Source organism: Pseudomonas sp. Pse1, assembly GCF_024519635.1.
GTDB lineage: Bacteria > Pseudomonadota > Gammaproteobacteria > Pseudomonadales > Pseudomonadaceae > Aquipseudomonas.
This window is the reverse complement of the sequence record NZ_JALJRO010000027.1, coordinates 1-57,490: the sequence shown is the minus strand read 5'-3', so window position 1 is coordinate 57,490 and position 57,490 is coordinate 1. Positions and strand designations below refer to the sequence as shown.

Here is a 57,490-nt window from a genome sequence, read left to right as displayed (position 1 = left end):
GAACGTCAGCAGGGTGATGCCGAAGAACGTGGGGATCAGCAGTCCCAGTCGGCGGAAAATAAAACTCAGCATTGGGGCGAGTCACTCCTTGTCGTGTGGGTCATGCAGGGGGATGGATAAAGGGGCCGGCGTACCGGCCCCGATGACTTAGTTCTGATTGGCGACGCCATAGAAGCTGCTGAGGCCGAAGGGGCTGATCTGGAAGTCCTTCACCGTGGTGCGCATTGGCTGGTAGACCGTGGAGTGGGCGACCGGGGTGATCGGCACCTGCGCCTTGAGCACATGCTGCGCTTCTTTATAGAGTGCAGTGCGCTGCTCCACGTCGGCGGTCGCCGCGGCGGCCTTGACCAGTTTTTCGTAGCCTGGATTGCACCACTTGGCGAAGTTGTTGCCGTTGACCGAGCTGCAGCTGTAGAGGGTGCCCAGCCAGTTGTCCGGGTCACCGTTGTCGCCGGTGAAGCCGATCAGCATGACGTCATGCTCGCTGTTGTGGGCGCGCTTGATGTACTCGCCCCATTCGTAGCTGACGATTTTGGCCTTGATGCCGATTTTCGCCCAGTCGGCCTGGAGCATTTCCGCCATCAGCCTGGCGTTGGGGTTGTAGGGGCGCTGGACTGGCATGGCCCAGAGGGTAATTTCCGTGCCTTCTTTCACCCCGGCAGCGCTCAGCAGTTCCCGGGCTTTCTGCGGGTTGTAGGCCGGATCCTTGATGGTCTCGTCATAGGACCACTGGGTCGGCGGCAGGCCGTTGACGGCCAGTTGGCCGGCGCCCTGGTACACGGCGTCGATGATCGCTTTCTTGTTGACCGCCATGTCCAGCGCCTGGCGCACTTCAAGCTGGTCGAACGGCTTGCGGGTGAAGTTGTAGGCGATGTAGCCGAGGTTGAAGCCCGGCTGACTGGGCATGCGGATGTTCTTGTCGGCCTGCAGCGGCTTGATGTCGGCCGGGCGCGGGAAGGCGGTGATCTGGCACTCGTTCTTCTTCAGCTTCTGCGTGCGCACCGAGGCGTCGGTGGTGATGGCGAAGATCAGGTTGTCGATCTTCACGTCTTCCGGCTTCCAGTAATCCTTGTTGCCCTTGTAGCGAATCTGCGCGTCTTTCTGGTATTTGCTGAACACGAACGGACCGGTGCCGATCGGCTTCTGGTTGATCTCCTGGGCCTTGCCTTCCTTGAGCAGTTGCTCGGCGTATTCGGCCGACTGGATCGAGGCAAAGCTCATGGCCATGTTCTGGATAAAGGCGGCGTCGACGTCCTTGAGCGTGAAGGCGACGGTGTGTTCGTCGAGTTTTTCCACCTTGGTGATTTTTTCGTTCATCCCCATGTCGGTGAAGTAGGGGAACTCGGTGGGGTAGGCCTTGCGGAACGGCATGTCCTTGTCGAGCATGCGGTTGAAGGTGAACAGCACGTCGTCGGCGTTGAATTCGCGGGTCGGCTTGAAGTAGTCGGTGGTGTGGAACTTGACCCCTTCACGCAGGTGGAAGGTGTAGGTCCGGCCATCGGTCGAAAGATCCCAGCGGGTGGCCAGCCCCGGGATGACTTTGGTGCCGCCACGCTCGAACTGCGAGAGACGGTTGAACACGGTTTCGGCCGAGGCGTCGAAGTCGGTGCCCGTGGTGTATTGACCCGGGTCGAACCCGGCCGGGCTGCCTTCGGAGCAGAACACCAGGTTGCTGGCGGCGTAGGTGCAGCCGGAGCCGAGGATCAGGCCAGTAGCGATCAGGGTTTTGAGCGTGGTTGTCTTGCGCATGCGAACCTCATTGTTGTTATTTTTGAGGGCGGCAGATCAGGTCGTTCGTGGCTGGGGGGATGCACCTGACCCTGCGGTTTTTCGGACCTTGGCTCGGGTGGTAGCGCAGAGGGGAGAAGGGAGCCTCGCGCAGACACCGGCCGAGGCAGAATTTAAGTGAATCTAAAATTAAGTTCAACTTAAATTCAGTGGTGCTTACTTTTTGATTCGGAGGTCCCTTGGCGGAGACAACTCACCCCTGTGGGAGCGAGCCTGCTCGCGAAAAACGTTAACGATTACGCGAGCTGTCTGGGGGTGTGCGCGGCGGTCTAGGGGCCTTCGCTGCGATGCGGCGGCCCGACAAGCCAGCTCCTACAGCCTGTGCCCTCAGCCCGCGGGATGATCGTCCAGCAAACCACCCATGGTGGTCACCACCAGCACTTCGGCCACCTCATCCCCAGCGTTGGCAATGGAGTGCGGCTTGGTCGAATCGAAATGCACCGAACCGCCCGGGCCGAGCGGGTAGGGATGGCCTTCGATGGTGTAGACGATGTGTCCGCAGAGCACGTAGGTGAATTCGGCGCCGTCGTGGGAAATCAGCTCGGACTGGTAACCCACCGCCATGGTCATCTTCATCGCGTTGAGCAGATTGCCCGGGAAGCTGCTGGACAGGCGCTCGTACACCAGCGGCTGGTTGCCAATGGAGTAACGCACCCGCTGGCCCGGGTGGGAGTCCGGCTGGGGCTGGGTCGGCTGGTCGAACAGGGTATTGAGGGGAATGCCCAGGGAGCCGGCGATGCGCGCCAACGAGGAAATCGAGACGCCAGTGAGGTTACGCTCCGCCTGCGACAGGAAGCTGGCGGTGAGGCCTGCTTCGGAGGCGACTTGGTTCAGGGTCTTGTTGGCGGCGCGACGGTAGCGACGCAGCCGTTCCCCGATCTGCTCTTCAGTCATTGGCGTGGCTCGTGATCACAAAGGCGCCAGTATCACGGGCGACGCCTCGCAGAAAAGGCTTTTCGCCTCGCGGAAATTAAGTGTGACTGAAAAGACGCCTTGACGATTATTTAAGCCAGGCTTAAATTTCTGCCGGCGCAACATCACTTGGGAGAACGCGATGACAGTGGGTGTAGGTGGCAAAACTGCGGAACAGGCGCTGGCTGGCCTGACGAACATGACTGCGGGCATGCAGCCCATTGACCTCGATGAATACCAGGCACGCATCGCCAAGGCCCAGGGCCTGATGCGCGAGCAGGGCATTGCCGCCCTCTACCTCAATGCCGGCAGCAACCTGCGCTACTTCACCGGGGTCAAGTGGAGCCCGAGCGAACGCATGGTCGGCGCGATACTGCCCGCCCATGGCCCGCTGGCCTACATCGCCCCGGCGTTCGAAGAAGGCACCATCCGCGATTTCCGCGAGGTCGACGGGGTCATCCATGGTTGGCAGGAACACGAGAACCCCTACCGCCTGCTGCTCGACATTTTCGCCGGCTTGGGCATCGCCGCCGACGCGGTGGTGGGTCTGTGTCCGTCCCTGGCGTTCTTTATGTTCGACGGCATCCGTCGCCTCGGATCAGGCTTCGAGTTCGTCGACGGGTCTTGCGTGATCAACCCGTGCCGCTATCACAAATCCGCGACGGAACTGGCGCTGATGCAGCGCGCCAAGGACATGACCCTGGAAGTGCAAAAGGCCGCCGCCAGCATCCTGCGCGCCGGCATCAGCACCACCGAGGTCGCCGAGTTCATCCGCGAGGCGCACCGCAAGGTCGGCGCCCCGGGCTCGACCTTCTGCATCGTGCTGTTCGGCGAGGCCAGCGCTTTCCCCCACGGGGTGAAACACGCGCAGGTGCTCAAGGACGGCGACATGGTGCTGATCGACACCGGCTGCCTGCTCCACGGCTACCAGTCGGATATCACCCGCAGCTACGTGTTCGGCAACCCGAGCGAGCGTCAGCGCGCCCTGTGGAACCTGGAAAAAACCGCCCAGCAGGCCGCCTTCGACGCTGCGCGCCTGGGCCACGCCTGCGAAGCAGTGGATGCCGCTGCACGCCTCAGCCTGGAGGCTGCCGGCCTCGGACCGGACTACCAACTGCCCGGCCTGCCGCACCGCACCGGCCACGGCATCGGCCTGGACATTCACGAAGGGCCGTACCTGGTGCGCGGTGACCAGACGCCGCTGGCCGAAGGCATGTGCTTCTCCAACGAGCCGATGATTTGTGTGCCGGGGGAGTTCGGCATTCGCCTGGAGGATCACTTCTACATGACCGCCACTGGCCCGCGCTGGTTTACCCAGCCGAGCCATAGCGTGGACGATCCATTCGGGTTGCAGGCCTGAGGAGAGGCGGGTTCCCGGCGGACGCAGCGCACTCCTGGCGCTGCGTCTCGTGAAGCGCCGATGAACGAACCGTCGCGCCGTTGTAAGTGCCGAAGAAGAATAAGAAGTACAGCAGCCTGCACGGTTGCCATTACGCCCCTGGTCCTGGAGTTGATTCTGCATCTTGCCGAAGAGCAAACGGCTTCCTTTCTCGAGAGCAAAAACGCGCGACTGGTTGCAGTGCATTCATCACGATGTTCAAGAGAGCATTGGGTAAATCGCCTACACAGCATTTTTCCTCGCTGGGTACACATTTGACTGAGTGATTTCAGCCAAATCCGCCAGCTCAGGATTATTTCGTTCCCTGGTATTCGTGCAAGGAAATGCCGTGAATAAGTGGCTGCTTCTGAAAGGGGGAGGTGGCTGAAAAAGCTGGAAAAAGGGCAGAAGCTGTCTTCCTCGGTCGGCAGTTAACGGTCAAAAAATGAGACGGTGGACATTACCCACGCCAAAGCGCTAGCGTCTGCTCCTTCAATTCGAGGGCTACACCATCGCCGGTGCGTCGTGGAGCTTTGGGAAACCGTATTTGGCCTGCTGACAGCGTTCGCAACGGAAGAAGTCGAAAATGCTTGATCCCACCTGCGCAACAAACGGACAGCCGCCACCTCAGGCGACTCAGCACTCGGTTGGCCTCTATCAAGCCTTCCTGTTCTGGCTCAAGTTGGGCTTCATCAGCTTTGGCGGGCCGGCCGGGCAGATTTCGATCATGCACCAGGAGCTGGTGGAGCGTCGGCGCTGGATCAGTGAGAAGCGCTTTCTCCACGCGCTGAACTACTGCATGTTACTGCCTGGCCCTGAGGCCCAGCAGCTTGCCACCTACATCGGCTGGCTCATGCACCGTACCTGGGGCGGGGTGATTGCTGGCGCCTTGTTCGTGTTGCCGTCGCTGTTCATCCTGATCGGGTTGTCCTGGATCTACGTCGCCTTTGGCGAAGTGCCGGTGGTTGCCGGGGTGTTCTATGGCATCAAGCCAGCGGTCACGGCGATTGTCGTTCACGCGGCCTACCGGATTGGCTCGCGAGCCCTGAAGAATGGCTGGCTGTGGGGCATGGCAGGGGCTTCGTTCGTGGCCATCTTCGCCCTCAACGTGCCGTTCCCGCTGATCGTGCTGATGGCAGCCATCATTGGTTATGTTGGCGGGCGCATCGCCCCGGACACATTTGTCATCGGTGGCGGTCATGGCACCGCGAAGAGCAGCTATGGCCCGGCCCTGATCGATGACGACACTCCGGCGCCCGAACACGCCCGTTTCAGTTGGGGGCATCTGCTGCGTCTGCTGCTGGTCGGTGCCGCACTGTGGCTGTTGCCGATGGGGCTGCTGACGTTGTCGTTTGGCTGGGATGGCACGTTGACGCAGATGGGCTGGTTCTTCACCAAGGCCGCATTGATGACCTTTGGCGGCGCGTACGCAGTGTTGCCCTACGTCTACCAGGGTGCGGTCGGGCACTATGGCTGGCTGACGCCGACCCAGATGATCGATGGTCTGGCCCTGGGGGAAACCACCCCCGGGCCGCTGATCATGGTGGTCGCCTTCGTTGGCTTTCTCGGTGGCTATGTGTACCCGATGTTTGGAGCGCAGCACCCATTCCTCGCCGGCGCAGTCGCGGCGAGTCTGGTGACCTGGTTCACCTTCCTGCCGTCGTTCCTGTTCATCCTCATCGGTGGTCCGTTGGTGGAGTCGACCCACAATGAGCTGAAATTCACTGCACCGCTGACGGGGATTACGGCCGCAGTGGTGGGCGTGATCCTCAACCTCGCGATGTTCTTCGGCTACCACGTGCTGTGGCCCAAGGGCTTGAGCGGGACGTTTGACTGGCCTTCGGCGCTGATCGCGGTGGCAGCAGCGGTGGCGTTGTTGCGCTTCAAGCGAGGTGTGATTGAGGTGCTGTTCGCCTGCGCATTGGCCGGCCTGACAGTCCACCTGGTGCGTGGATGAAACCGGCGGATCAGCCCAGCGGGGCTTCTCCGCGTCAAGGGCCGTGGCGGCGCGATGTCCCTCGTTGATCGGGTAAAGCCAAGGCGCGCGACCTCTGTAATAATGATGGGCATTGCGGCGCGAGGGCCTATCGAGTGCTCGTGCCACCATCGGCAATTTGGCTTTGGAGGACTCCATGCGTGACATTATTGACGGCTTTCTGCGCTTTCAGCGCGAGGTTTACCCGCAGCGGGTCGAACTGTTCAAGCAACTCGCCACGACACAAAATCCAAAGGCGTTGTTCGTCACCTGCTCGGACAGCCGGGTGGTGCCCGAGCTGCTGACGCAGCGCGAACCGGGCGAACTGTTCGTGATTCGCAACGCGGGTAACATTGTGCCGTCCTATGGTCCGGAGCCAGGCGGCGTCTCGGCCACCGTCGAATATGCCGTCGCCGTGCTCGGCGTGGAAGACATCGTGATTTGCGGTCACTCGGACTGCGGTGCCATGGGCGCGATTTCGCGCTGCACCTGTCTGGATCATATGCCGGCGGTCGCCAACTGGCTGCGCCACTCGGACGCTGCGAAAGCGATCAACGCGGCCCATGAATTCGACTCGCCTCGGGCCAAGCTCGACGGCTTGGTGCGCGAAAACGTCATCGCGCAGTTGGCGAACCTGCGCACCCATCCCTCGGTGGCACTGGCGCTGGAGCAGGGCCGCATGAATCTGCACGGCTGGGTTTACGACATCGAGGCAGGCTGCATCGATGCGCTGGATGGTGCGACACGCAAGTTCGTGTCACTGGCGGATTCGCCGACCACCGTGGCGATCGCTGCGCGTAACGGCAAACAGATGTAATGGCAACAGGCAGGAGAGGGTGGTTGCTCAAGGTCGCGCGCATGCGGGCGGACCTTGAGCACGTCGATGGGATCGGGCGTGAATAGTTGGCCGAGGGGCTGCAGACGGTATCACCCCTTGGTCAGATCAACCAACGGCGTCTGCCGCACCTCGGTCTCGCGCCCGGCCTGAATCTCGCTCACCTGCTTCAAGGCCTTGTCCACCGCAGCCTTATCCGACAACAAGCTATAGCTGATGCGGAACTGCTTGTGCTCCTTCGGCCCAATGGTCGGAACCAGGTTCAGTGGCCGCTGATAACGGCGGTTGTAGGAAAAACTGGTTCCCGGCTCCAGCCCCGTGACATATCCCTGGCCTTGGGTGTCGGTGTTTTTCCAGAGAGAGAACACCGGCAGTGTCTGCGTATTGAAACCGACCGAAACGCCCAGGCTGCCGGCCTGGTTGTGCAGCACGGTCAAGGTATCGCCCTTGGCATCGGCATAGGGCACTACGTTGTAGACCGTTTCGTCGTAGTCCTTGGTCGGTGCGCGGTAGGTTTGCCAGTCCGGCAGATCGCCCTTGGCCTTGTCGTTGAACGGCGACACCTGTTTCACCGGCGCGGCGAAGCGAGCGCCTTGCTCGAGGAATGGGGTACTGAAGTTGCTGTGATACAGCGCCTGGTATTCCTTCGGATAGTCGCCGTTGTTGGTCAGCGTGTCGTTGAGGGCGAACGTCACGCTGCCGGGTTCGGTAACCAGTTCGGTCGCGACGGAGAAGTCGACTTTCTTGAACGCCTGCTCTTTCAGTTCGCCGCGCAGGGTGATGGCGTACGGTGGCTTTTCATCAATGTGCAGGGTGACTTTGTTCGCCGGAATGTTGGCAGCCCGACCGTGCAGGGTCAGCAGTTCGCCGTTGTCGATACCCGGGTGGCCGACCCATTCGTAGCCGCAGCGGGTCACCAGTTCATTGAAACCTTCCAGCCAGCCCAGACCACCGCGGCCATTGAGTTCGATGAAGGCCGGATTGACCACCTCCTTGACCGGCGAATCCCAACCCATGCGCACCTGGCCGACCGAGGCCTGCAAGACGTTCATGCCGCGTGTCGGCACCACCGAGAGTTTCATCGTGCCGTTATCGATGTCGACAATGCTCACGCCCTCCTGCCGACCGCCGTGCAAGGTGCGCAGCGACACGCTGAAGGGTTTGTCGGTTTTAATGCCGAGTTGCTGGCTGGTGATCTGCCAGTTCTGTGCAGCTTTGTCGGTGTCGAGCAGAACGTAATCCCAGGCCATGGCGTGGGAGGCGGCGGACAGTGCGCTGAGGGCAACAACGAGTTTGAGCGGGGTCATGGCGGCAGCCTTTCTTGGAGTTGTGGCGATTTTATAAACCGGGTTAAACGATTCAGCAAGCGTAAAATCGACATGTCAGGCGACGCGCATGCCGCACCTCCACCGCTAGTTGCCCCGTCCTCCCGCAAATGACCACTCATCGCTGGCCGTGGTGGTGATCACCACCATCACATCCTCTGCGTTGAGCCCCGTGGCCCGCCCCAGCTTCTCGACCAGATCGCGGTAAAAGCGCTGTTTCGTCTCAGCACTTCGTGGACGGCCAGCGGTGATCGCGATCAGCACAAAGTCATGGCTGCGCGGTCCGCCCAGGTAGTGGGGATCAAATATCAGTTCGCCGGCCGCATGCTGGTGAATGACCTGAAACCGGTCAGTCTTCGGCACTTCGAAGCTCTCGACCAGGGCCTCGTGTAATCCCTCGGACAATGCCCGCAGATACTCCGCAGACTTCCCCTGGTGCAATGAAATTCGGGCAAAGGGCATCAACCGTTACTCCTGACAAGTTGGCTGGCAAGCCTGTAGTTCACTGAGCAGGTTCAGCGCCGACGCAGCGGTTGGCCATCCGGAATAAAACGCCAGATGGGTGATGACTTCCGCCAGTTCATCGACAGCCAGACCATTGTCCCGCGCACGTTTGAAATGGAAGGGCAGTTGCTCCAGACGGTACAGCGCCACCAAGGCGGCCACCGTCACCAGACTGCGATCCCGGGGCTTGAGTTGTGGACGGTTCCACATGTCGGCAAACAGCACCTTGTCGGTGAGTTCGGTAAATTTTTGCGGGTAGCTACTGGGGCTGTCCGGCCCGTTGACTGTTGATGCACTCATGTTTATTTCCTCGGAGATTGGCGATGACGGAGAAAAATTAACAAGTCGCAACCATTCCGAATATCAGATTTAATGGCGCTCATCATCCTGTTTTAGTGGACTATCCAATGCGCCGTCCCACCTTCGATCTCGAGGTATTGCGGACCTTCGTCACCGGCGTCGAGTACAACAGTTTTGCCAAGGCGGCGGATCGACTCGGTCGGTCGACGTCTGCGGTCAGCGCCCAAATGAAGAAACTCGAAGAACAGGTCGGTACGCCGATATTGGCCAAATCCGGGCGCGGACTGGTCCTGACCGCCATGGGGGAAACACTGCTCAGCCATGCCCGTCGGCTGCTGGAGCTGAACGATGGGATCTTCCAGACGCTGCGCGAAAACCAGACCGCCGGGACCCTGCGTCTGGGGCTGCAAGAGGACTTCGGGGAACATTTCCTGAGCGATATCCTGCGACGCTTCGTGCAGACGTATCCACGGGTCAATCTCGAAATCCGGATCGCCCGAAATGCCGAACTCCTTGCTCTGGTCGAAAGCGCCGGTCTGGACCTGGCGTTGGCCTGGGACACCGGGCACTTGCCGCCTCATGCCACGCGGCTGGGCGAAACCCCGATGCACTGGATCGGAGCCCGCGATCGGCCACAGGCACCAACCCTGGATAACGCGCCGTTACCCTTGATCCTGTTTGACGCGCCTTGCGTAATGCGCAGCACCGCCACCCAGGCGCTGGATGGCGCAAAAATACCCTGGCGGATTGCCCTGACCAGCCCCAGCGTCGGTGGTCTGTGGGCAGCGGTCGCCGCCGGACTGGGGCTGACGCTGCGTACCCGGATCGGGCTGCCGTCCCATCTCAGCGTAGTCTCGGGCCTGCCCGCGCTGCCAAGCCTTGGCTATGTGCTGCACAGCAGTGGCGAAGAACTGCCACCTGCTGCCCGGTTTTTGGCTGCATTGATCAAGACGAGTCTGCAAGAACAGGCATTCGTTTCTCGATGACGAGCTGAAGGAGGAGTCAAGCGTGTTCGGCGGACAGCCCGCAGGTCAAGCTGGCCAAGGCAATCGCCACGATGAACAGCGCCGGCACGTCACCGACCAAGTGCCCCATCTGCGCTGGCTGGGTCAGCGCCTGGACAGCCATGATCGCCCCGTGTACGGCGCTGGACCACACGGTGAACCAGATCAGGCTCAGATTGGCCAAGGGGTCACGTGCGGATCGAATGAGGAAAACCCCAAGGGTGGCGTAGAGGCCAACGATCATCATCGGGTAGTCCGAGTGACCGTCGTGCCAGGCCCAGCCGGACGGCCAAAGCAACATGAGCGGGTAGAGCGCAAGGCACGCCAGGCCAGTCAAGACCAGCGCGATGCGCAAATACCTGAGGCAATCGACGGCGGTCATGGCGGACTCCTCTGTGGGCCAGACGTCGAATCAACCCCAAGTGGGCTATTGACGTCTTCACGAGCTGTTGGACCGAGATGTAGACCAAGAATAGCTACCACCCACAATTGGCGAGAACAAAATAACCCTACTCACTGGCCGGACTTCACTTGTGGTTTCAATGTGTCGTGACAGGTAGAAAACGGCCGATTCTGTTGAAAAAGTCGGTCTGCACAAACTGCTTGATCATTGAATGGTGAAAACGCCTTTTTTGCACGCTGCTACGTGAAATCCGAGTCCGGAAGCCTCTGCGAAAAGCAAAGATTTTAATCTCGGACGCGTATTTTTCTGATGCGCAAACTACGGTCGACTTTTTCAACAGAATCGGCCAGAAGCGGACGCTAACGATAGGGCCCAATCAGCGGCCAATCAAGATCATCACGCCAGTGACCAGTTGCTAGAGCTTTGTTGAAAACCACTCTTTATCCAATTGCCGAACACTCAACTCTGGTCGACTAGTTAATTCGGTGTGAAATGCTCGTATTAATTCGCCGTAGTGGCTGGCGATTTCCTTAACCTGATTTTGGCTGTCTTTTTTCACCGCGATACCGGCCCCATTTAGGGCGCGGCGATCAAGCACAGGAATAAGACTCAAATGGTGTGCTGCCAAAATTGCCGAAGCATAGGAAGGTCCAAACCCTCTGATTTTGCTTGAATTTTTTTTTGTTAGTGCAAGGAATTCGTCGTATAGCGAAACTAACGTACTCAACTCACTGGTGGTCAACGTAGAGAGCGATTTTCCGGAGAATCGCTGCTCGACCTTTCTTAGTACAACTTCGTAATACATGATTTTTTCGGTTAATGTCACGAGGGGCTCACTTATGGACGCATTTCCACCCTTGAAATTGCTGACGTGAAGTAGGTCAGTAATGGAGAGCGAACAATGATCTACTTTCGATTGAATATGCTCTTGGTAGTAGGACATGGCAATATTCAGCATTTCCCATGTTGTTGCAGGCTTTCTTGTCACTGGGTAAACCTCTGATGGTTTAATTAATGGTTGGGGCTTGGTCCGTTCCGAAGAGTGAAGTGAGTGGCAGTTGATTGCATTGTTAGGATTTTTTGTATTTGTCTTTAAGATAATCTGCAGTTGTATCCATTTCTGGGTAAATTTTATCTTTTGAAAAGCCCAGTAGCTCTAACTGCTCTCTAAGTTCTACTTTGTTCTCGACCTGGTACCTCAGAGGTTGAAACTCTGCCTTCTTGTAGTCGGCAAGCTTTCTCTTTGTGCCATCTATTCCAAACAGAAGAAAGGCACCGTCTTGCTTTATTATTCGTCGGTTGTTGAGTAGTGGCTTTACGCACCAGATCGATTGAAGGTGATCTTTTTGTATGACGTGAGAGAAATACGGCTTTTCATCTTTTATCTCATGAAGCAGATATTTGATGTGAGTGTGGCGATTGAATCTATTAATCCACTGCTCTTTGCTCTCTTGATCTGAAAGCTTTCGAGCGATTTTGCTAATATCTAATTTATTTGATGGTCTTTTTACGATATTGGAAACTACGCTAACAGTATCTGAGTCGTAATATTTGATAAATCTGTCTGGTATGGCGTAAATTATAAAATCACCTGATTCAGACGCTGTTTCATTATCAGATTCCACAGCAAAAAACAATGCAACAAGGGGGTTTGTCGTAATATCTAAAAGTCGCGTAGGCAAACCGTAGTGTTGCATTTTTGTAAGGATTTCAAAAGTCGATCTTTGTCCTTTGAATTCATCAGGGTTTCTGATGATAAACTCCTTAAAAAGCTTATCTTCACTTTCTAACAAGCCATCTCTGTCGATTGAAGGCATGATCGTTTCGTATTGTCTTTTTTGTCCTCTGAAATATAGGGTGTGACCTTCTTTTTTTGTTTTTGAGATCAGTTCCAATAACGCTGAAATACTATTTATTTTAAACTCATGCATCAGGTTTCTCTTTGCACAAAGGTGGGTAAAGCGTCTAAGGCACAACGGCAGCGGGCTGCTTTGGAATTGAGGGAGATGGTAGATCTGTAGAATAAATGCACGATTCTTGCAGTTCCATTCGCTGACGGTGTTTAGTCTTTTGTATGGCTAACTCTAGAGGGTACAACTCACAATCCCTACCACTATGATCTGTAGCTATTCACCGCTATAGGTCGAAATATGCCCTTCGCGATGGCCCGCTTTTGGTGGATTACTGCCTTTCGTGAAGGGCTGCATCCGACCCAATGCATCTGTTCTCGGGAATCACGAGATTTTGCATCTACTGGGTATCCCAATAATCGATTCTGCATACGGAACTGGGTCCGGTGTTTTTGGACCCAACCCACCATTTTACTGCCGCTAAGACTCAAGCGTAGAGCTTCCAGAATTTAGAAACCTTATCGCGGGAAGCCTACGGATCTCCTAGCTCCATCCGGCGGAGCAGGCATTTTAGGAACACGAAGCGCAGCTTCGGAATAATCCTTGATCTTCTCCAGTCAGTGCACTCTTCCTTTATAACCGGCAGGTGCAGTTTTTACCTGTTTTGGTGATCGTCCGGGTTTTGTGGATTTAAAAGGGGTTGGATCTATTTCGAAAACACTGACTGCGACTTGATTGTTTCCATGGATATGGGCTACTAAGCGTTCATGTTTAGGAAGCGGAATTTGGGCTGTAGAGCCACCAAACTCACCTGAGTTCGCAAGCACTACTGGTTGGTACATGTGGAAATGGAGTGCCGCCACCATATTGTCAAATGTTTGCACGTCCTGATTCAACGCTGAAACGAGGAATACATCTGACCGGTCTCGTAAATCTGCTACCAAATCAAGATCAGTTGCATCGTAGCAAATCGCCGCAGCCAGGCGTGTTGGTGAAGTCGTACCTATTGGAAGCTCCACCAGCGTTACATGAGGACGATGTCCTTTAACTCCCATCTGTTGTTCAAGTTTCATTGGGTGCAGTTTTCCCTGCCACACGTATTGGATATTCCGGCCCTGATCTGGAGCGTCTGTCCGGATTAGCCATAGGCCCTGGTTGATCGGGCCTCCGCATTTACTGGAATGCATGAATGTAAGCCCAGTGAAGATATTGGCCTTAAGCATGTCTGAAAGGCGCCGTAGAAAAAAAACGTGTTCGGGATGAACAGCTAATTCAGGGAAAAGGATAACATCGATCTTGGAGTCTTCATCCTCCCCGTCTTTTAGCGGTCGAGATGAGGCCCAAGCACGCAATTTAGCGTGCGCTAGGCGACACACCTGAGCCAAGTGACGTCGGTGTTGTGACAACATCGCCGGAGTCCAGTGTGTAGGGTCCTTGGTATCGAAATCATCCATCCTAGGACGAAGCGTCTGGACAATCGCAACCCGCAACGGCCTGTCCACAAGGGCGGTGCCGTCGCTGGTTGGGATAACGTAGAAAGGAGTTTTACTGCGCACCCCATATAATTCCCGTTGCTCTGAAATGCGTTTTTCAAGAATTGCCAACAGTTCACCCGGTGTGCGGACGTCGGAAACCGGTGCCGCATCATTGGCCTTAAATTCGATTCCAGGCCATTGGAGGAGTATTGAAATAAATCCAGAAAGCCACGGGGAAATTGGTGCAGGCTCGTCCAGCATGCCGCTGCCAGAATTGAGCATTCCAAAGCGGCGCTTATACCAACTGCTCCGAATGCCTCTGTAGCGCCCAATTTCCTCTGTTATTAAGAATCTCCTCGCGGTGAAGTCGAAATCGCCTGTTAATGCTGACCTTAGAATACGACCTAATCCGTACATCCAGGTCTGATCATCGCTAACCCATTCTGGGTTCTCATATAGCGGGTTATTTTCATCTGATTCTTCGGATAAAATAACTTTCAAGAATTCAGAGCTATTCGGAAGTGATTGTAGCTGCGTCCAATTTGAGCATGTAAGAGTAATATCTATAGGGCTGAGTCTGTTTGAGAGTCGCGCTTCAATGTCTGGTGTAGTAAGAAGTGCTTTGGCAAGCATTAAAAGGCCATTTTCTTGGCCGAAAGCATTGAATGGGTCTTGCATGACCCGAAGTAATTGGCGTGTTGCTAGTGTTTTGTTTTGTTTTCTTTTTGTTTGCTGGCACTGATACGGCCAATTTCAACTACAGATTGTGGGACAAATTTTTTCCATTTTTGCAACGTGGCATCCCGCTTGCTGGTCGCCTCTAGAAGCAAGTCAGGCCTTTCAAGGGCTACTAAGTTTACTATTTTCTGTATCTGACTGGCTGACAGGGTAGAGCGAAGACCTTCAGCTATCCAAGCGGCAAAGCGCCGCGGATTCGGATGCATTTGCTGAGCAACAAGTGCATACGGAATAGTCTTCAACAGCTCGGCTGAGCTGGAACGCTCAAAGAGAAGTGCGCTTCGCAGCCTGTTATATGGCTCGGTAATCGCGGGCTCTTCGATATTATCAAGGCTTACACTATTATCTCCAATCGATGCTAAGTAAAGCAGTGCTTGCTGTAACAAGTACCAAGGCGAATTTTCTCGCTCTACAACGATAGTTCTTGCGAAGTCTCCAAGATCTTCTCTGTAACCTTGAATGTCGATGTTTTCAGGATAGCTCTCGTCATCCCGGAAACCGGTCTCCACAATGCCGGCACGTAGCAAGTCAGCAGCGATGTATTCAGCGCTTTTAATTTGACGCTGTTCATTTTGACTTGGTTCGCCTGGAGCTTCGAAAAGCTTTGCACTAAGTGCTTCCAGTACTGGTGCGAGCAACTTGGGGTGGGGGAATAAATCAAGCCCGCATCGGAGCAATAATACTAGAGCGGGATTTTCTGCCCAGCATTTAATTAATTTACGCGCTGTAGATTCGAATTCATGGGCAAGGGCCTCTCCGCCATTCATCCGATCCCCTAAGGACTCGCCTGTATCATCAGGTGCGCTGAGATCAGTCATGGCTAGACGCTGTCTCATCAACTCTACGAGACGAGTCGCCACAAAGCGTTTGACTGTGTCGTCTCGAACGTCTGTTGCGGGGGCAGCGATCGTTGCTAATCTTAGCTTGGATTTTGGCGGTTCTTGTGATCCTTCGATCTGATCCGATATCCAGAGCAAACCCTCGAGACCGCCAGCGGCTTGTGCTAATGAATCGATATCAAAAGTTCCGCTCAACTCAGCCCCAAGCACGCTCATTAATGTTGATACGTTATTCTGCGACGACATTGAGCGATAGGGAGTTATAGAGCACTTTTCCTCTGATAAGATAATATCTTTTTTGGCGCCGATACGTTTGCAATGCTCTTGAAGTTTTTCAATTACATAGTTTTTTATTTGGTTGAGTGGGGAGCTATGGCTTGGTGCTTCAATTACAATCCTGATGTCGTCGACGTAACGGCAATAATCAAGAATCTTGATTCCGCTGTCTTCGACCACGAGGTTCTCACGAGTATCTCTGTCGATTGCTTGGTCAAAGCCAATTAAATATGCGTTTGCTAAAAATCCTGATGCCACGAGACCTTGCGGAAGTCCAAGGTCTAGCTTTTTACTTCCCAGCTCATTGAATAATTCAGCCTGTTCGTTGTCGCTGTCCCGCCAGCGCCATTTCAATATTTTTTCCGTTTTATCCCAGAAATCTTGGTCGGCGCCATTGTCCGCCTGCACATGAAATGCTCGATTAAACTCGGTCTCAAGGCGTTGTAGCTCAATTACCAATGCCTGAAGATCAACGCGATCATAGAATGACTTTAAATCAAGAGAAATTACGGATAGCTCTTTTCCTTTAGGTGTCCGTTGAGCTGACTCAGCACAGATTTGGCGTGGGCGAGATAAGAACGCGCGATAGTCTTGGTAGTATTTACGATAGGTCTGGCTATTACCCCAAGAAAAATTGGCTTTAGCACGGCTTCCAGCACTTTCGGCCCATCGGCAGTGAAGTCGATTTCCGTAGCTTGTGAGGCCATTTGAGCGTGCTTTAACGGCATCAACTTCGTCCGGGTTCCCTTGGGTTGTTTCTATGGATTCAGCAAGGCACATCATTACGGCAGTCGCTAGAGACTGATCGCGAATGCCTATATGTGCGAGAGGCCGTAATTTTTGAAGGCTGGGTTGTTTAGATGGATTATCTTCTTTGTCTGGAACTGGCCCCCAGGCGTTAAATATAGAGCGGGTAATAATGGTTTCTAAGAAATCGTCTTTCTCTGGCTCAAGGTCCGTCGGGAATACCCACCTTCCATTTTTGGGAGCAGGCACCAGCATCATTTCCATGGTCTGAAACCGAGGTTTCTCTAAGTCCGAGGCCCACACGATCAATTGCTGCTCTAGGTTGACGGTAGATCTATCGAGTTCAAGGACATCAGCATACGAGTTGTGGCGACGGATGAAACCTTGGGTCTTTTTCCAAGCTTGGGCAAGGATGACGATGTCTATGAGCGTCTCGCCACGGGGGCGTAAGAACAGATATTTCGTTTTGATGATCGACATCATCTCTCTCGTGCAGGGCAGCGCGCAGCAGCTTTCGGCTGGCGTGCGTTTGGCTGGTAGCACCGAGAGAGACGAAAGGAGGCATCAAGCCTTCTTGTGAAGGGAACCTTCCTTGGTAACGCCCGCATGCCATAATTTCACGGTGATATCATCGTATTTAATAGCGACAACGACAAGGGTTCGGCAGAGGTTGTAGAGGGACTTTCTGAGACTGAATCGCCCAGAATTTCTGAGATAGTGAGCGACCGCTCCTGGCCGGATAGCGACGGTCTGGCTCAGACCGTCGCAGTGTTGGTTAAACCTCTGTCTGCTCCGCCATTTCCAAAGCATCATCGACCTCGATGCCCAAGTACCTGACAGTGTTTTCGAGTTTCGTATGACCAAGCAGGCGTTGGACAGCTCTCAGATTCTTCGTCCTGCGATAGATCAACGATGCCTTGGTTCGCCGTAGCGTGTGAGTACCGTACATGGTTGGGTCAAGGCCAATCGCGGCCACCCACGCTTTGACTATTCGAGCGTACTGTCTGGTGGAAAGATGGTCTGAGTCGTGCAAGCGGCTCGGAAACAAAAAGTCCTCGCTTCGGAGACGCGCCCGATGCCTCCAAGCTTCCAATACCGTTCGGGTTTGTTCAGTGATTTCGAATTGCACTGGATGCTGAGTTTTCTGCTGCATCACGATGGCCCGTGACGACACATGCTCCCCATGGGCGATGTCTCGGACTCGCCGCTTGGTTAAGTCACAGGCACGTAGTTTGCTGTCGATGGCCAAGTTGAAAAGCGCCAAATCACGTGTCTTCTCTGCAAGCTGGAGTCTGATCCGGATGGCCCAGATATCTCTGATTCGGAGCGGGGCTTTCTGCCCGACAAGCTTTCCCTTGTTCCAAGGCTGATGGCGGGATCTAGTAGCGGTATTCATGGCGTGTCCTCCACTGGAAGCCGCCTCTCATATTCCATGCCCGGCGGCAGGCATTGTGGTCTATGAAAAAAGCCCGGGAGAGCGGGTCAGGAAAGGTGATGTCATTGCTCAGGTGGTGCATTTGGACAGCGAAAACATCGGTGACCGCAGCCTTGTCCGTAGTGATACCGAAGGCGTACTCATCGTTCGTCAAGCGCCTGGGGCATGGTTTGCGCGTCGGAAAAGTACGCGTCCGAGATTGAAATCTTTACTTTTAGCAGAGGCTTCCAGGCGCGGATTTCACGTTAGCAGCGTGCAAAAAAGGCGTTTTCACCCGTCAATGGTCAGGCAGTTTGTGCAGACCGACTTTTTCAACAGAATCGGCCGAATTCAGCCTGTCGCCAAAAGCTGAAATCGGCCAATAACCTTCAGTCGCTCAAACCACCATATAACGCTGGTTTGCAACGTCCCTGGCATCTCAAAACAACTCACTCTGTCGAAGCCACAGCTCCCTTCCTGCCCAAACGAATCAATTCGTTGGAGAAACACAGCCCGGCGATGATCAGCGTCGCTCCCGCGTACAGGCTGTCGCGGGGTACTTCGTTGAGCGCGACAAACGCCAGCAGGGCAGCGAACAGGGGTTCGGTGAGCTCCAGTGCCTGTACCTGGGAGGGCTTGAGATACTCGATGGCCTTGGTGGTGCAGAAGAAACCGAGGATGGTCGGCAGCGTGGCCAGGGCCAGCAGGGCGGCGATTGCCAACGGCGACAGCTCGCCGATCGCGAAACCGTCGGCCGCCGCCGGCATCAGCAGGTACAGGCTGCCAAAGAACAGCAATTGGCGGGTGAAGTGCAGTCCTCCGGACACGCCCATCCGCTTCATGGCCACCGAAAAGGCCCCATAGCCGCAGCCGCCCATGGCGGCGAGCGCGGCACCTTGCAGGGTAAAGCCTTGCTGCAGGTCGGCGCCGAAGATTACCGCGATCCCGGCGATCGCCAGTGCGGCGCCGACGGTGGCGTTGGCGGTGATGGCGTCCTTAAGAAACATCCGCCCCAGAATGATCGAGGAGATCGACGCGCTGGCCATCAGTATCACCACCACACCGGCGGCCGCGTAGTGTCGGTAGGCGGCGGTTTCGAAATGGAACAGCACAAAGATGCCGAGGAATGCGCAGATGGCCGCCTGAGTCCATTTAATCGACGGCCCCGGACGCCTGAGGAAAAACAACAGGCTCGACAGCAGCAGGCAACCCAAAACGGTCTTGATGAAAGCCACACTGCTGGCGCTGAAACCACTGCTCATCAGTACTTTGCTGAGTACACCGATGGTGGCGTTCAGTGCCGCAGCGCAGAGCGCAAAGACGACGCCTTTGCTGAAAGTCGATTGCATGGATAACGATCCCTGTTGTTGATGGTTTATTCGGTGGAATGCCGCTCTGGATCGACGGCGTTGAGGTGCGAATCAGCCGTCAGCGGGCCTGGCCCTTGGCGACGTAATACAAATTGACGAACCTCGCCGTGTGCAGCACCGACTGACCTATATCCGGTTTGGCGATGCCATGCCGCTTGGCAAATTGCTCGAGCGCCGTGGTATCAAATCGAGTGGTCTGGATAAAGTCCAGGGCTTCGGGTTTTGAGTTGAGGCATCGCGCAACGGGCGCAATGCTCAGGAGCAGCTTCAGCACGGGCAGCGGAATGTGGTACCGGGGAGATTTCACGCCAACGGGTCGTGCCACCTGTACCAGTAGTTCACGCAAGTTGGGCGTCTGGTCATCCAGCGCCAGCAACTCCTGACCCGCCATGGCCGGATCAAACGCACTCACCGCCACCAGCTCGACCAGGTGATCCACAGTCACCAGGGGCAGCCAATGCCTGGCGCTGCCGGGCACTGCCGTGAGTTTTCCCTGCACCAGGTTGCGGATCAGGTCCACCAGCGGCTGACCTTCAAGAATATGCCCGGTGCGGCTGTGACCACAGACCGTGGAAGGGTGGACCACGGTGATCTCGCCGCCCTTGGCCGCCATCAGCTCGAGGGTCGCGAAATGCGCCTCCAGCTTACTGCCCTCATAACCACCGACGCGCCGGTACACGGCAGACCAATCGGTGCGCTGCGGATGATGAGGATCAATGCCGATGCGTTGCAGGTGCTGATGATTTTTCAGCATGTAGCCGCCGATCATCACCATCCGGCTGTGTTGCTCAGCCGCCAGCAACGCCACGCGCTTTGCCCCTTGAACATTCACCGCTCGTGATTGCTCGACTGTAAGCCCCCAGGCGAAATGAGCGCCGAGGTGGAACACCACGACGGCCTGCCTCAGCACTTCCCGGTCAGCCAGACTCAGTCCCAGGTTGTCCTGTTCGAGATCGCCCGCCACAGCAAAAATTCGCCTGCCGCTGCCGCCCAACTGGTCGACTTGCTCGCGCAGGGCTGCCAGTCGCTCGGGGCGGCGCATCAACACCCGAACGGTGTGACCTTTTGCACTCAGGTTCGCCAGCAAATGTTGACCGATGAAGCCGGTCCCCCCGGTGACAAAGCACTCCACGCTCATTTTCCAGCTCCTGTTTAAGGTTAGAAATCAAGCGTAAACTATCGACCCAACTCTACAGTCAAGCGGTGTTTTTCATGAAAATCGGCGAACTCGAGGCCCGCAGCGGCGCCAGCCGTCACACGTTGCGTTACTACGAACAAATCGGTCTGATCTCAGCGCTGCGGCAAACCAACAACTACCGTCGTTACACCGAACAAACCCTGCAGGATCTGGTGTTTATCCAGCGCGCGCAAAGCATGGGTTTTTCCCTGGGGGAAATCGGCGAGATCCTGCAGGCCCAGCGCAACCAGCTGATCGATTGTGCTGAAGGCGCCAAGCTGATTGAAAGGAAGATGGCGCAAATCAAAGAGAAAATTGCCAACTTCCAAAGCATCTATCGCTATCTGGATCAGGAGCGCTTGAACCTTGAGGCCAGTGCTGCCAGGCAACTTGAGCTGCAGCGGTTGAACAGTGCTGCCAACTGAACGGTCAGCTTCTGGAAAAATCGCGCTGCGGCCTGTCTCCGCTTTCAAACAATTTTGAAGATCCCACTCCTCACAGCACCGGGTTGCCAGGCTTTTTCCTTTTAAGGCGTCCGCGGCGCAGCCTTCGCCAGAAAATCAGTCACCAACCCCACCACCTCCCGCTGAATCTCCTCCCGCGACCGTGCGTTCTCGCCATCCCGGCAAATGACCCCATCACCCGGTGCATCTTCTTCCAGCATTTCAATGGCGCCCGGTTTGCAAATCGACGCGAAGCTGAAGTGAGTGGCGTCTTTGATCTCGACATAACGGGTGCTGGCCGCTGGCAGGCGTTTGGCCAGGTCGGCGGATTCCAGTTGCGCGGGTAGATCGTCGGAGGGGGCGCCGGCGGCAATCACCAGGGTCGGCACCGGCAGCGTCGCGAGGCTGGCGTCGGTCATGCCGCGTGACAGGCCGAGGTCCAGCGAGACGATGGCGGTGACTGCCGGGTAGCGTCTGTCCGCCGCCAACTGGGCCTTTGCCTGCGCGGTGCTGGCGGGGTTCATCTGTTGGTAGACCCTGCAACTGCTGAGATTCGTATGGACTTTGCAGTCCTCGGCGAAACGCTCGGGGTCGAAACGTGCGCCAGCAATCTCCAGTGCGGTCCAGCCACCGAGGGAGTGGCCGACCACGGCAATGCGCTGCGGTGCGACCGCGCCAAATTGCTCGGGCTTTGCCTGCACCGCTGCGATCGCTCGACGCAGGTCAATCGGCCGTTGCCACAACTGCGCTGCGGCTTGCGGGCTGCGGTCGTGGGTGGTGCTGCCGGGATGATTGACTGCCGCGACGATGTAGCCCTGATCGGCCAGGGCCGTGGCGAGCCACATCTGGTTGGTCCAATTGCCGCGATAACCGTGGGACAACACCACCAATGGATGCTCGCCAGCGGTGGGTGGCGCGTCGCGCACGGCAGAGGCACTGACGAACACCGGGTTGTCGTCGATCAATTGTGCCTTTGCAGTGGTGTTCGCCGGGTACCAGACCACCATTTCCAGCGGCCGCTGTGGGTCCGCCAGGGTGGTGCGGTAAAAGGCGATGGGGTGGGTGTCAGCGAGGGTGGTGGCAGACAGGCCGATCAGCAGCAGGGCGCCGAGAGCTGTTTTCAATGTTGATTCTTCCTTGATTGCATAGGGTGGTTTCAGGTGAAACGCCCGGCAGATTCGCATAAGCCGAGGTTACTGGCGAATCCTCCTACGCATTACCACGAACATCGTTCAGCAAGGTGCTAACGACGTAAAACCGAGAGCCTTGAGCTCAATTGACATTAATTATCATTTGCTCCTAAGATCGCATCCGCAAAACTGGTCGGGTTTTTTAGGGACATCTGAGTGCCGATGGACAATATCGATGATGCGCTGCTTGCCTTGCTGCAAGGCGACGCCCAAACCCAGCTCAACCCGCTCGTGGCGCGTGTCCATGACGGTCCGCAGCTGCTCTCGTTTGCCCAACAGCGCCTGTGGTTCCTGCAGCGCCTGGCACCGCTTTCCACCGCTTACAACCTGACCCGCGCTTTTTTGTTCGACGGCGAACTGAATGTCCAGGCCCTGCAACAGGCATTCGCCGCCCTGGTCGAGCGCCACGGCGTGCTGCGCACCCGTTTCGTCGAAGTCGACGGCGAACCCCGCCAGGAAATGTTGGCCGAGACAGCCTTTGCCCTGCAGCAGCGCTCCATCAGTGGCGTGGCGCAGGGCGAGCGCCGCGAGCATCTGCAGGGCTTGCTGGGCATCGAGGATGACCGCGCCTTCGACCTGTCCCAGGCGCCCTTGCTCAAAGTCGAGCTGATCCGCTATGACGCGACGAGCCACGGGCTACTGCTGAAGATGCACCACATCGTCAGCGATGCCTGGTCCAACCCGATCCTCGTCGCCGACCTGGCCAGCGCCTACGCCCAGGGGCTGCGCGGCAACACCTCGCGCCTGCCAGCGCTGCCGGTGCAGTACATCGATTACGCGCTGTGGCAGCGCGAGCGCTTGCAAGGCACCGAGCACGAGGTCGACCTCGACTATTGGAAGCAGTACCTGGGCACACAGGTGCCGGTGCTGGAAATGCCCACGGATTTTCCTCGCCCGGCGCAGCCAGGCCAGCGCGGACAACGCTTGCGCTGGCAACTGCCGGGCGCGCAGGCCGAGCGGATCCAGACTTTCTGCCGCAGCCGTTCGAGCAGCGCCCTGGTGATCCTGCTGGCCGCGTGGCAAGTGTTATTGGCCCGCTATAGCGGCCAGCCAACCTTCGCCGTGGGCGTGCCCCATGGCGGACGCAATCGTGAAGAGCTCGACAACCTGCTGGGCTTTTTCGTCAATACCCTGGTGTACCGGGTCGATCTGCAGCCGCAGCTGACGGGTCGCGCGCTGTGTGATCGCCTGCGCGACGAGTCGCTGAAGGCCTTGCAGCACGCCGAACTGCCGTTCGAGCTGCTGCTTGAACACCTTGAGGTCGAACGCGATGTCAGCCGCACTCCGGTGTTCCAGGCGATGTTCAATCTGAGCAGCGGGGCGGCGGTCAACTTCGCCCTTGACGGCTTGCAAGTCGAGCGCGTGCTGCCGGTCCGGGACAGCGCCAAGTTCGACCTGACCCTGGATGTCGCGGTTCGCGCTGAAGGGATCTTTTGTGAACTGGAGTACAGCCTGGAGCTGTTCGCCCCAGCCACCATCGAGCGTTTAGCCACCAGTTACGGCTTGCTGCTGGACGGTCTGATGAGTCAGCCCGAGACGCCGGTGTGGCAGTTGCCGCTGCTTGACGATGGGCAACGCCAGCAGCAACTGGAACAGTGGAACGCCAGTGAGCAGGCTCTGCAGCCGGGCGAAGACATGCTCGCGCTGTTCGAACGGCAGGTGGCGGCTGCACCGCAGCGCTGCGCCCTGATCTGTGCCGAGCAGCCCCTGAGCTACGCCGACCTCGACGCCCGGGCCAACCGCCTGGCCCATTGGCTGGTGGCCAATGGCGTGGGTTGCGATGAGCGTGTCGGCATCTGCCTGGAGCGCGAAGCCGAGCTGCTGGTGGCGCTGTTGGCCGTGCACAAGGCCGGCGGTGCCTACCTGCCGATCGATCCCGGGCAACCGGCTGCGCGCAACAGCGACATCATCGAACAGGCGCGTCCACGGTTGGTACTGACCCGCGCTAATTTGCAGCCTGTCGTGGGCGAATCAGGTCGAGTGGTGCTGCTGGAAACCCTTGACGAAGCCTTGGCCCAATTGCCCCAGAGTCGTCTTGGGCTGCCGGTGCATCCACGGCAGTTGGCCTACACCCTTTATACCTCCGGCTCTACCGGGCGGCCCAAGGGCGTCGACATCGAGCGCCAGGCGTTCGTCAATTTCCTCCATGGTATCCAGGCCCACGTGCAACTGAGCGCTGGCGAGCGGTTGCTGGCCGTGACCACCCTGGGCTTTGATATCGCCGGCCTTGAGCTGTTCCTGCCACTGGTCCACGGCGGCACCGTGGTCCTGGCCAGCCGTGCCAACAGCCTCGATCCGGCGGCATTGCTGGGGTTGATGGAGCGTCATCGCATCAATGTCATGCAAGCCACGCCCGCGACCTGGCAGATGCTGGTCGAGCACGACTCGCCAGCCTGGGCCGGTCTGCGTTTACTGTGCGGCGGCGAAGCGCTCAAGGCCGAGCTGGCCCAGCGGCTGTTGGCGCGCCAGGTGCGCCTGCTGAACGTCTACGGCCCCACCGAAACCACGGTCTGGTCATCGGTGCAAGCGGTCGAACAAGTCAGCGCGGCGACCCAGCCGATTGGTCGGCCGCTGGACAACAACCGCCTGTACGTCCTCGATGACCACCTCGAACCGCAGCCCATCGGTGTCGCCGGCGATCTGTACATCGGTGGCGTTGGCGTGGCCCGCGGTTATGCCGATCGCCCCGAGCTGACCGCCGCCGCCTTTGTGCCCAATCCCTTTGCGCAGCCATCGGCTCCGGGCGCGCAGGCCGGCAGTCGGCTGTACCGCACCGGTGACCGCGCACGCTACCGCGCCGATGGCAGCCTGGAGTTCCTCGGGCGCAGCGACTTCCAGGTCAAGCTGCGCGGTTTCCGCATTGAACTGGGCGAGATCGAAAGCGCACTCGTGGCCTTGCCAGGGGTGTCACAGGCCGTGGTGACCTTGCGTCAGGCAGCGGCCGGCCAGGACCTGCTGGTGGCTTACCTGTGCCTGGATGCGACCCGCTTTGACTCGCTCGCGGCGCAGCAGCAACTGCGCCTGAGCCTGCCGGCCTACATGGTGCCGAGCGCATTCGTGGTGCTGGATAGCCTGCCGCTGAACGCCAACGGCAAGGTCGACCGCAAGGCGCTTCCCGAGCCGCTGTGGGAGGGCGTCGACGCAGCTGACGACGAACCGCTGAGCGGGCCCTGGCAACAGGGCTTGGCGCAGATCTGGCGCGAGGTGCTGGGCCTGTGGCCGATCGCCCCGCGCGCCGAGTTGTTCCGCCTCGGTGCGCAGTCCCTGCAACTGGTGCGGATCCAGGCGCGGATTCGCCAGCAGTTCGCTTGCGATGTGGCCCTGGCCCAGCTGTTTGCCAACCCGGTGCTGGCCGACATGGCCGCGCTGATCGAGCAGGCCTGCGCCACGCCGGTGGTGGATGAACTGGCCGAGATTGAAAAACTGCTGCTCGCCTTCGAGTGAACCATTAGGGCCGGCGCACGGCCCGCCCCGAGGATTTGCCATGCCCCTGTTCCTGTCACTGCTCAAGCGTCATCGCGGCCTGCTCGGCCTGGGCCTGCTGGCCAGCCTGGTCAGCGCGGCGGCCGGTATCGGCCTGATCAACGAGATCAACCAGTTGATCGCCGGCAGCACGAGCATGGACGCGACGCTGGGGGCGACGTTCTTCGGTCTGCTGGTGTTGTTGTTTGGCTGTGGTTTCGGCGCCCAGGCACTGCTCACCGCGCTGGGCCACCGGGTGGTCTACGAATTGCGCCTGCAGATGGTCAAGCGCCTGCTCGACACCTCCATCGAGCAACTGGAAAAAATCGGCGAAGCCAGCCTCTACGCGACCCTGAGCAAGGACATCGTCAGCATCGGCCAGGCCTTCAACCGCATGCCGTTCGTGTTCTACAACCTGGTGCTGATGCTCGGCGGCTGCCTGTACATGGCCTGGCTATCCTGGCCGTTGCTGCTGATCTGCGTGGTCGGCCTGGGCCTGGGGACCTGGCTGGCGAACGGCTGGTTCGCGAAAATGCGCGAGCTGATGAAACAGGTGCGCGAAACCGACGACCGCCTGTATGCCGCCTATCAGGGGGCAATCGAGGGGCGTTTCGAGTTGGCCCTGAATGCCCGACGCAAAGAGCGCTTCTACGCCCTCGACCTGCAGCCGGCGGCCGAGTTTGCCCGGCGCAACGAGGTGCACGCCGACCGCTACTGGACCTTGAGCCTGAACTGGACCGCAGCGCTGATCCTGGCCCTGGCCGGCGGACTGTTCGCCGCCGGGACCTGGCTTGGGGTCGGCAATGGGGTGATCGGCGCCTTCGTGCTGGTGCTGATGTTCCTGCGCATGCCGCTCAACGACCTGATCGGCAGCCTGCCGACGCTGGTGGCTGGCAATGTCTCGCTGGCGAAGATCCAGACCCTGGCCTTTGCCGAGTATCGCAACGAATTCAGCACTTTCAGCGGTGAAGCCGATATCAACCAGCCGCTGCTTGAGCTGCAAGGATTGGGCTACGACTACCCGCATCAGGCCGACGATTACGGCTTTCGCCTGGGGCCAGTGAACCTGAGCGTCGCCCGGGGCGAAATCCTGTTCATCGTCGGCGGCAACGGCAGTGGCAAGTCGACCCTGGCCAAGCTGCTCACCGGGCTCTACGAACCCAGCGCCGGCACCTTGAAGTTGCAAGGCGTAACTATCACGCCAGAACTGCGCGACTGGTATCGGGCGCACTTTTCCACGGTGTTCTCGACCTTCTACCTGTTCGAGCGCCTGGTCGGCCCACGCGGTGACTTCGACCCACTGCTGGCCCAGGCCTGGCTTGAACGCCTGCGCATGCAGCGCAAGGTCAGCATCGACGCGCAGGGCGGGCTGTCCACCACGCGTCTGTCCCAGGGCCAGCGCAAACGCCTGGCGCTGCTGGTGGCGCTGGTCGAGGAGCGGCCGGTGTTGTTGCTCGACGAATGGGCCGCCGATCAGGACCCGGGTTTCCGCGCGTTCTTCTATCGCGAGCTGTTGCCAGAGCTCAAGGCCCTGGGCAAGACCATCATCGCCATCAGCCACGACGACCACTACTTCTCCATCGCCGACCGCGTACTCAAGTGCGACGGCGGACAGCTTTACCCCTTTGATCACAGCACCGTCAGCACCGCCCCGGAGACGCCTTGCGAGCGTCCGGTGAGCGCGTAGCAGGGCCGATTTCTGTCGCACAACACTTAAAAAAACAAATGGTCCGCAAGGCCATGTAAAGGAGCTCGTGGTATGTACCAACTGAAACTGGGGCGTCAGCCAATCAAGGCGGGGAATTGGCTGCTGGCTCCTCTGGTGAGCAGCAGCATCCTGCTCACCCCGATGGCCATGGCCGAAGAAAACACCGAGGAGCAGGCGCCGCCGGCGTCGATCACGCTGCCGGAGCAATCCATCGTCGGCATGCAGACCGAAGCGCCGACGGTGTCGGTGGGGACCAAGGTGCCGCTGAGCCTCAAAGAAGTGCCGCAGACCATCAACGTCATCGGCCAGGAGCGCATCCAGAAGCAGAACCTCTACACCCTCGAAGATGCCCTGGGCAAAGTCGGCGGCGTGACCGTGCAGCGCATCGACGCCAGCCGCCTGAGCTTCTTCTCCCGTGGCTTCGAGATCACCTCGCTGCAACTGGACGGCACGCCGACCACCATGGACAACCGGATCTTCCTGTCCCCGGACCTGACCATGTACGACCGCGTCGAAGTGCTCAAGGGCCCGGCCGGTAGCCTGACTGGCGCTGGCGGCTCGGGCGGCAGTATCAATCTGGTGCGCAAGCGCCCGATGGCCGATGCGGCCGTGTCGGCGGAAATCAGCGCCGGCTCCTGGGACGCGTACCGGGGCATGGTCGATGTCACCGGCCCGTTGACCGAAACCGGCAACATTCGTGGGCGCCTGGTACTCAGCGAAAACAAAACCGCGTTCCCCTACGACGGCAGTGGCAAGCGTGAGACCAGCCAGGTCTACGGCATCGTCGACATCGACCTGACCCCGGACACCGTCTGGACCATCGGTGCCAGTAACCAGAACACCGACATCAATGGCGCCCAGCGTTCGCTGCCGGCATTCCGTTACACCGGCAGTGATGGCAAGCCGGCGATGTCGCTGCCGGATGTATCGCGCAAGAACTTCTACGGTGCCAACTGGAACCGCGATTACTTCTGGAGCACCTCGGTGTTCACCGAGCTCGAACACCATCTGGGCGGCGACTGGAAAACCAAACTGTCGGTGCGTCACGCCGACAACAACTATGACCTGACCCAGGCCTACGCGCGCAATGGTGGCGGTATCGATCCATCGGACAACCTGGTGTCGATGAACTCGATCATGTTCGACTACCGCGAGAAGCAGGACGAAGTCGACCTGTACGCCGACGGCCCATTCAGCCTGTTCGGCCGCGAGCACAAGTTACTGGTGGGGACCAACTATTCCCGTTCGGAGTTCTCCTCCAACGGCGGCTACTTCTCCAACTTCCTCGGCGACGTCGACCTCTACGACCCACAGGCGAACTTCGCGTACCCGGAATTCCCCGACGACGATCGCCTGCCTACCAGCGTTGCCAACAGCCGCGCCAAAGCGGTCTACGGCAACATGCGCCTGAGCCTGGCCGACCCGTTGACCCTGGTACTCGGCGGTCGCGTCACCTGGCTCGACATGCACCGCAGCCAGCACCAGCCTGAAGCGGGCTCGCCGTCGGAGAAGAGCAGCCAGAGCGAGTCGCAGAAGTTCACCCCGTTCTACGGCCTGATCTACGACCTCAACGATACCTACTCGCTGTATGCCAACTACGCCGAGGTATTCAACCCGCAGCCGGTCAGCAACCTGGACATCAACAACAACATCATCGCGCCGATCGAAGGCACGCAGCATGAAGTGGGGATCAAGGGTGAGTTCCTCGACGGCGCGGTCAACGCCTCGTTGGCCGCCTTCCAGATCGAGGAAGAAAACCGCGCCATCCCGGACATGAACGACCCGTCGTCGCGCGCCGTGGAAGCCGGTGGCAAGGCCCGTACTCGCGGCTTCGAGATGGAAGTCAGCGGCCAGATGACCCCGGACTGGTTCCTCACCGCCAACTTCACCCACACCTACAAGCGCTACGACAGCGCCAACGAGCAGCTGCAGACCTACCTGCCGAAGAACATGCTGCGCGTCTGGACCCTCTACAAGCTGCCTGGCGAACTGGAGAAGTGGAGCGTGCAAGGTGGCGTGAGTGCGGTCAGCGAAACGTTCAACAAGCTCGACGTGCCGAGCATCGATATGGACGGCACCAAGCTGCGGCAGAGCGGCTACGCCCTGTATGACGCGGGTGTCGGCTACCAGATCAACGAGAACCTGTCGGCTGACCTGCTGGGCACCAACCTGGGTGACAAGAAGTACTACCAGCGCATCAACACCTTCCAGGACGGCAACATCTTCGGTGATCCACGCGCGGTATCCCTGACCCTGCGCGCCAAGTTCTGACGCACGACAGCGGTGCGCCCAGCCGGCATACTTGGCCGAGGGGGCATCGCTGGCCTTTTCTTTTGTAGGAGCGAGCCTGTCGAATCGTCGCACCGTCGCGTTGGCAGTGTGTCAGGCGATGCATATGCCGGAAGTACCGGCCTCTTCCCGAGCAGGCTGCTCCTACAATCATCCTGCGTGAATACCCTTGGCGTTACCCGCCAGCCCCAACTTTTTCCCACCAAGGAGACCAGAGTGAAACGACCTGCTTCGAACCAGGCCCGCACCCAGGGTTGGCAGCGTGGGCTATGGCTGTTGCTGGCGCTGCTGCTGGCCTACCTGTTCACCTGGGCGCTCAGCGCCCAGGTTGCGTTGGGCCTGGCGTGGCTGGGGCAAGCACCCAGTGAGGCGGTATTGAGCAGTTCGATCGCCGCCTTTGTGCTGTACCCGGCGCTGGTGCTGTGGTTGCTCTGCGCCCGCCGGGCCCGGCGTAACGCCCTGTGGCTGGGCGGCCTGGCGGTGGCGCTGCTGGCCACGCAGCGCGTGCTGGTCGGGACGGGCTGATGTTCGACAGTGTTCGCCAGGCCATGCTGTGGGCGCATCGGGTCCTGGGCCTGGGCTTTTCCGGGCTTTTACTGATCGCTTTCTTCATGGGCAGCCTGGCCTTGTACGACCGCGAGCTGGACAGCTGGATGCTGCCGTCGTTGCGCGCTGCACCATCGACCACCGCGCTGTCGCTGGATCGCCAGGTGCTGCCCCAGGTTGCCAGCCTCAGCGAGGGCAAGGCGCTGTTGCAGTGGTACGTCGAATTGCCCGACGCGCGCCGCCCGCTGATGCGCTTCCAGGCCTGGAGCGTCGAGCGCGAAGGCTTCAGCCGTTTCCTGCTGCCGGGCAAGGAGGGCGCGCTGGAGGTTGCCGGCAGCCGCGGCGGCGACTTCTTTTACCGGTTGCACTACACCCTGAATATCCATGCCGGGAACCTCGGCGCCCGCCTGCTCGGACTGGCCGCCATGGTCGGGTTGATCAGCCTGATCGCCGGGGTCTTTATCCATGCGCGGCTGTTTCAGGACCTGTTCACCTTGCGTGCCGACAAGGCTCCCCGGCGCCTGCTCGACCTGCACAACCTGACCGGGGTGTTGGCCTTGCCGTTTCATGCGCTGATCATGCTCAGCGGTCTGCTGATTCTCTTCCCGTTGTACCTGCCGGCGGCCATCGACGCGCTGTACCCCGGCCAGGCCGGGCAGTTCGCGGTACAGGCCGACGCCGCCTACAGCCGCCCGGCGACTGGCAACCCAGGGCCAATGGCCTCGCTCGACGGCATGCTGGTCGAGGCGCGCCAGCACTGGGGCGGTGGAGAGCCGGCTTTCGTCCGGGTCTGGCACCCGGGCGACGCCAACGCCTATGTCGAGATCAGCCGCAGTGTCGCCGACAGCCTGAGTGTGGACGGTCACACCCTGTACTTCGACGCTGCCAGCGCCCGGTTGCTGCATGCATCGCAACTGCCGCCAGCGGCCGCGACCCTGGATGTGCTGGCCGGCTTGCACGTGGCGCACTTCCACCAGCCGGCGTTGCGCGCGCTGTACTTTTTCGCCGGCCTCAGCGGTTGCGTAATGCTCGCCAGCGGTCTGCTCTATTGGTTGGCCAAGCGCCGCCTGCAACACCCTGCCCGGGAGTGGGGCGGGATGTCGGTGACCCTGCTGTGCAGCGTGCTGATCACCGGCATGCCCCTGGCCACCCTGGCGATGCTGGTGGCCAACCGTTGGCTGCCCCAGGCGTTGGCCGGGCGTGCCGAGTGGGAGGTGCAGTTGTTCTTCAGCGCCTGGCTGCTGGCCGGGTTACACGCCGCATGGGTTATCGGCCGCTGCGCCCAGGCCCGCGCGCCTTGGGCAAGCCAGTGTCTGGCGATCAGTGCCCTGGCGTTACTGGCGCTGCTGTCCAATGCCTGGAGCACCGGCGATCACCCGTGGCGCGCGCTAGATCAAGGGCTGTGGGCAGTGGCCGGGGTCGACCTGACGCTGCTGGCCTGTTCGGTAGTGGCGTGCAGTTTGGGCTGGCATTTGCGCAGGGGCGGGGTAAGGGCGCAGCGGTTGGCGGAGGTCAAGGATGCTTGAGGCACTGGTCAGCGTCGCGGTCCTCGGCTTGCAACTGCTGGGCCTGGCGCTGCTGGCTCTGAGTCAGTCGGTGCATTGGCAGCGGGTGATGACACCACGCCCGTTCCCCGGCACTCGGGGCCTGCGGGTGGCGGCCTTGCTGGTGTCGGGTTTGGCATGGTGGGTGAGCCAGGCCGACCTGGGGCTGGCCATGGGCACGCTGTTCTGGGTGCTGGCGCTGTTGCCTTGTGGCTTGAGCGTTGCGCTGTTGTTGTACTGGGGGAAGGCTTGATGCCGGGCAGCCTGTCGAATCGTCGCACTATGCCTATTAAGCTGATGCGGTGTGGCGGGCGGCCCCATCGCTAGCAGGCTAGCTCCTACAGGGTTTGTGAGCGGCGCCGTCCTTCCAGAATAGGCCGGCCGGTAGGCCGCCTCGGTTGCTTTTGATTTTGATCCACCGGCCCCGTTACAGAAGGCTGAGTGGAGGCATGCATCCGAGGGGAGCGCTCCTACAGGGATTGTGGTCTATTACATGCCTTTGTGGGCCAGCCTGCTGGCGATGAAGTTGATGCGCTTCAGCAGGCTGGTTGCGGGTCAAACGCTGGCGTGGCGGTAGCGGCTCAGCACGTTCAGCAGGTCCTCCAAGCGTGGGTTGAGGAACACCAGGTGCGCCGGTACTTGAGTACCCCACAACTGGTGCACTCGCGCGCACAGCAGCACGGCCTTGAGTGAACTTCCGCCGACTTCGAAGAATTGCGCCTGCTCATCCAGCACCTCCAGTTCCAGCACTTCGCACACCAGCGCCGCCACCTGTTGACGGGCCGGCTCAGGTTGTCCGGTCTGCGCCACGGGCTGTGGCTGCAAGCGTTGCACCAGCGTCTCGAACGACGCCGCCGGCTGGCCGGGAAGGGCTTCGAGCAGGGTCCGCAGATCCTCGCCCAAGGCCTCGATGCTGGCCGGCTGGAACAGGTCAGTGCTGTAGGTGAAGGTGGCGATCAAGCCCTCTTCGCGCTCGCTGACATCCAGCATCAGGTCGAACAGCGTGCTGCGCTTGCCATGGTCTTCCTTCAGCGGCTCGATGCTCAGGTTGCCGAACGCCGACGAGCGCAAGTTTCGCTCCTGATGCAGGTCGAACATCACCTGGATCAGCGGCACACCGTGCTGCTGGGCACCTGGCAGGGCCTGCAGCAATTGCTCGAACGGCAGGTCCTGATTGGCATGGGCATGCAGCAGGTTGTCGCGGACTTGGTGCAGCAGACTGTCGAACTGCGGGTTGCCAGACAGGTCGGTGCGCAGCGCCAGGGTGTTGACGAAGAAGCCCACCAACCCCTCCAGCTCATGGTGATGCCGGTTGGCAATCGGGATGCCGATGCGGATCGCCGACTGCTGGCTGTGGCCGGCCAGCAACACGTTAAACGCAGTCAGCAGGGTCATGAACAGCGTGCAGCCCTGTTCGCGGCTGTAGGCGTGCAAGGCCTGGCTCAACGGCGGGTCGAGCACCAGGCTGTGCTCGGCGCCGCGATGGCTGGGCAGGGCCGGGCGCGGCAGCATGCAGGGCAGTTGCAGCAGGCTGTGGTCCTCGCCCAGGTGGTGCAGCCAGAAGTCCAGTTGCGGCTTGAGGGCCGCCGGGCTCAGTTCACGGCGCTGCCATTGAGCGAAGTCGGCGTATTGCAGCTGTGGCTCGGCCAGCGGCGAGGGTTGGCCGCTGCTGAAGGCGCTGTACAGCGCGATCAGCTCGCGGGTGAACACGCGCATCGACCAGCCATCGAAGGCGATATGGTGCAGGGTCAGCCACAGCACATGTTCGTCCGCCGCCAGTCGCACCACGCCCGCCCGCAGCAGCGGTCCGCGCTCGAGATCGAAGCGCTGCGCGGCCTGGGTCTGCAGTTCCTGTTGCAGGCGCAGGTCGCGTTGGGCGACGGGCAAGCGGCTAAGGTCCATCAGGCTCAAGGCAAAGTCCTCGGCCACCTGTACCTGCTGCGCCGGCCCGGCGGTCGTGAGGACGAAGGTGGTGCGCAGGCTTTCGTGGCGCTGCAGCAGCACGCTGAAACTGTGCTCCAGGGCCGGCAGGTCGAGCGCACCTCGCAGTCGTACGGCTTCAGGCACGTTGTAAGTGGTGCTGCCCGGATGCAAGCGGTCGAACAACCACAGGCGTTCCTGAGCGAACGACAGCGGCAGGGGCGTCTCGCGACGCTGCGGGGTGATCGCGGGCAGCGTCGAGGCCACGGCCTTCGGCAGAGCTTGTTCGACGAACGCGCCGAGGGTCGAGTGCTGGAACAGCGCCCGCACCGGCACCTCGATACCCAGGCTGCTACGCAGGCGCGAGACCAGCCGGGTGGCGGTCAGCGAATGGCCGCCGAGCTCGAAGAAGTTATCGTCGAGGCCCACCTGTTCCACCCCCAGCACCTCGGCCCACAGCGCCGCCAGCGAGGCTTCGCGTTCGTTGCGCGGCGCCCGGTAGCTGGCCTGGCGCTCGCGCACCGGAGCCGGCAGGGCTTTGCGGTCCAGCTTGCCGTTGGGTGTCAGCGGGAAGGCACTGAGCATCACGTAGGTCTTCGGCACCATGTGCTCGGGCATGTGCAGGCCGAGGTGCGCTTGCAAGGCGATGGCCCCCGGGCAGACGTCACGGGCCACCACGTAGGCGATCAGCTCAGTGTCGCCGAGCTCGTTGGCGCGGGCGACCACGGCGGCCTCGCGCACCCCGGGATGGGTCAGCAGGCGCGCTTCGATCTCGCCCAGTTCGATACGGAAACCGCGAATCTTCACCTGGTCGTCGATGCGTCCGAGGAATTCAATGTCGCCCTGGGCGTTGACCCGCCCGAGGTCGCCGCTGCGATAGAGACGGCCGGCGCCTGGGTTCAGCGGGTTGTCGAGGAAGCGCTCGGCGCTCAGGTCCGCGCGGCCCAGGTAGCCCTGGGTGATGCCGGCGCCACTGAGGTAGATTTCGCCGCTGACTCCAGCCGCCACCGGGCGCAAGTGGGCGTCGAGCACGTACACCTGCATGTTGGCGATCGCCTTGCCGATCGGCAGCACGCCCTGTTCGTCACCACGGGCGCGGTAATAGCTGCACCACACGGTGCCCTCGGTCGGGCCGTACTCGTTGTACAACTGCGCCTGGGCGCACAGCTGCTGGTGCTGGCGGGCCAGGCTGGCCGGGCAGGCTTCACCGGCGACGATGGCGCAACGCAGGCTGCCCAGTTGGTCGGCGGCCTGTTCCAGCACTTGCCCGTAGAGCGACGGCAGCATCAGCGTGTGGCTGACCTGCCGGGCGGCGATCAAGCGGCCCAAGGCCAGGGCGTCCTGCACCTGATCGTCCTGCGGCAGGCACAGTTGTCCGCCCTGGGTCAGGGTCCAGAACAGCCCGGCCACCGAACTGTCGAACGCCAGCCCCGACACCAGCAGGAACGCCTGCAGCGGTTCCTTGTAGGCGAGCAGGCGCGCCGAGGTCGAGTGCACGGCGTTGCGGTGCGAGACCATCACGCCCTTGGGCCGGCCGGTGGAGCCGGAGGTGAAAATCAGGTAGGCCAGGCTGTCACTGTCGGTCACCGGCGCGGGACGCTGCACGGGCAGGTCCTGCTCGGCGAGACGGTCGAGCCACAGGGTGCTGTAGTCGCCTTGGGGCAGGCGGCTTTCAAGGCTGCTCAGGCTCAGCAACAGGGTCGCGCGGGTCTGCTCGAGCATGTCGCTCAGGCGCTCGGCCGGGTAGCTCGGGTCCAGCGGCAGGTAGGCGCCACCGGCCTTGAGAATGCCGAGAATGCCGACGATCGCCTCAAGGCTGCGGCCCATAAACAGACCGACGGCCTGACCCGGTGCAAGGCCAGTGTTGCGCAGTTGGTGCGCCAGTTGATTGGCCCGTGTCTCCAGCGCCTGGTAGCTCAGTTGCGCCTCGCCGTGGCTGACCGCAATGGCCTCGGGGCGGACAGCGACCTGCTGTTCGAACAACTGGTGGAGCAGTGCCGGCGTTGGCTGCTGCACCTCGGTGTGGTTGAGCGCCGCGAGCCAGGCCTGATGCGCGGCACTGATGCCTGAGGATTCGCCCAATGCTTGCTGACTGGCGGCGCTGGCCTGCTGGCAGAGGCTGATGAACTGGTCGAGCAACAGTCCGGCGGCATCGGCGTCGAGGCGGCTGGCATCGTAGTGCAGCTGGAAGCTGAAGCCTTCGGGCTGATCCAGTACTTCCAGCAGCAGCGAATGCGCACAGCGTTCACCTTGCACCGCGAGTACCGGCCAGGCCGAGGCCAGCGGCTGGCGCAGGCGGAAGCCGAACGGCGTGTCCGGCGTCAGGGCCGGCCACTCTTCTTGCCAGGTGCGGGCCTGCTCAAGCACCTGCGCGAATGCCGCCAGGGCCTTGGCCAAATCGTCCTGATCATCCGGCTCCAGGCGCAGCGGCAAGGACTTGCCGTAAGGGCCGAAGGCGTTCGCCGTGGCGCTGTTACGACCATCGTGCGCCCAGCCCAGCAACACCTGCGGCTGCCCCAGATGCCGTTTGAGCAACAGTGCCCAGCACCAGCCGAACAGCGCGTCAGCCGAAGCGTCGAGGCCGGCAAGGGCGCTGCGGATGTGATCCTGAAACGCTGCGTCCGGGGTCTGTATCAGGCAGCTCGGCTGTGCCGGCGCCGTTGCTTCGCAGCGCTGAAACGGGTGTTGGATCAGGTACTGGTCGGCGGCTTGCTGGCGCTGCCAGAAGGCTCGTCCGGCGTCGCTGTCGCTGCTGCCCAGGTGTTCGAATTGCCACTCGGCGAAGTCGGCGAATTGCACCGCTTCCTCGTCCGTTGGCTGGCCCTGGTACGCCGCCTGCCAGGCGTTGAGCAGCAGTTGCAGGGTGCTGTGGTCGGCGTTGGCGGCCGGCACCGCCAGGCAGGCCCGCAGCACTGCGCCACGAATGACGGCAACGGCCAGGCTGGCCTCCACGAGCGCTTCGCTGAGCAAACGGTGCAGTGCCGGCGGCGTCAGATCGTCGGCAACTTCGCGCCAGTCGATCTGCAACTGTTCGGCGATGACCTGCACCGGCTGCTGCATGCCCGGGCTAGCCAGCAGTCGGGTGCGGAGAATTTCCTGCTGTTCCAGCACCTGCGCCAGGCTCGCCTGCAAGCGTGCAAGGTCGCTGCCCTCGGGCAGGGCGAAGGTCAGGAACAGAGCGTCGGCGCGCCGGTCAGTGTGGGACCAGTGGGCATTTTGTTGCAGGGCGGGGCGAAAGCCCTCGATGGCGATGCTGGACATGGCGTGGAAACCTTGAATAGGGGCGGAGTGGAAAACCGTGAACCTCGGCGGCGCGTCAGGGCTTGAGCGCCACATCCTGGCTGTTCAGGGCTTCAGCCATCGACACAAGGATGCGTCTAGGGCTGTCGTATTCATTGCGGGCATGCACCGAGAGCATGTTGTCCAGCAACAACACGTCGCCGTGGCGCCAGGGGAACTCGGTCATGTGCTGCAGGTAGAGGCCACGCAGGTGCTCCAGCACTGGCGGCTCGATCGGGCTGCCGTCGCCATAGAAGGTGTTCTGCGGCAAGTCGTCGTCGGCAAAGTCGGCCTGCAGCGCATCGCGCACGCTCGCCGGCAGGGTGCTGACATGGAAGAACGTGGCGTGGTTGAACCACAACGTCTCGCCGGTACGCGGGTGCTGCACCAGGGCCGGGCCGACCTGGCGGGTGCGCAGGCGACCGTCGGCTTTCCATTCGGTGTGGATACCGACGCTGGCGCAGTAGGCATCCACCTGGGCGCGGTCGTCGGTCTGAAACACGGTCTGCCAGGGCAGGCCGAAACCGTCACCGTAGTTGCGCACGTACATGATGCCCAGGCGGGCGAAGCGCTCGCGAATCTCGGGGTCGATGGCGCGGGTAATGGCCCGGGTATCGCCGATCGGGGTTTCGCCCCGCGACAGCGGCGCGATATCGCACCACAGGAAGATTTTCAGTGGGAACACCGGCGAGTAGGAGTGTTCGTTGTGGGGGAAAATCCGCTGGTCCTTGGGGTAGTCGGTGGAGGTATAGATGTTCAGGCGTGGGTCGACCTGGGTGCGTGGCGAGGCGCGGAATTTGTACTCCAGGGCACCGCCGGACAGCGCGCTGATGCAGTCGTCGAAGGCCTGGGCGGTGTCGACCTGGAAGTCGCGAAACAGCAGTGCGCCATGCTCGAGCAGCTTGCGCTCGATCAGTTCGCGGTTGGCCTGGGCCCACGCCACCAGGCTGATGCCGGGGCGGGTGGGCTGGCAGACGGCGGTGTAGACGCTGTCTGGATTGAGCGGCGTGAAACGCACCAGCGAATCTTCATCCACACGGATCGGTTTGCGGCGCATGCCGCCGAGCTTGGCAATCGCGGGGCCATTCATGTCTTATCCCTCCATAGAGTCGATGGTGATGCGGGTGCGGCGACGGCTGCTGCCCAGACGGGCCAGGCTCTGTTCGCTACGCGCGCTCAAGTGCTGCAGGCGTTGTTCGAGAAGCAGCGCGCGCAGCGGCTGGATCAGCGCTTCGATTGGCCGCTCGGGGTCGCTGACCACCTGCTCGAGCAGGCGGCTGAACGCTCCGGCAAAGGCCTCGGCGCTGTGCCCGTCGAACAGCTCGGTGTTGTACTTCAGGGTGCAGGCCAGGCCGCCCCGGGATTCCTCGATGCTCAGGTGCAGGTCCAATTGCGATTGACCGTGCTCGATACGTTCCGGCAACACCCTCAGGCCCGGCATTTCGAGAGCGCTGTCGGGTTGGTTCTGCAGCACCAGCTTGACCTGGAACAACGGGTTATAGGCCAGGCTGCGCGCAGGGTTGAGGGCTTCCACCAGGGTGTTGAAGGGCAGTGCCTGATGGCTGAACGCATCCAGCACCTGAGGCCGCAGGCGTTGCAGCAGGGCGTTGAAGCTGGGGTCGCCGCCAACGTCGCCTCGCAGCGCCAATTGGTTGATGAAAAAGCCCACCAGGCCTTCGGTCTCGCTGCGTTCGCGGTTGGCCACGTCGGTGCCGATCACCGCCTGGGTGCGGTTGCTGTGCAGGTACAGGCTCAGCTGCAGCACTCCGAGCAAGCCCATGAACAGAGTGGCGCCATGGCTCAGGCACAGCTGTTTCAGCGCCTGGGCAGGGCCGGCGTCGATCTGGAACGCCAAGCGTGCGCCCTGGCCGCCGAGCACCGACGGTCGCGGCCGGTAGCTGCTCAGCTCGAGCGGTGGCAGGGGGTCGCCCAGTGCCTGACGCCAGTAATCCAGGTGCTGTTGGCGGGCGCTGGTGTCGAGCTGTTGGCGTTGCCAGGCGGCATAGTCGCTGTATTGCACCGCCAGTGCCGGCAAGGGCGCGGTTTCGCCATTCAGGGCGGCGCTGTAGAGCTGGCTAAGTTCGCGCACCAGCACGCCCATCGACCAGCCATCGGAAACGATGTGGTGCATCACCAGCAACAGCAGGTGTTGCTCAGCGTCCAAGCGCAGCAGATGCAGGCGCAGCAGCGGTGCCTGGCGCAGGTCGATCGGCCGCGTCGCCAGTTCGATCAGCAACTGTCGGGCGCTGGCCTCCTGCTCGGCCTGGGGTAGCTGGCTGAGGTCATGCAGGTCCAGCGGCAGCTCGATGGCGTCCTGTACCTGCACATGCAGTGTGCCGTCCTCTTCGTGGAAGCTGCTGCGCAGCGCCTCGTGGCGCAGGCTGAGGATCTGGAACGCCTGCTGCAAAGCGCCAAGGTCAAGTCGGCCCAGCAGCCGGGCGGCGCTGGGGATCAGATAGGCCGGGCTGTCGGGCTGCATCGCCTGCACCAGCCACATGCCCTGTTGGGCATGGGACAGCAGGCGACGGCCGTCGGCGGGCAACGCGGCGAGGCCGATCGGCGCCTGCTGGTCAGCGTTGGCGTCGTCCAGCAGGGTGGCCAGTTGGGCGATGGTCGGCGCCTCGAACAGGCAGCGCAGTGGCAGCTCAAGCTTCAGCGTCAGGCGAATGCGCGCCATCAGTTGCGCGGCCAGCAGCGAGTGGCCACCCATGGCGAAGAAGTTGTCATCCATGGCGATTGCCTGCTGGCCGAGGACCTCTTGCCAGAGCGCCAGCATCTGCTCTTCACGGGCGCTTTGCGGCGCGCGCTGGCTGCTGCCCTGAACGCTGTAGTCGGGTACCGGCAGGGCCGCGCGGTTGAGTTTGCCGCCGGGGGTCATGGGCATCTGCGCCAAGCTCACGAACGCCGAGGGCAGCATATAGTCGGGCAAGTGGGCGGCCAGGTGCTGGCGCAGTTCGGCGGCCTCCACCGGCTGGTCGTGCGACACCAGGTAGGCCACCAGTCGGCGGTCGCCGGGACGGTCTTCGCGCACCAGCGCCAGGGCCTGGCGGACGTTCGGGTGGCTGCGCAGGTGCGACTCGATTTCGCTGAGCTCGACCCGAAAACCGCGCAGTTTGACCTGCTGGTCGATCCGCCCCAGGTACTCGTAGGTGCCGTCGTCCAGGCGCCGCGCCAGGTCGCCGGTGCGATACATCCGGCTGCCGGGTGGGCCGTACGGATCGGGGCAAAAGCGCTCGGCGGTCAGGCCGGGCACATCGTGGTAACCGCGCGCAAGCAGCTCGCCACCGATGCACAGCTCGCCCGGAACGCCCGGCGGCGCCAGGTTGTCGTCGCGGTCCAGCAGGTAATAGGCGCGACCCCGCAGCGGTGCGCCGATCGGCAGTTGCAGCGGCAGTGGCCCGCGGGCCAGCAGCGCGCTGCAGTCCTGGATGCTCGAGACCACGGTGATTTCCGTGGGGCCGTAGATGTTCAGCAGGCGCACCGGGGCCAGGCCGGCCTTGCGCCAGGCGTCCACGCCGGCGCTGGGCATGGCTTCGCCGCCGACGCTGACCAGGCGCAATTCGCCGTAGGCCGCGTACGGTTGCTGGGCGAAATCCTGGGCCAACTGGAACCAATAGGCGGTGGTCAGGCAGGCGGCGACGGTGATCCGGTGGCGATACAGTCGCCCATGGAACTCGCGGCTGTCCCACAGCTCGGGGCCGCGCACCACCAGGGCCGCGCCGCACATCAGCGGTGGGAATAGCTGATCGACGAAACCATCGAAGTTGAAGGTCGAGAACTGCAGCACCCGATCATCGGCCTCGACGCCGTAGTAGGTGCGCGCGACTTCGGTGTAGCCGGCCAGCGAACGATGGGTGATCGCCACGCCCTTGGGCTTGCCGGTGGAGCCGGAGGTGTAGATGACATAGGCCAGTTGTTCGCGATGCACCGCACGGCTGCTCGGCACCCCGGCCAGCGCTGCGGCGTTGGCGTCCAGGCCGGTGACGTCGAGGCACGGGCGCTGGTACGGCGCCATGATCGCTGCGGTCTCCGGGGCCACCAGCACCAGGCGGATGTCGGCGTCGTCGATCATGTGGGCCAGGCGCTCGCTGGGGAACTGCGGGTCCAGCGGCACGAAAGTCAGGCCAGCATTCAGCGTGCCGAATACCGCCGCGACAATGTCCAGGCCGCGCGGCAGGCACAGGCCGATGCGCGCTTCGGCGGGCAGGTCCTGCGCCAGCAGGTGGCGGCTGATCAAGTCGGCGCGCTGCTGCAGGGTGGCGTAGTTCCAACTGCTGTCGTCATGGATCAGCGCAATGCGCTCAGGCTGTGCCGCCGCTTGCGCGGCGAGGCGCAGGTGCACCAGTTGCGGCGTCGGCTCGAGGACCAGCGACGCCTGGCAGTCGGCCAATAGCCGTTGCTGTTGTGCGGCACTGCACAGCGGCAGTTGGGCGATGCAGCTTTCCGGCGCCTGGACCAGGCTTTGCAGCAAGCTGGCATAGCTGGCGCCGTGGCCGGCGAGGGTGGCAGGCTCGAACAGGTCGGCGTTGCCGGTGAGGGTCAGTTCCAGCGCGTCCGCCCGTTCGACCACGGTGAGCACCAGGTCGAACTGCGCGCTGACCTGGTTGCGTTCGATCTCGTCGACTTCCAGCCCTGGCAACGCCAGGCGGCGTGGGGTCTGGCCGTCAAGCAGGTTGAACATCACCTGGAACAGCGGCGAATGCTGCAGCTGGCGCTCGGGCTCCAGGGCTTGCACCAGGCGCTCGAACGGCAACTGCTGGTGGGCCAGTGCCTGGCGGCGGCTCTGTTCGACCTGGTCCAGCACGGTGCCGAATGGCTGCTTACCGTCGAGTTGGCAGCGCATGACCAGGGTGTTGATAAAACAGCCGATCAGCCCTTCGGTCTCGACCCGGGTGCGGTTGGCCACCGGCACGCCGACGCGCAGGTCAGTCTGCCCGCTGAGGCGGTACAGCAGCACATTGAAGGCGCTCAACAGCACGCTGAACAGCGAGGTGCCACGGGCCTGGGCCAGCTCGCGCAGGGCCTTGCACAGCGGCGCGTCAATGCGCAGTTGCTGACGGCTGGCGCGCCCGCTCGGATGCCGGGGGCGCGGGTGGTCGGTGGGCAATTCCAGGGTGGGATGGACCTCGCCCAATTGCTCACGCCAGTACGCCAGCTCCGGCGCCAGGGCGCTGTCACTGTGGCCGGTCTGCTGCCAGACGGCGTAGTCGTGGTACTGAATCGGCAAGGCCGGCAGGTCGCTGTCGCGGCCTTGTAGGGCGGCGCTGTAGAGCGCGGTCAGCTCCTTGACCAGAATGCTCAGCGACCAGCCGTCGGCGACGATGTGCTGGGCGTTGAGGATCAGCACATGCTCGTCGACGTCGAGCTGCGCCAGCAGGCCACGCAGCGGTGCCTGGCTCAGGTCGAAGGGCCGATTGCTTTCGCTGTCGATCAGCTGTTGCAGGCGCATGGCGCGTTGCTCGGCGGGTATCGATGAGAGATCCGCCCGGGTCAGGGGCATCGGCAGCGAGGCATGCACTGTCTGGCGCGGTTGGCCGCTGACTTCATCGAAGGTGCTGCGCAGAATCGCGTGGCGGGCGATCAACTGGTCGAAGCTGCGTTGTAGCGCGGCGCTGTCCAGGCTGCCGCGCAGGCGCAGTGCCGCCGGCATGTTGTAGGCGCCGCTCTGCGGGTCCAGGCAGTGCAGGAACCACAGGCGCTGCTGCGCCCACGACAGCGGGTGCGGGCCGGGCTCGTTGGCGGCAACGATCGGCAGGCGGCTGAGGGCGTAGCCTTGAGCGGCGAGGGCGGCGGCGAAGGCCTGGCGTTTTTCCGGGGCGAGCCTGGCAATCCGCTCGGCCAGTTGTTGGGGGTCGAGTTGCATGGCATCAGCTCCGGGAAGGGTTGGCGGACTGCGCGCGGACCTGCAGGGCCTCGCGCTCTTGCGGCGACATGGCCGCGAGCATGCGTCGCAGCTCGGCGACTTTCAGCAGCTTGCCCGGCTGGCTTTCGCCGGCGCGCATGGCCTCGGCCAGCGCCGCCACGCTCGGATGGTCGAACACCAGCGCAGGTGGCACTTCCACTTGCAGCAGGCTGCGCAGGCGGGTGCACAGCTTGATGACGATCAGCGAATGGCCGCCGAGGTCGAACAGGCTGTCGGTGATGCTCAGGCTCGGACGTTCCAGCAGCTCCTGATACAGGTCGGCCAGCAGCGCCTCGAGGGCATCCCGTGGCGCCACCTGCTCGGCGATCTGGCGATTGGCGCTGGGCAGTGCGGCGAGGTCGACCTTGCCGTTGGCCAGGCGTGGCAGTTCGCTCAGGCAAAGCAATTGCGCCGGCAGCAGATAATCCGGCAGCCGTCCGCGCAACTCGCCGATCAGCGTGGCGCTGTCGCGCCGGCTCACGGCATGGGCGAGCAACTGGCCGTCGCGGTACTGCACCACCGCCTGGCTGACGCCCTCGAGGCTCAGCAGTGCCGCTTCCAGTTCACCGGGCTCGACCCGGAAACCACGGACCTTGATCTGTTTGTCGACGCGCCCAGCCAGATGCAGTTGGCCGCTGGCCGATAGCCGCCCCAGGTCGCCGCTGCGGTACAGGCGCTGGCCCGGTTGCAGCGGGTCGTCGACAAAGGCATCGGAGGTCCGATTCAGGTAGCCACGGCAGACTTGCGCGCCGCCGATGTACAGCTCAGCCAGGGCGCCAATCGGCGCGTGCTGCAGGCCGCTCGGGGTGGCTTCCAGCAGCCGGGTCCAGGTATTGGCCAGGGCGTGTTGCAGGGGCAGCGCGACCCGTGGCTCGGTGCTCTGGTCGAGGCTGTAGAGCACGCCGACCGTGGTTTCGGTCGGGCCGTAATGGTTGTGCACGCGGCTGCCGGGCGCCAATTCGCCGATGCGCTGGCGCAGGGCGCCCAGGCAGGCTTCACCGCCAAGGATCAGCACCGGTGGCAGGCTGATCGCCTGCTGGCCTTCAAGCAGCGCGGCCAGGTGCGAGGGGACGATCTTCAGGCAGTCGATCTGGCTGGCGTCGAGAAAGCGGGTGAAGGCGGCGGCATCGCGGCTGGCCTGATCGTCAGCCAGCACCAGGCAACCACCGGTCCACAGCGCCGCATAGAGGGTGGTGTTGCCCAGGTCGGCGGCTACTGAAGAAATCAGGGCGAAGCGGCTGCACTGTGCAAGGTCCAAAGCCTCGCTGACCGCAGCGCTGTAGTTGAGCAGTTGTCCCTGTTCGATCATCACGCCCTTGGGCTCGCCGCTGGTGCCGGAGGTGTAGAGCAGGTACGCCGCATCATCGAGGGCGACAGTGCGGTTGACCGGAGCGGTGGCGGGGCTGTCGAGCAGTTCGGCGAGGGGGATGCCCTGGGCGTCACCAATCAGCAGTTGCGGTTGGGCGTCGGCGAGGATCCGCTCAACGCGTGCCGCCGGCCATGCTGGGTCCAGCGGCACATAGGCGGCGCCGGCGCGCTGCACGGCAAGCAGTGCCAGCAGCAGCGGCGCCGAGCGTGGCAGCAGCAACGCGACATGGCTGCCGCGACCGATGCCGCGTGCCTGCAGCACGCCAGCCAAGTGTTCGACCTCGTGGTGCAGTTGCGCATAGCTCAGGCGTTGCGCGCCGTCCTCCAGCGCCGGGGCATCGGGAGTGTGCTGCGCCCAGTGGGCCAGGCGCTCGATCACCGGGCGGTTGCCAAAGTCGCGTTGCGCGCCGCACAAGTGTTTGTGCAGGGCCAGGTGCGCCGCAGTGCTCAGTGGCAGTTCGCTCAAGGCACACTGATGCGGTTGTTCAAGCAGTGCCTGGAGCAGTTGGACATATTGCTCCAACAGAATGCGCAAGTCGGCCTCGGCGTACTGCGCGGTGGGCGACTGTACGCTCAAGGACTGCACCCGGTCGTGTTCGTCGATGCTCACTTGCAGCGCCAGTTCGAAGCCCGGGTCGACCGCAGGCAGGGCGTCGACCGACCAGTGCAGGCCGCCGCTGACCCATGGCGCAGCGTGGCGCACCAGGTTGAAGCCGACCGTACGCTGAGACGTCACGGCGGGATCGGCGACGTTCCAGTGTTCCTGCTGCTGAGTGTGGTTGTCGAGCTGTTCGGCGAACTGGTGCAGCCAGGTGCTGAAGGGCTGTTCCAGCTGCGGCGCGAGGGCCAGTGGGAGGATTTTTTCGTAGACGCCGATGCCGTTCGCCATGACCTCATAGTCGAAGCGGCAGTCCTGTTGCCAGCCACCCATGAGTGCGTGGTTGCCGCTAATGCGCGCCAGCAGCGCCCACCAGGCAGCCTGCAGCAGCGTGCCCGGGGTCTGATCGAAACGCGGTGCAAGTGCTTGCAGCGCATCGGGCAGGGCTTGCTCGACGGCGTTGCCCGCTGCGTCCGCCGCCGCTTCCAGGCGGCCGCCCAGGCGCAGCGGCGCCAGCTCGTCCAGGCCGAGGCTGGCCCAGTAGGCGCGGCCGTCCGGGGCGTGTTCGTCGGCGTCCAGGTCGTGGCGCCACTCCACGTACTGGCTGTACTGGAAGGCATCGTCCAGCACCGCGTCGGGCTGGGCATACAGCGCGGCCAGTTCGCCCAGCAGGTTCTGCAGGCTCAGGCGGTCAGCGGCGCAAGCGGCGACGTACAGGTCCAGGCGCCAGTGCTCGGCAGCCAGAGGACGCAGGATGGCGCGCACCAGGCGTCCCTGATCGATGGCCAGCGGTTGCGCGGCCAGGGCCTCGGCTGCGGCCTGCTGGTCGATTTCCAGTTGATGCCAATCGAGGGCGCTGTCGACCAGGCTCTGGCGCAGATTGCGGTACAGGGTCGAAGGCCGCAGGGCCACGCGCAGGCTGTCGTGGCGTTCAATCACCTGCAGCAAGGTCTCGTACAGGCGCCCGGCCTGCAACGGCCCGACCAGGTTGATGCCGAGGTGCAGGGGCGCGCGGTCAAGGTGGATGGCCAGGGCCTGTTCGGCGCTCAATGGCAGGTCTTGGTGCAGCTCCATGGAGTCGTTCATTGGGTGATCTGATCCTGCAGTTCGGTTGCGTCATGGCGGGCGGCCAGCCGGGCCGGTTCATGCATGTCGCCCATGGCGACAGCGATCTTGCGTGGACCTTCGTACGGGTCGCGGGCGTGGGCGGCGATCAGGTTGTCGAGCATCACCACGTCCCCGCGCTGCCAATCGAAACGCACCGCGCAGGCTTCGTAGAGCTCGCCGATCAGGGCCATGCTGGTGTCGTCAATCGGGCTGCCGTCGCCGAAGTACACCTGACGCGGCATGCGCTCCTGGCCCACCATGCTCAGCAGGTCCTGACGTACCTGGGGCTCGAGGCAGAAGGTGTGGTGCAGCTGCAACTGGTTGAAGAAACTGCGCTCACCACTCAGCGGATGACGGATCACGGCCGGGCAGCGGGTGCGGGTTTGCAGCTCGTCATTGGCCAGCCAGCGCAGCTCGGTATGGCTGGCCCGGCACAGGGCTTCCACCTGCTCGCGGCTGTCGGTCTTGAAGAATTCCCGCCAGTTGACGTCGAGGCGCTCGGTGAAGGTGCGCACGTAGAGCAAGCCCTTGCGTTCGAAGGCCTCGGCCAACTCCGTCGGCAACTGCCGGTACAGCGTGCGGCAGTCGACAATCGGCGTGGCGCCACCCACCGGCGATGGCTGCTCGCAGTAGAACCACTGCTTGCGCGGCGAGCGCGGCAGGTGCGAGCTCTCGTTATGGAACAGGATCATCTCGCGCTCGGGGTAAGGCGTGGAGCGGTAGATATTGCGACCGCCTTCCTTTTTCGGCAGGTCGCCGTAGCCACCGAACAGCCCGGGATGAATGGCTTCGGCAAAGGCTTCGAAGGCTTTCGGATCGTCGAGGGCGAAGCCACGGAACAACAGGCCGCCGTGCTGGCACAGCAGGCTATCGATCAGGTCCCGCGAACTGTGGGCCCAGGCCACCGGGTCGAGGTCGGCGGCAACGGGTTCGATCAGCAGCGGGAACTCGTGGCCCGGCAACAGCGCCGAGGTGCGAATCAATGGCCGTGGGGCAGCGGCGCGGGTCGGCAGCTTTTTCAGCTTGTCGAGCTTGCTGGATGAAGGGGCGGGTTTGGCCAAGGCCGGTGTCTCCACGGAGGGCAGCGTGACGGTGAATTGGGTCAGGGCGGCGTGCGGTTGCTCGACCACCTGGTGCAGCAGTTCCAGCCAGGCGCCGATCAGCGCGTCGATGCGCTCGCCCTTGAACAGCGCACGGGCGTACACCCAGTCGCCGCGCATGAGGTCGCCGTCACGCTCGAGGAACAGCGCCATGTCGAACTTGCTGGTGCGCTCGGCCGCAGGCTGCATGCGCACCTCGAGCCCGGGGATCGAGAACGCCTGGGTCGGGGTGTTCTGCAGCACGAACAAGGCTTGCACCAGCGGGTTGCGGCTGCGCTCCCGTGGCACTTGCGCGGCCTCGACGATACGGTCGAACGGTAGCGCCTGGTGCTCCAAAGCTTGCAGGCAGGTGTCGCGGGTGCGGCCGAGGAACTCGCGCAGGGTCTCGCCGGCCAGGCGCCGCGAGCGCAACGGCAGGACGTTGACGAAGAAGCCAATCAAGCCTTCCAGATCGGCGTGCTCGCGGCCGGCGACGTCGGTGCCGAGCAACAGGTCGTCGGCACCGGTGACGCTGTGCAGCAGCAGTTCGAAGCTGGCCAGCAGCAGCATGTACAGGCTGACGCCTTCGGCCAGGGCCAGGGCGTCGAGGCGCGCCAGCAGCGGCCCAGGGATCTCCAGCGCTTTGGCGGCGCCACGGGCGTCAGCCTGCGCGGGGCGTGGCCAGTCGCACGGCAAAGCCAGCACCTGGGGCGCGCCATGCAGTTGGCGTTGCCAGAAGTCGACTTCGCGCTCCAGCGCCGGGCCTTGCAGGCATTGCCGTTGCCAGGCGGCGTAGTCGGCGTACTGCACCGCCAGGGCCGGCAGCGATGCCTGCTGGCCGTCGCGATAGCTTGCATAGAGCTGGCTGAATTCATTGACCAGCACGCCCACCGACCAGCCGTCAGCGACCATGTGGTGCAGTGCCAGCAACAGCAGGTGCTGTTGATCGCCGAACTTGAGTACCCGGGCGCGGATCAGCGGCGCCTGGCGCAGGTCGAACGGCAGGCGCAGGTTGTCCAGGCTCTCCTGTTCGGCGATCTGCAGGCGCTGGGTTTGATCCATGGCGCTGAGGTCACGCAGGCCGACCTCCAGCTCGAGGTGCTCGGCGATCAGCATGATCGGCTCGCCGTCGATGTCGTGGTAGGCGCTGCGCAGGACTTCGTGACGGGCGAGCAGCGCATTGAAAGTGGCACGCAGCGCAGGCATCTCCAGTGGACCGTTCAAGGTCAGGCTGGCGGCCATGTTGTAGGACGCCGATGGGCCGTGCAGGCGGTCGACCATCCACAGCCGTTGCTGACTCAGCGACACCGGCATATGGGCCTGGCGCGGCAATGCCAGCAACTGCGGACCCGCCACAGCCTGAGTGGGCTCGGCGGCCAGCGCGTCGAGACGCCCGGCCAGTTGCCACAGCAGCGGGGTCTCGAACACGCTGCGCAGCGGCAGTTCCAGGGCGCAGCGCTGGCGGATGCGGGCGATCAAGCGGGTAGCCAGCAGCGAGTGGCCGCCGGCTTCGAAGAAGTGGCTGCTGCGGCCCAGAGGCTGCTCAGGCAACAATGCCGCCCACAACTCGCCCAGCAGATGCTCGTGGGCGCTGACCAGGGGTTCGACCTCTGCGTGTTGCAACGACGGCAACGGCAGGGCCTTGCGATCGACCTTGCCGTTGGCGTTGGTCGGCCAGCTGTCCATGGCCACCCACAGTGACGGCACCATGTACGCCGGCAGGCTATCGCGCACGTGTTGGGCCAACTGGGCGTCCGTCAGCCCATGGCCGCTGCGGCCTTGCCAGTAGCCCACCAACAGGTCGCTGCCACCGAGGTTTTGCAGGTTGACCATGGCCCGCAGTACGTCGGGGTGGCGCTCCAGATGCGCCTCGATCTCCCCCGGTTCGATGCGGAAACCGCGCAACTTGAGCTGGAAGTCTTTGCGCCCCAGGTACTGCAGCACGCCGTCGGCGTCCCAGCGGGCCAGGTCGCCACTGAGGTACAGGCGGCTGCCCGGTGCGCCGAACGGATTGGGGATGAAGCTGGCGGCGGTGCGCCCAGGGTCACCCAAATAACCACGGCTGACACCGATGCCGCCGATGGCCAGCTCGCCGACCACCCCGGCGGCGACCGGTTGCAGGTCGTGACCGAGGACGTAGAGTTCGGCGTTGGCGGTGGGTCGGCCGATGGCCACGTTGGCGCCTTGCGCGGGTGCCTGATACAGCGGCTGGAAGGCCACGTCATCGGAGCATTCGGCCGGGCCGTAGGCGTTCATCAACGGTATCTGCGGGTAGTGACGGAACCACAGTTGGGCGGTGGCCACCGGCAGTGCTTCGCCGGTCGGCAGGACCCAGCGTAAATGGGGCAGCGCCAGTGGCTGGTCATCGAGGCTTTCGAGCATGGCCTGGAGCAATGCCGGCACCGGTTCGAACAGGCTGACGCGGCGCTCGCGCAGCAGTTGCAGCAGGGCTTGCGGATCACGCACCAGCGCGTCGCCGATGATCTCCACGCAGGCGCCGAACAACGGCGCGGTGAGGGTCTGCCAGACCGAAATGTCGAAGCAGGCCGGGGCGGTCTGGGCGATCACGTCGTCGGCGTTCAGGTCCAGTGGCTGCAGCTTGGCGAGCATGTTATTGAGCATGCCGGCCTGGGGCACCATCACCCCTTTTGGCTGGCCGGTGGAGCCGGAAGTGAACAGCACGTAGGCCAGTTGATCGGGGCGCGCCGGCTGCTGCGGGAGGATGCCGGTGGCGCTCATTTCCAGCAGGTCCGAGGGCCGCGCGCGGTGGCCCTGGTAGACCGACGCCAGCGGCTCGGCATAGGCCTCGCTGCAAATCACCAGCGGCTGCTCCAGGCGCGCCAGCACCTGCTGCCAGCGCGCGGGCGGCTGCGAGGGTTCCAGCGGCAACCAGCCACAACCGGCACGCAGGGTCGCGACCATCAGGCAGAACCATTCGATGCCACGCTCGGCCAACAACGCCACCGGTCGCTCGGGTTGCGCGCCCAGCGCTTGCAGGCCCCGGGCCAGGCGCTCGGACTGCTGCCACAGCTGGGCATAGGTCAGCGACTGCCCGGCGCAGCGCGCGACGATGCGCTCGGGGTGCGCGGCGACCTGAGCGGCCACCCGCGCTTCCCAGCTGTGCTCGAGGTCAAAGTCGGCCGGGTTCAGGCCCCAGTCGAGTAGGCGTTGATGCTGGGTCGGGCCGAGTGTGCTCAGTTGTTCCAGGCGGGTGTCCAACGGGCTGTCGAGTGCCAGCAACAGGTTCAGCAGATCGTCGCTCAGACGCTCCAGCGCGGACGCAGGGAGGCGTTGGGCATCGGCGCTGAACAGCACTTCCAAGCAGCGCCCGGGCAGCACTTCGACGGTCAGGCCGTAGCTGGTTTGTTCGAGGTTATCGAGGACCTTGAAGGTCAGCTCGCCCGCCTGCAACTGGCGCTCGCTGAGGGCCGGCAGGTTCTGGAACACCAGCAGGGTGTCGAACAGCCCGGCACCCCGTGGATGCTGTTGGAGGATCTGCGCCAGCGGCGTTTGCTCGTGCTCGCGCATGGCCACGCTGATCGCCTGCACCTGTTGCAGGTAGTCGCCCAGCGCCATGCCCGGGGCGATCTGCAGGCGCAACGGCAGGGTATTGATGAACACGCCGAGCATCTGCCCGGCATCGGCCAGGGCGTCCGGGCGGCCACTGCTGGTGACACCGAACAGCACCTCGGTGTGGTTGTTGCTGCGCGCCAGCAACAGGCCCCAGGCCGCTTGCATCAGGGTGTTGAGGGTCACTCGGCAGGCCTTGCCAAGGGCGTTCAGACGGCTGCTTTGGGCTTCACTCAGGCGCAGGCTGCGGCTGTGGTAGCGGGATTGGCTGCCGGGTTCGGCCGGGTTCAGCGCTGGCAGCGTACCGACGCCTTCAAACTGTGCCAGGTGTTGCTGCCAGTACTGCAGGCTGTGCTCGGCCGGCTGTGCAGCGAGCCAAGCGATGTAGTCGCGGTAAGGCGGACGCGAGGGCACGGCGAGGCCGTTGTAGCGGGCGAGGATTTCCTCCATCAGCATCACCGAACTCCAGCCGTCGGCGATCAGGTGATGGCGGCTCCAGATCAACCAGCTGTGCTGTGCGTCGAGGTGGATCAGCGCCACGCGTTGCAGCGGCGGGCGCTGCGGGTCGAAACCTTGCGCGCGGTCGGCCTGGCAGTAATCATCCAGGGCCTGCTGGCGTTGCGCCGGGGTGAGCGCGCTCCAGTCCAGGCGTTGCACGGGCAGGGTCAAGGCACTGCACACGCCTTGCATCGGCTCATCCAGACCTTGCCAGACAATTGCCGTGCGCATCAGCGGATGGGCGGCGAAGGTGGCGTGCCAGGCCGCCAGGTAGCGTTCGGCGTCCAGCGGGCCTTGCAGTTCGGCCTGCAACTGGTTGACGTACACGCCGCTGGCGCCTTCCAGCAGGCTATGGAACAGCAGGCCTTTTTGCAGCGGCGACAGCGGGTAGGCGTCTTCCAGGGCAGTGCCGAGCAGGGCTTGCAGCGGTTGCCGTTGCTCGACGCTGAGTGCCACCGACGGCAGGGCGGGCGCTGCCACAGGCGCGGGCTGGGCCGCTGGGCGCTGAGTGAGGAGCAGGGCCAGGGCGTCGATCCGTGGCTGGGCGAACAGTTCTTTCGGGCTGAATTTCAAGCCCCGCTTGCGCGCCTTGGCGATCACTTGCAGGGCGATGATCGAGTCGCCGCCGACGCTGAAAAAGTCGTCCTCGCGGCTGAGGTCCGGACGCTCCAGGACGTCCCGCCAGACGGCCAGCAACTGCGCCTCCAGGTCTTTCAGCGGTGAGTCCAGGGTGGCCGCGAGGCGAGCGATGGTGGGGTGGGCGAAGAAATGTTTGGGGGTGAACTTGAGCTGTGCCTTGCGCGCCTTGGCGATCAGTTGCAGGGCCATGATCGAGTCGCCACCGAGGGCAAAGAAGTCGTCGTGAATCGACAGCGCCGGCTTGTCCAGCACCTCGCACCAGAGCGTCAGCAACAGCGCTTCGACCGGGTCGCGCGGGGCGCTGAGGGCCTGGGTCGGGGCTTGCTGGGGGACCGGCTGGGGCAGGTTGTGCCGGTCGACCTTGCCGTTGCCCAGGCGTGGCAGACGTTCGAGTTCGACGTACAGGCTCGGCAGTAGCGGCTCGGGCAGGCGCTCGGCCAGTTGCTGGCGCAGCTGCGCAAGGTCCAGCCCGGTCTCGGTCACCAGGTAGGCGATCAGTCGGGGTGCTTCGCCTTCGCCCAGGGCGCGGGCGATCACCGCCGCTTCGCGCACCCCGGCACAGGCGCGCAAGCCGGCTTCGACCTCGCCTGGCTCGACACGAAAACCACGGATCTTCACCTGATCGTCGATTCGGCCGAGGAACTCGATGGCGCCGTTACCCAGCATGCGCACGCGATCGCCGCTGCGATAGAGGCGCTGGCCGTTGCCGGCGAATGGGTCGGGAATGAATTGCCGGGCAGTCAGGCCGGGTTGGCCGAGGTAGCCGTCAGCCACCCCGGCGCCGCCGATGTACAACTCACCGACGCTGCCCAACGGCAGCAGCGCCAGGTGCGGGTCGAGCACGTGCACCTGGACGTTATCCAGCGGCAGGCCAACCGGGGCGAAGCCGGAAAGGCTCGGGGCCTGGTCCAGCACGGCGTGGGTCAGGCAGCCGACGGTGGTTTCGGTGGGACCGTAGTGATTGACGATGCGGCAGGTCGGTGCAAGGTCGCGCAGGCGCTTGACCAGCGCCAGGTCCAGGCCTTCGCCGCCGAGCACCAGGCACTGGCGTGGCAGCAGGCGTTGCGGCTCGGCCACGGCGAGCAGGGCCGCCAGGTGCGACGGCACGATCTTCAGGCAGTCGACCGGGTTGGCCGCCCAGTACCGGGCGAGTGCTTCCGGGTCGCTGGCCAGCTCGTCGCTGATCAATTGCAGGGTGCGACCGCTGAGCAGCGCACCGAACCAGGCGGTGTAGCCCAGGTCCGCAGCGACGCTGGCCAGGGCGGTCAGGCTGGCCTCGGGATTCAGGGCCAGCGGCTTGAGCACGGCGTCGGCGTAGTGCAGCAAATTGCTTTGGGTGACCCGGACGGCCTTGGGCGTACCGCTGGAGCCGGAGGTGTAAATCAGATAGGCCAGTTGCTGTGGATGGGCGACGCCCTGTGCAACCTGGGTGCCTGGGCGCAGGCTGTGGAGGGTCTGCGCGGGGTCGATCAGTACGCTGGCGCCGCTGTCGTCGAGCAGTTGCTGTTGGCGCGCGGTGGGCAGGGCAGGGTCGAGGCACAGGTAGGCGGCGCCGAGTTTCCAGCTGGCGAGCATGGCGGTGATCAGCGCGCGGCTGCGCGGCAAAGCGATGGCGATGATCTGCCCGGCAGCAGCACCGGCTTCCCTCAGGCGTCCGGCCAGTTCGCTGGCAGCTTGATCCAAAACGCTGTAGCTCAGGCTCCCGTCGGCGTCGCGCAGGGCGATGCGCTGGCCGTGGGCTTGCACTTGGTGCTCGAAGGCCGCCACGGCGGTGGCGAAGGCGGGCGCCTGGCTGGCCCCGACGCGGCGTGCGCGGTTGGCCGGCGGTGTGGCGGCCAGTTGGTGCACCGGGCTGTCGACCTGAGCGAGGGCATTGCCGGCGAACCAGGCGAAGTCCTCGGCCAACTGGGCGATGCGGTTGGCGTCGAACAGGTCGCTGCGATAGCGCCACTGCGCGAGCAGGTGCACGCCGTCATCCTGCCAGCGCAGGTTGAGTTCGTTGGCCGCACCGCGCTGGGTAAACAGGTGCTCGCGCACGCTGTAGTCAGCGAAGGCGTCGTCACGGCGGCTTGGCATGTAGGTCATCATGCAATGAAACAGGGGACCGCTCTCGATCTCCTGCTGCAGGCGCGCCGCCGGATAGCGGCGATGACGCAGGCCCTCGCGCATTTGCTGGGCGGTGTCGCGCAGGCAATCGGCCAGGCTCGGGGCATGGGCGAAGCGCGCGCGCAGCGGCAGGGAGTTCAGGGTGAAGCCGATCAGGTGTTTGTAGCGGGCCTTGTGCCGGTCCATGGTCGGCGTGCCGATGAGGAAATCATCCTGGCCGGTGTAGCGGTGCATGAACACCTGGAACAATGTCGCCAGCACCACGTACAGGCTGACGCCTTGCTCCTCGGCGAGCTGGCGCAGGCGGTTGCTGAGGGCCGGGTCGAGCAGGCGTTCGACTTCGCCGCCGGCGAACCCGGGCGTGCGTGGACGTGGGCGGTCGGCAGGCAGCGCCAGCGCGCTCGGGCTGCCGCTGAGTTGATGGCGCCAGTAGCTGGCTGCCGCGCTGAGTTTGTCCTCGGCCAGCAGCGCCCGCTGCTCGTCCAGCCAGTCGAAATACAGCCCGGCGGCTGGCAGTTCCAGGGCTTCACCGTTGAGCTCGGCATGGTAGGCGGCGAAGGTCAGCTTGAGCATCCATTCGACGCTGAGAAAATCCCCGCTGATGTGGTGCGCGGCCATGCACAGGTACAGCCGGCCGTCGCTCTGCAACAGGTGAAAGCGGCAGATGTCCGCCGCTGCCAGGTCGAACGGCTGGTCGGCGTGCGCCTCGATCCAGGCGGTGACGCCGGCGCTGTCGAGGCCGTCGATGCGCTCGATGCGGGTGTTCACCTGGAGCTGTTCGGGGCGGTACATCCACAGCGTGCCGTCCTGCTCGCGGTAACCGCAGTGCAGGGTCTCGCAGTGTTCGACCAGTCGGGTGAAGGCCCGGCACAGGGCGGCGGGGTCGAGGTCGGCGCGCAGCTCGCGGGCGGCGACCATGTTGTACGCGGCGCTCGTCGGGTTGAGCTGGTGGTTCTGCCACAGCGCCTGCTGGCCGGCGCTGGCCTGATGCAACGGGTAGGCGGTTGTCATCGGGGTCACTCCTGAGCCGGTTCAGCCATGGCCACGATCACTTGCCGCGGCCCTTTGAAACTGGCGCGACCATGGGCCACCAGCATGTTGTCGAGCATGAGCACATCGCCTTGCTGCCAGGGGAAGCGCACGGTGCAGTGCTCCAGTACCCCACGGATTTCCGCCAGCGCGCTGTCCTCCAGCTCGCTGCCGTCGCCGTAATAGACATTGCGCGGCAAGTCGAGCGGATCGTCGACCACATCCAGCAGGCTTTCACGCACCGCAGGCGGCAGATTGGAGACGTGGAACAGATGGGCCTGGTTGAACCACACCCGGTCCTGTGTGACGGGGTGGCGAGCGGTGGCCTGGCAGACCTGGCGGGTGCGCAGTTCGCCATCGTCCTTCCATTGGAATTCAATCTGGTTGGCCCGGCAGTAAGCCTCGGCGACGGCGCGGTCTTCGGTGTTGAAGGCCTGCTCCCATGGCAGGTCGAGACCGTTGCCGTAGTTGCGTACGTACATCAGGCGCTTGTCTTCAAAGCGTTGGCGCAGGGCGGGGTCAAGCTGGCGGAAAATCTGCCGGCTGTCGGCAATCGGCGTTTCGCCGCCTTCGACGCTGGGCTGGACGCAGTGGAACCAGATCTTCATCGGCCACTGCAAGGTGTAGGACTGCTCGTTGTGCAGCGGGATGACCTGGTGCGCCGGGTATTCGGTGGAGGTGTACACCCCCTGTTCGATCGCCTTGCGCGGGGTGGAGCCGAATTCGTAGTTGAGCAGCGGGTGGCCGAAGCTGCGGACCAACGCCTGGAACGCCTGTTCGCCGAGGACATCGAAACCGCGCAGGAGCAGGGCGCCGCTCTCGTGCAGGCTGGCGTCCACCAATGCCTGCAACGCTTCTACTTGCCAGGCCCCCGGTTGGTCTGGCGTGACCAGCAACGGCAGGTTGCGGTCCGGCAAAAGTGCTTGCATCGACAGGCCATTGATTTGCCCGACACCTCGTCCCATGAGCTTGCTCCTCTGTTCTTATCGTGTTCATGGCGTAAAGCCATTACGGGGCCGTCAACGGCCCGGACAGAAATATATACGAAAGATATGGCAAGTGTTAATGATATTAATTAGCATTCGCAGCGCATTATTGCACCTCGGCTGCAGCCTCGTTTCGGGCCGCCGGGATCCATTGAAAAACGCTCGTTCAAGGACTCTGAAATGAATTGGGATAAGGCTGACAGCGGGTTCGTGGTGGTGGTCAATCACGAGGAGCAGTACTCCATCTGGCCGGACTACAAAGTCCTGCCCGAAGGCTGGCGTGCGGTCGGCCAGCAGGGCGACAAGGCCCAGTGCCTGGCCTGGATCGAACAGAACTGGACGGACATGCGCCCGCTGAGCCTTCGCCTGGCGCTGCAATCGGCCGACCCGCGCTGATCGCGCGCCACTGAGGGAATGCTCCATGGAAGACGTTGAGTTTTCGCCGTTCAGCCTTGCCCATTTTCGTCGTCAGGCCCCGCGCCATTTCGACGCTGACCCACTGCTCGAACGCCAGGCCGCCCGCGAGTCGAATGCGCGCTCTTACCCACGGCGCATTCCGCTGGCGCTCAAGCAGGGGCACGGGATCTATGTGCAGGACACCCGTGGGCAACTGTTCATGGACTGCCTGGCCGGTGCCGGCACCCTGGCGCTGGGGCACAACCATCCGTGCACGGTGGCGGCGATGCGCGCCACCCTGGACAGCGGCGTGCCGCTGCACACCCTGGACCTGACCACCCCGGTCAAGGATCTGTTTGTCGAAACCCTGTTCAAGGCCTTGCCGCCCTCTTTCGCCCAGGCGCGGATCCAGTTCTGCGGGCCGACCGGAGCGGACGCCATCGAGGCGGCGATCAAGCTGGCGAAGATCGCTACCGGGCGCAAGGGCGTGTTCTGTTTCTCCGGCGGCTACCACGGCATGACCCACGGCGCCCTGAGCCTGATGGGCAATCTGGGGCCGAAACAACTGCCGGGCTCGCTGATGCCCGATGTGCAGGTATTGCCGTACCCCTATGACTATCGCTGCCCGTTTTCGATTGGCGGCGAGGCGGGTATCGACGCGGGGCTGAGCTACATCGAGCAACTGCTGAGCGATCCGGAGTCCGGCGTGCCGCTGCCGGCGGCGGTGGTGGTGGAGGTGGTGCAGGGCGAGGGCGGGGTGATACCGGCGCCGACCCGCTGGCTGCAGGGGCTGCGCAAACTGACCCAAGCGCACGGCGTGGTGCTGATCATCGACGAAGTGCAGAGCGGTATCGGCCGCACCGGGCGGATGTTCGCCTTCGAACACGCCGACATCACGCCGGACGTGGTGGTGATTTCCAAGGCCGTCGGCGGCGGCCTGCCGCTGGCGGTGGTGGTCTATCAGCCAGAACTGGATCTGTGGAAGCCCGGTTCACACGCCGGAACCTTCCGCGGCAACCAACTGGCAATGGCCGCCGGCACAGCAGCCCTGAACTTCATCGAGGAGCAGGGGCTGGTGGCCAACGCCGAGCGCATGGGCGACTACCTGATGACCCGTCTGCGCCAGTTGCAGCGGGATTTCCCGTGCATCGGCGATGTGCGTGGGCGCGGCCTGATGGTCGGGATCGAGATCGTTTCCACGGCTGCCGGCCAGGGCCGGGTGCCGGCAGGCGACGGCGTGCTGGCCAAGGCGATTCAGCACAATTGCCTACGCGAAGGCGTGATTCTCGAACTGGGCGGGCGACATGGCGCCGTGGTTCGGTTTTTGCCGCCGTTGACCATTGGTGTCGCGCAGGTGGATACGCTGGTGGAGAAGCTGCAGTTGGCTTTGATGGCCAGTCTTGCTGCGACGACGGAGTGAGGGGGGCAGTCCTTTGTGAGGGTGGGCAGGGCAGCCAGTAGGTTGTCCGGGACTGTCAGATTTTTTGTGTGCGGGCCGGTAATGGCCTGCCGTCAGGCAGG

General features: G+C 62.5%; 34 protein-coding genes. 13 read left to right on the top strand and 21 right to left on the bottom strand.

All coding sequences use genetic code 11. The features are described 5' to 3' along the window. From NR126_RS26180 to NR126_RS26170, 3 genes are all read right to left on the bottom strand, one after another. On the bottom strand, nucleotides 1-72 hold a 72-nt coding region (locus NR126_RS26180), incomplete at its 3' end, for a hypothetical protein (protein WP_256832307.1). A 75-nt stretch (nucleotides 73-147) separates the two neighbouring features. Then, entirely contained in the window at nucleotides 148-1,749 is a 1,602-nt protein-coding gene (locus tag NR126_RS26175) for an ABC transporter substrate-binding protein (protein ID WP_027618483.1), read from the bottom strand. Between the two features lie 366 nt (nucleotides 1,750-2,115). Beyond that, nucleotides 2,116-2,682 carry a helix-turn-helix domain-containing protein gene (locus tag NR126_RS26170; RefSeq protein WP_027618482.1) on the bottom strand — a complete coding sequence of 189 codons (567 nt, stop codon included), beginning with the start codon at nucleotides 2,680-2,682 and terminating at the stop codon, nucleotides 2,116-2,118. 160 nt (nucleotides 2,683-2,842) lie between these two features. Between NR126_RS26170 and NR126_RS26165 the strand changes: the two genes are divergently transcribed. From NR126_RS26165 to NR126_RS26155, 3 genes are all read left to right on the top strand, one after another. Further along, nucleotides 2,843-4,060, top strand: a complete 1,218-nt coding sequence (locus NR126_RS26165) for a Xaa-Pro peptidase family protein (protein ID WP_105755319.1) — start codon at nucleotides 2,843-2,845, stop codon at nucleotides 4,058-4,060. Nucleotides 4,061-4,664: 604 nt separating this feature from the next. After that, entirely contained in the window at nucleotides 4,665-6,035 is a 1,371-nt protein-coding gene (gene chrA / locus NR126_RS26160) for a chromate efflux transporter (protein WP_256832306.1), read from the top strand. Nucleotides 6,036-6,210: 175 nt separating this feature from the next. Continuing rightward, nucleotides 6,211-6,870, top strand: a complete 660-nt coding sequence (locus NR126_RS26155) for a carbonic anhydrase (RefSeq protein WP_105755317.1) — start codon at nucleotides 6,211-6,213, stop codon at nucleotides 6,868-6,870. Nucleotides 6,871-6,980: 110 nt separating this feature from the next. On the opposite strand, the gene NR126_RS26150 is transcribed toward NR126_RS26155, so the two are convergent. The 3 genes from NR126_RS26150 to NR126_RS26140 form a co-directional block, all read right to left on the bottom strand. Continuing rightward, nucleotides 6,981-8,195, bottom strand: coding sequence for an aldose 1-epimerase family protein (locus tag NR126_RS26150; RefSeq protein WP_027618474.1), 1,215 nt, complete (start codon nucleotides 8,193-8,195; stop codon nucleotides 6,981-6,983). A 105-nt stretch (nucleotides 8,196-8,300) separates the two neighbouring features. Beyond that, nucleotides 8,301-8,675, bottom strand: a complete 375-nt coding sequence (locus tag NR126_RS26145; protein ID WP_027618473.1) for a tautomerase family protein — start codon at nucleotides 8,673-8,675, stop codon at nucleotides 8,301-8,303. 6 nt (nucleotides 8,676-8,681) lie between these two features. Further along, the gene (locus NR126_RS26140; RefSeq protein WP_027618472.1) at nucleotides 8,682-9,017 is read right to left on the bottom strand and encodes a carboxymuconolactone decarboxylase family protein; all 336 of its coding nucleotides are present in this window, start codon (nucleotides 9,015-9,017) and stop codon (nucleotides 8,682-8,684) included. 107 nt (nucleotides 9,018-9,124) lie between these two features. Here NR126_RS26140 and NR126_RS26135 point away from each other — a divergent pair, with 107 nt between their 5' ends. Further along, nucleotides 9,125-10,003 (top strand): LysR substrate-binding domain-containing protein, encoded by an 879-nt coding sequence (locus NR126_RS26135; protein ID WP_256832305.1) that lies wholly within the window; start codon nucleotides 9,125-9,127, stop codon nucleotides 10,001-10,003. Between the two features lie 16 nt (nucleotides 10,004-10,019). Here NR126_RS26135 and NR126_RS26130 read toward each other — a convergent pair whose 3' ends face one another. The 8 genes from NR126_RS26130 to NR126_RS26095 form a co-directional block, all read right to left on the bottom strand. Beyond that, complete coding sequence (locus tag NR126_RS26130) at nucleotides 10,020-10,403, bottom strand: DUF6632 domain-containing protein (protein ID WP_256832304.1); 384 nt, start codon at nucleotides 10,401-10,403, stop codon at nucleotides 10,020-10,022. A 436-nt stretch (nucleotides 10,404-10,839) separates the two neighbouring features. After that, the gene (locus NR126_RS26125) at nucleotides 10,840-11,367 is read right to left on the bottom strand and encodes a hypothetical protein (protein ID WP_256832303.1); all 528 of its coding nucleotides are present in this window, start codon (nucleotides 11,365-11,367) and stop codon (nucleotides 10,840-10,842) included. Between the two features lie 127 nt (nucleotides 11,368-11,494). Further along, a complete protein-coding gene (locus NR126_RS26120) occupies nucleotides 11,495-12,355 on the bottom strand; it encodes an FRG domain-containing protein (RefSeq protein ID WP_256832302.1) in 861 nt (286 codons plus the stop codon). 536 nt (nucleotides 12,356-12,891) lie between these two features. Continuing rightward, on the bottom strand, nucleotides 12,892-14,427 hold the full coding sequence (locus tag NR126_RS26115) for a hypothetical protein (RefSeq protein WP_256832301.1): 1,536 nt from the start codon (nucleotides 14,425-14,427) through the stop codon (nucleotides 12,892-12,894). Between the two features lie 23 nt (nucleotides 14,428-14,450). Beyond that, nucleotides 14,451-16,829, bottom strand: a complete 2,379-nt coding sequence (locus NR126_RS26110; RefSeq protein WP_256832300.1) for an RNA-directed DNA polymerase — start codon at nucleotides 16,827-16,829, stop codon at nucleotides 14,451-14,453. A gap of 295 nt (nucleotides 16,830-17,124) precedes the next feature. Continuing rightward, nucleotides 17,125-17,745 carry a tyrosine-type recombinase/integrase gene (locus NR126_RS26105; protein WP_256832299.1) on the bottom strand — a complete coding sequence of 207 codons (621 nt, stop codon included), beginning with the start codon at nucleotides 17,743-17,745 and terminating at the stop codon, nucleotides 17,125-17,127. 467 nt (nucleotides 17,746-18,212) lie between these two features. After that, nucleotides 18,213-19,112: a DMT family transporter gene (locus NR126_RS26100; RefSeq protein WP_256832298.1), complete on the bottom strand. Its 900-nt coding sequence runs from the start codon at nucleotides 19,110-19,112 to the stop codon at nucleotides 18,213-18,215. A 79-nt stretch (nucleotides 19,113-19,191) separates the two neighbouring features. After that, on the bottom strand, nucleotides 19,192-20,271 hold the full coding sequence (locus NR126_RS26095; RefSeq protein WP_105755313.1) for an SDR family oxidoreductase: 1,080 nt from the start codon (nucleotides 20,269-20,271) through the stop codon (nucleotides 19,192-19,194). A 74-nt stretch (nucleotides 20,272-20,345) separates the two neighbouring features. Here NR126_RS26095 and NR126_RS26090 point away from each other — a divergent pair, with 74 nt between their 5' ends. Next, a complete protein-coding gene (locus NR126_RS26090) occupies nucleotides 20,346-20,735 on the top strand; it encodes a MerR family transcriptional regulator (protein WP_027618465.1) in 390 nt (129 codons plus the stop codon). 101 nt (nucleotides 20,736-20,836) lie between these two features. On the opposite strand, the gene NR126_RS26085 is transcribed toward NR126_RS26090, so the two are convergent. Continuing rightward, nucleotides 20,837-21,877, bottom strand: a complete 1,041-nt coding sequence (locus tag NR126_RS26085; protein ID WP_256832297.1) for an alpha/beta fold hydrolase — start codon at nucleotides 21,875-21,877, stop codon at nucleotides 20,837-20,839. Nucleotides 21,878-22,105: 228 nt separating this feature from the next. On the opposite strand from NR126_RS26085, the gene NR126_RS26080 reads away from it, so the two are divergent. The 6 genes from NR126_RS26080 (at nucleotide 22,106) to NR126_RS26055 (ending at nucleotide 31,745) form a co-directional block, all read left to right on the top strand. Further along, nucleotides 22,106-25,387, top strand: coding sequence for an amino acid adenylation domain-containing protein (locus NR126_RS26080; RefSeq protein ID WP_256832296.1), 3,282 nt, complete (start codon nucleotides 22,106-22,108; stop codon nucleotides 25,385-25,387). A gap of 40 nt (nucleotides 25,388-25,427) precedes the next feature. After that, complete coding sequence (locus NR126_RS26075) at nucleotides 25,428-27,092, top strand: cyclic peptide export ABC transporter (protein WP_051550524.1); 1,665 nt, start codon at nucleotides 25,428-25,430, stop codon at nucleotides 27,090-27,092. A gap of 72 nt (nucleotides 27,093-27,164) precedes the next feature. Beyond that, nucleotides 27,165-29,384 (top strand): TonB-dependent siderophore receptor, encoded by a 2,220-nt coding sequence (locus tag NR126_RS26070; protein ID WP_027618462.1) that lies wholly within the window; start codon nucleotides 27,165-27,167, stop codon nucleotides 29,382-29,384. Nucleotides 29,385-29,618: 234 nt separating this feature from the next. Further along, nucleotides 29,619-29,927 (top strand): hypothetical protein, encoded by a 309-nt coding sequence (locus tag NR126_RS26065; protein WP_105755309.1) that lies wholly within the window; start codon nucleotides 29,619-29,621, stop codon nucleotides 29,925-29,927. Further along, nucleotides 29,927-31,474 (top strand): PepSY domain-containing protein, encoded by a 1,548-nt coding sequence (locus NR126_RS26060; protein ID WP_256832295.1) that lies wholly within the window; start codon nucleotides 29,927-29,929, stop codon nucleotides 31,472-31,474. The genes NR126_RS26065 and NR126_RS26060 overlap by 1 nt, the downstream gene beginning before the upstream one ends. Further along, a complete protein-coding gene (locus NR126_RS26055) occupies nucleotides 31,467-31,745 on the top strand; it encodes a DUF3325 family protein (protein ID WP_256832294.1) in 279 nt (92 codons plus the stop codon). The genes NR126_RS26060 and NR126_RS26055 overlap by 8 nt, the downstream gene beginning before the upstream one ends. Before the next feature lie 302 nt (nucleotides 31,746-32,047). Here NR126_RS26055 and NR126_RS26050 read toward each other — a convergent pair whose 3' ends face one another. From NR126_RS26050 to NR126_RS26025, 6 genes are read right to left on the bottom strand one after another with little or no spacing between them, the layout of a single operon-like run. After that, the gene (locus NR126_RS26050; protein WP_256832293.1) at nucleotides 32,048-36,673 is read right to left on the bottom strand and encodes a non-ribosomal peptide synthetase; all 4,626 of its coding nucleotides are present in this window, start codon (nucleotides 36,671-36,673) and stop codon (nucleotides 32,048-32,050) included. A 55-nt stretch (nucleotides 36,674-36,728) separates the two neighbouring features. Further along, the gene (locus NR126_RS26045; protein WP_256832292.1) at nucleotides 36,729-37,781 is read right to left on the bottom strand and encodes a TauD/TfdA family dioxygenase; all 1,053 of its coding nucleotides are present in this window, start codon (nucleotides 37,779-37,781) and stop codon (nucleotides 36,729-36,731) included. 3 nt (nucleotides 37,782-37,784) lie between these two features. Beyond that, the gene (locus NR126_RS26040) at nucleotides 37,785-42,554 is read right to left on the bottom strand and encodes a non-ribosomal peptide synthetase (protein WP_256832291.1); all 4,770 of its coding nucleotides are present in this window, start codon (nucleotides 42,552-42,554) and stop codon (nucleotides 37,785-37,787) included. Nucleotides 42,555-42,558: 4 nt separating this feature from the next. Continuing rightward, a complete protein-coding gene (locus tag NR126_RS26035; RefSeq protein WP_256832290.1) occupies nucleotides 42,559-45,633 on the bottom strand; it encodes a non-ribosomal peptide synthetase in 3,075 nt (1,024 codons plus the stop codon). Nucleotides 45,634-45,641: 8 nt separating this feature from the next. Further along, on the bottom strand, nucleotides 45,642-54,569 hold the full coding sequence (locus tag NR126_RS26030; protein ID WP_256832289.1) for a non-ribosomal peptide synthetase: 8,928 nt from the start codon (nucleotides 54,567-54,569) through the stop codon (nucleotides 45,642-45,644). Between the two features lie 5 nt (nucleotides 54,570-54,574). After that, nucleotides 54,575-55,552: a TauD/TfdA family dioxygenase gene (locus NR126_RS26025; protein ID WP_256832288.1), complete on the bottom strand. Its 978-nt coding sequence runs from the start codon at nucleotides 55,550-55,552 to the stop codon at nucleotides 54,575-54,577. Nucleotides 55,553-55,753: 201 nt separating this feature from the next. On the opposite strand from NR126_RS26025, the gene NR126_RS26020 reads away from it, so the two are divergent. Together NR126_RS26020 and NR126_RS26015 are read left to right on the top strand one after the other, a co-directional pair. Beyond that, nucleotides 55,754-55,969, top strand: coding sequence for an MbtH family NRPS accessory protein (locus NR126_RS26020; protein ID WP_027618454.1), 216 nt, complete (start codon nucleotides 55,754-55,756; stop codon nucleotides 55,967-55,969). 25 nt (nucleotides 55,970-55,994) lie between these two features. Continuing rightward, the gene (locus NR126_RS26015) at nucleotides 55,995-57,389 is read left to right on the top strand and encodes a diaminobutyrate--2-oxoglutarate transaminase (RefSeq protein ID WP_256832287.1); all 1,395 of its coding nucleotides are present in this window, start codon (nucleotides 55,995-55,997) and stop codon (nucleotides 57,387-57,389) included. Nucleotides 57,390-57,490 lie beyond the last annotated feature (101 nt).

Excerpts from the sequence above, each read along its gene's own strand:
- NR126_RS26155 (WP_105755317.1), top strand. The coding sequence starts at position 6,211 with ATGCGTGACATTATTGACGGCTTTCTGCGCTTTCAGCGCGAGGTTTAC.
- NR126_RS26150 (WP_027618474.1), bottom strand. The coding sequence starts at position 8,195 with ATGACCCCGCTCAAACTCGTTGTTGCCCTCAGCGCACTGTCCGCCGCC.
- NR126_RS26105 (WP_256832299.1), bottom strand. The coding sequence starts at position 17,745 with ATGAATACCGCTACTAGATCCCGCCATCAGCCTTGGAACAAGGGAAAG.
- NR126_RS26030 (WP_256832289.1), bottom strand. The coding sequence starts at position 54,569 with ATGACAACCGCCTACCCGTTGCATCAGGCCAGCGCCGGCCAGCAGGCG.
- NR126_RS26070 (WP_027618462.1), top strand. The coding sequence starts at position 27,165 with ATGTACCAACTGAAACTGGGGCGTCAGCCAATCAAGGCGGGGAATTGG.
- NR126_RS26080 (WP_256832296.1), top strand. The coding sequence starts at position 22,106 with ATGGACAATATCGATGATGCGCTGCTTGCCTTGCTGCAAGGCGACGCC.
- NR126_RS26035 (WP_256832290.1), bottom strand. The coding sequence starts at position 45,633 with ATGGAGCTGCACCAAGACCTGCCATTGAGCGCCGAACAGGCCCTGGCC.
- NR126_RS26100 (WP_256832298.1), bottom strand. The coding sequence starts at position 19,112 with ATGCAATCGACTTTCAGCAAAGGCGTCGTCTTTGCGCTCTGCGCTGCG.
- NR126_RS26090 (WP_027618465.1), top strand. The coding sequence starts at position 20,346 with ATGAAAATCGGCGAACTCGAGGCCCGCAGCGGCGCCAGCCGTCACACG.
- NR126_RS26050 (WP_256832293.1), bottom strand. The coding sequence starts at position 36,673 with ATGTCCAGCATCGCCATCGAGGGCTTTCGCCCCGCCCTGCAACAAAAT.
- chrA (WP_256832306.1), top strand. The coding sequence starts at position 4,665 with ATGCTTGATCCCACCTGCGCAACAAACGGACAGCCGCCACCTCAGGCG.
- NR126_RS26025 (WP_256832288.1), bottom strand. The coding sequence starts at position 55,552 with ATGGGACGAGGTGTCGGGCAAATCAATGGCCTGTCGATGCAAGCACTT.
- NR126_RS26120 (WP_256832302.1), bottom strand. The coding sequence starts at position 12,355 with ATGCATGAGTTTAAAATAAATAGTATTTCAGCGTTATTGGAACTGATC.
- NR126_RS26115 (WP_256832301.1), bottom strand. The coding sequence starts at position 14,427 with ATGCAAGACCCATTCAATGCTTTCGGCCAAGAAAATGGCCTTTTAATG.
- NR126_RS26145 (WP_027618473.1), bottom strand. The coding sequence starts at position 8,675 with ATGCCCTTTGCCCGAATTTCATTGCACCAGGGGAAGTCTGCGGAGTAT.
- NR126_RS26015 (WP_256832287.1), top strand. The coding sequence starts at position 55,995 with ATGGAAGACGTTGAGTTTTCGCCGTTCAGCCTTGCCCATTTTCGTCGT.
- NR126_RS26075 (WP_051550524.1), top strand. The coding sequence starts at position 25,428 with ATGCCCCTGTTCCTGTCACTGCTCAAGCGTCATCGCGGCCTGCTCGGC.
- NR126_RS26045 (WP_256832292.1), bottom strand. The coding sequence starts at position 37,781 with ATGAATGGCCCCGCGATTGCCAAGCTCGGCGGCATGCGCCGCAAACCG.
- NR126_RS26040 (WP_256832291.1), bottom strand. The coding sequence starts at position 42,554 with ATGCAACTCGACCCCCAACAACTGGCCGAGCGGATTGCCAGGCTCGCC.
- NR126_RS26060 (WP_256832295.1), top strand. The coding sequence starts at position 29,927 with ATGTTCGACAGTGTTCGCCAGGCCATGCTGTGGGCGCATCGGGTCCTG.
- NR126_RS26170 (WP_027618482.1), bottom strand. The coding sequence starts at position 2,682 with ATGACTGAAGAGCAGATCGGGGAACGGCTGCGTCGCTACCGTCGCGCC.
- NR126_RS26165 (WP_105755319.1), top strand. The coding sequence starts at position 2,843 with ATGACAGTGGGTGTAGGTGGCAAAACTGCGGAACAGGCGCTGGCTGGC.
- NR126_RS26175 (WP_027618483.1), bottom strand. The coding sequence starts at position 1,749 with ATGCGCAAGACAACCACGCTCAAAACCCTGATCGCTACTGGCCTGATC.
- NR126_RS26095 (WP_105755313.1), bottom strand. The coding sequence starts at position 20,271 with ATGAGCGTGGAGTGCTTTGTCACCGGGGGGACCGGCTTCATCGGTCAA.
- NR126_RS26125 (WP_256832303.1), bottom strand. The coding sequence starts at position 11,367 with ATGTCCTACTACCAAGAGCATATTCAATCGAAAGTAGATCATTGTTCG.
- NR126_RS26130 (WP_256832304.1), bottom strand. The coding sequence starts at position 10,403 with ATGACCGCCGTCGATTGCCTCAGGTATTTGCGCATCGCGCTGGTCTTG.
- NR126_RS26110 (WP_256832300.1), bottom strand. The coding sequence starts at position 16,829 with ATGTCGATCATCAAAACGAAATATCTGTTCTTACGCCCCCGTGGCGAG.
- NR126_RS26055 (WP_256832294.1), top strand. The coding sequence starts at position 31,467 with ATGCTTGAGGCACTGGTCAGCGTCGCGGTCCTCGGCTTGCAACTGCTG.
- NR126_RS26020 (WP_027618454.1), top strand. The coding sequence starts at position 55,754 with ATGAATTGGGATAAGGCTGACAGCGGGTTCGTGGTGGTGGTCAATCAC.
- NR126_RS26140 (WP_027618472.1), bottom strand. The coding sequence starts at position 9,017 with ATGAGTGCATCAACAGTCAACGGGCCGGACAGCCCCAGTAGCTACCCG.
- NR126_RS26135 (WP_256832305.1), top strand. The coding sequence starts at position 9,125 with ATGCGCCGTCCCACCTTCGATCTCGAGGTATTGCGGACCTTCGTCACC.